The 53,843-nt window shown below is 68.1% G+C and carries 70 protein-coding genes and 1 tRNA gene (1 of these 71 running past the window's edge); 51 read left to right on the forward strand and 20 right to left on the reverse strand.

Features of this window, described 5'->3' with window-relative positions:
- From CQ047_RS11985 to CQ047_RS12160, 38 genes are all read left to right on the forward strand, one after another.
- Positions 1-312, forward strand: a 312-nt coding sequence (locus tag CQ047_RS11985) for a hypothetical protein (protein WP_219844618.1), incomplete at its 5' end; no start/stop codon positions are given.
- Complete coding sequence (locus CQ047_RS18880; protein WP_181155922.1) at positions 296-472, forward strand: hypothetical protein; 177 nt, start codon at positions 296-298, stop codon at positions 470-472. The genes CQ047_RS11985 and CQ047_RS18880, both read left to right, overlap by 17 nt.
- On the forward strand, positions 469-771 hold the full coding sequence (locus CQ047_RS11990) for a hypothetical protein (protein WP_105675539.1): 303 nt from the start codon (positions 469-471) through the stop codon (positions 769-771). Before CQ047_RS18880 ends, CQ047_RS11990 begins: the two co-directional genes overlap by 4 nt.
- A 2-nt stretch (positions 772-773) precedes the next feature.
- Positions 774-1,103, forward strand: a complete 330-nt coding sequence (locus CQ047_RS11995; protein WP_105675541.1) for a hypothetical protein — start codon at positions 774-776, stop codon at positions 1,101-1,103.
- Positions 1,103-1,573 (forward strand): single-stranded DNA-binding protein, encoded by a 471-nt coding sequence (locus tag CQ047_RS12000; RefSeq protein WP_105675543.1) that lies wholly within the window; start codon positions 1,103-1,105, stop codon positions 1,571-1,573. Before CQ047_RS11995 ends, CQ047_RS12000 begins: the two co-directional genes overlap by 1 nt.
- A complete protein-coding gene (locus tag CQ047_RS12005; RefSeq protein WP_105675545.1) occupies positions 1,557-1,850 on the forward strand; it encodes a hypothetical protein in 294 nt (97 codons plus the stop codon). The genes CQ047_RS12000 and CQ047_RS12005 overlap by 17 nt, the downstream gene beginning before the upstream one ends.
- Positions 1,843-2,784, forward strand: coding sequence for a hypothetical protein (locus tag CQ047_RS12010; protein ID WP_219844619.1), 942 nt, complete (start codon positions 1,843-1,845; stop codon positions 2,782-2,784). The genes CQ047_RS12005 and CQ047_RS12010 overlap by 8 nt, the downstream gene beginning before the upstream one ends.
- Positions 2,781-2,993, forward strand: a complete 213-nt coding sequence (locus CQ047_RS12015; protein WP_105675547.1) for a hypothetical protein — start codon at positions 2,781-2,783, stop codon at positions 2,991-2,993. The genes CQ047_RS12010 and CQ047_RS12015 overlap by 4 nt, the downstream gene beginning before the upstream one ends.
- A gap of 3 nt (positions 2,994-2,996) precedes the next feature.
- A complete protein-coding gene (locus CQ047_RS12020) occupies positions 2,997-3,743 on the forward strand; it encodes a hypothetical protein (RefSeq protein ID WP_105675549.1) in 747 nt (248 codons plus the stop codon).
- Positions 3,740-3,952, forward strand: coding sequence for a hypothetical protein (locus CQ047_RS12025; protein ID WP_146114338.1), 213 nt, complete (start codon positions 3,740-3,742; stop codon positions 3,950-3,952). The genes CQ047_RS12020 and CQ047_RS12025 overlap by 4 nt, the downstream gene beginning before the upstream one ends.
- The gene (locus CQ047_RS12030; protein ID WP_105675553.1) at positions 3,949-4,209 is read left to right on the forward strand and encodes a hypothetical protein; all 261 of its coding nucleotides are present in this window, start codon (positions 3,949-3,951) and stop codon (positions 4,207-4,209) included. Before CQ047_RS12025 ends, CQ047_RS12030 begins: the two co-directional genes overlap by 4 nt.
- Positions 4,210-4,726: 517 nt before the next feature.
- The gene (locus CQ047_RS12035) at positions 4,727-4,915 is read left to right on the forward strand and encodes a hypothetical protein (protein ID WP_146114339.1); all 189 of its coding nucleotides are present in this window, start codon (positions 4,727-4,729) and stop codon (positions 4,913-4,915) included.
- A gap of 7 nt (positions 4,916-4,922) precedes the next feature.
- The gene (locus tag CQ047_RS12040; RefSeq protein ID WP_105675557.1) at positions 4,923-5,333 is read left to right on the forward strand and encodes a hypothetical protein; all 411 of its coding nucleotides are present in this window, start codon (positions 4,923-4,925) and stop codon (positions 5,331-5,333) included.
- 331 nt (positions 5,334-5,664) lie between these two features.
- The gene (locus tag CQ047_RS19240; RefSeq protein WP_105675559.1) at positions 5,665-5,970 is read left to right on the forward strand and encodes an HNH endonuclease signature motif containing protein; all 306 of its coding nucleotides are present in this window, start codon (positions 5,665-5,667) and stop codon (positions 5,968-5,970) included.
- On the forward strand, positions 5,970-6,248 hold the full coding sequence (locus CQ047_RS12050; protein ID WP_105675561.1) for a hypothetical protein: 279 nt from the start codon (positions 5,970-5,972) through the stop codon (positions 6,246-6,248). Before CQ047_RS19240 ends, CQ047_RS12050 begins: the two co-directional genes overlap by 1 nt.
- Complete coding sequence (locus tag CQ047_RS18885; RefSeq protein WP_181155923.1) at positions 6,248-6,424, forward strand: hypothetical protein; 177 nt, start codon at positions 6,248-6,250, stop codon at positions 6,422-6,424. Before CQ047_RS12050 ends, CQ047_RS18885 begins: the two co-directional genes overlap by 1 nt.
- Before the next feature lie 162 nt (positions 6,425-6,586).
- Positions 6,587-7,138, forward strand: coding sequence for a hypothetical protein (locus CQ047_RS12055; RefSeq protein WP_105675563.1), 552 nt, complete (start codon positions 6,587-6,589; stop codon positions 7,136-7,138).
- Entirely contained in the window at positions 7,089-8,795 is a 1,707-nt protein-coding gene (locus CQ047_RS12060; protein ID WP_219844620.1) for a hypothetical protein, read from the forward strand. Before CQ047_RS12055 ends, CQ047_RS12060 begins: the two co-directional genes overlap by 50 nt.
- Before the next feature lie 14 nt (positions 8,796-8,809).
- Positions 8,810-9,019 (forward strand): hypothetical protein, encoded by a 210-nt coding sequence (locus CQ047_RS12065; protein WP_105675565.1) that lies wholly within the window; start codon positions 8,810-8,812, stop codon positions 9,017-9,019.
- A 13-nt stretch (positions 9,020-9,032) separates the two neighbouring features.
- Positions 9,033-11,171, forward strand: a complete 2,139-nt coding sequence (locus CQ047_RS12070; RefSeq protein WP_181155924.1) for a phage portal protein — start codon at positions 9,033-9,035, stop codon at positions 11,169-11,171.
- A gap of 12 nt (positions 11,172-11,183) precedes the next feature.
- The gene (locus CQ047_RS12075) at positions 11,184-11,939 is read left to right on the forward strand and encodes an HK97 family phage prohead protease (RefSeq protein WP_105675569.1); all 756 of its coding nucleotides are present in this window, start codon (positions 11,184-11,186) and stop codon (positions 11,937-11,939) included.
- A gap of 21 nt (positions 11,940-11,960) precedes the next feature.
- Complete coding sequence (locus CQ047_RS12080) at positions 11,961-13,265, forward strand: phage major capsid protein (protein WP_105675572.1); 1,305 nt, start codon at positions 11,961-11,963, stop codon at positions 13,263-13,265.
- Between the two features lie 118 nt (positions 13,266-13,383).
- The gene (locus CQ047_RS12085; RefSeq protein WP_181155925.1) at positions 13,384-13,677 is read left to right on the forward strand and encodes a hypothetical protein; all 294 of its coding nucleotides are present in this window, start codon (positions 13,384-13,386) and stop codon (positions 13,675-13,677) included.
- 54 nt (positions 13,678-13,731) lie between these two features.
- Positions 13,732-14,223, forward strand: a complete 492-nt coding sequence (locus CQ047_RS12090) for a hypothetical protein (protein ID WP_105675573.1) — start codon at positions 13,732-13,734, stop codon at positions 14,221-14,223.
- Entirely contained in the window at positions 14,211-14,561 is a 351-nt protein-coding gene (locus CQ047_RS12095) for a hypothetical protein (RefSeq protein ID WP_105675575.1), read from the forward strand. Before CQ047_RS12090 ends, CQ047_RS12095 begins: the two co-directional genes overlap by 13 nt.
- Positions 14,561-14,812 (forward strand): hypothetical protein, encoded by a 252-nt coding sequence (locus tag CQ047_RS12100; RefSeq protein WP_105675577.1) that lies wholly within the window; start codon positions 14,561-14,563, stop codon positions 14,810-14,812. Before CQ047_RS12095 ends, CQ047_RS12100 begins: the two co-directional genes overlap by 1 nt.
- A gap of 32 nt (positions 14,813-14,844) precedes the next feature.
- Positions 14,845-15,246, forward strand: a complete 402-nt coding sequence (locus tag CQ047_RS12105; protein ID WP_146114340.1) for a hypothetical protein — start codon at positions 14,845-14,847, stop codon at positions 15,244-15,246.
- A 64-nt stretch (positions 15,247-15,310) separates the two neighbouring features.
- Entirely contained in the window at positions 15,311-15,892 is a 582-nt protein-coding gene (locus CQ047_RS12110; RefSeq protein WP_105675580.1) for a hypothetical protein, read from the forward strand.
- 83 nt (positions 15,893-15,975) lie between these two features.
- Positions 15,976-16,239, forward strand: coding sequence for a hypothetical protein (locus CQ047_RS12115; protein WP_105675582.1), 264 nt, complete (start codon positions 15,976-15,978; stop codon positions 16,237-16,239).
- Between the two features lie 95 nt (positions 16,240-16,334).
- Positions 16,335-16,601 carry a hypothetical protein gene (locus CQ047_RS12120; protein ID WP_146114341.1) on the forward strand — a complete coding sequence of 89 codons (267 nt, stop codon included), beginning with the start codon at positions 16,335-16,337 and terminating at the stop codon, positions 16,599-16,601.
- A gap of 16 nt (positions 16,602-16,617) precedes the next feature.
- On the forward strand, positions 16,618-18,762 hold the full coding sequence (locus CQ047_RS12125) for a phage tail tape measure protein (protein ID WP_105675586.1): 2,145 nt from the start codon (positions 16,618-16,620) through the stop codon (positions 18,760-18,762).
- Positions 18,759-19,595, forward strand: a complete 837-nt coding sequence (locus CQ047_RS12130; RefSeq protein WP_105675588.1) for a hypothetical protein — start codon at positions 18,759-18,761, stop codon at positions 19,593-19,595. The genes CQ047_RS12125 and CQ047_RS12130 overlap by 4 nt, the downstream gene beginning before the upstream one ends.
- Positions 19,592-20,716 carry a hypothetical protein gene (locus CQ047_RS12135; RefSeq protein ID WP_146114342.1) on the forward strand — a complete coding sequence of 375 codons (1,125 nt, stop codon included), beginning with the start codon at positions 19,592-19,594 and terminating at the stop codon, positions 20,714-20,716. Before CQ047_RS12130 ends, CQ047_RS12135 begins: the two co-directional genes overlap by 4 nt.
- Positions 20,717-20,724: 8 nt before the next feature.
- Positions 20,725-21,264 (forward strand): hypothetical protein, encoded by a 540-nt coding sequence (locus CQ047_RS12140; protein WP_105675592.1) that lies wholly within the window; start codon positions 20,725-20,727, stop codon positions 21,262-21,264.
- A gap of 11 nt (positions 21,265-21,275) precedes the next feature.
- Positions 21,276-22,307 carry a hypothetical protein gene (locus tag CQ047_RS12145; RefSeq protein ID WP_105675594.1) on the forward strand — a complete coding sequence of 344 codons (1,032 nt, stop codon included), beginning with the start codon at positions 21,276-21,278 and terminating at the stop codon, positions 22,305-22,307.
- Complete coding sequence (locus CQ047_RS12150; RefSeq protein ID WP_105675596.1) at positions 22,307-23,146, forward strand: hypothetical protein; 840 nt, start codon at positions 22,307-22,309, stop codon at positions 23,144-23,146. The genes CQ047_RS12145 and CQ047_RS12150 overlap by 1 nt, the downstream gene beginning before the upstream one ends.
- Before the next feature lie 38 nt (positions 23,147-23,184).
- Entirely contained in the window at positions 23,185-23,637 is a 453-nt protein-coding gene (locus tag CQ047_RS12155; protein ID WP_181155926.1) for a DUF2746 domain-containing protein, read from the forward strand.
- Entirely contained in the window at positions 23,637-23,972 is a 336-nt protein-coding gene (locus CQ047_RS12160; RefSeq protein WP_105675600.1) for a hypothetical protein, read from the forward strand. The genes CQ047_RS12155 and CQ047_RS12160 overlap by 1 nt, the downstream gene beginning before the upstream one ends.
- Before the next feature lie 67 nt (positions 23,973-24,039).
- Here CQ047_RS12160 and CQ047_RS12165 read toward each other — a convergent pair whose 3' ends face one another.
- Both CQ047_RS12165 and CQ047_RS19120 read right to left on the reverse strand, forming a co-directional pair.
- Positions 24,040-24,891 carry an Ltp family lipoprotein gene (locus tag CQ047_RS12165; protein ID WP_105675602.1) on the reverse strand — a complete coding sequence of 284 codons (852 nt, stop codon included), beginning with the start codon at positions 24,889-24,891 and terminating at the stop codon, positions 24,040-24,042.
- Between the two features lie 216 nt (positions 24,892-25,107).
- Positions 25,108-25,251: a hypothetical protein gene (locus CQ047_RS19120; RefSeq protein WP_258132616.1), complete on the reverse strand. Its 144-nt coding sequence runs from the start codon at positions 25,249-25,251 to the stop codon at positions 25,108-25,110.
- A 354-nt stretch (positions 25,252-25,605) separates the two neighbouring features.
- On the opposite strand from CQ047_RS19120, the gene CQ047_RS12175 reads away from it, so the two are divergent.
- The gene (locus tag CQ047_RS12175) at positions 25,606-26,559 is read left to right on the forward strand and encodes an aldo/keto reductase (RefSeq protein WP_105675604.1); all 954 of its coding nucleotides are present in this window, start codon (positions 25,606-25,608) and stop codon (positions 26,557-26,559) included.
- Here the strand turns inward: CQ047_RS12175 and CQ047_RS12180 are convergent.
- The 8 genes from CQ047_RS12180 to CQ047_RS12215 all read right to left on the reverse strand — a co-directional run bounded on the left by CQ047_RS12180 (position 26,556) and on the right by CQ047_RS12215 (position 34,303).
- Positions 26,556-27,251, reverse strand: a complete 696-nt coding sequence (locus CQ047_RS12180; RefSeq protein WP_105675606.1) for a response regulator transcription factor — start codon at positions 27,249-27,251, stop codon at positions 26,556-26,558. The genes CQ047_RS12175 and CQ047_RS12180 overlap by 4 nt on opposite strands.
- Positions 27,251-28,510 (reverse strand): sensor histidine kinase, encoded by a 1,260-nt coding sequence (locus tag CQ047_RS12185; protein ID WP_105675608.1) that lies wholly within the window; start codon positions 28,508-28,510, stop codon positions 27,251-27,253. The genes CQ047_RS12180 and CQ047_RS12185 overlap by 1 nt, the downstream gene beginning before the upstream one ends.
- Before the next feature lie 9 nt (positions 28,511-28,519).
- Positions 28,520-29,332 (reverse strand): ABC transporter permease, encoded by an 813-nt coding sequence (locus CQ047_RS12190; protein WP_105675609.1) that lies wholly within the window; start codon positions 29,330-29,332, stop codon positions 28,520-28,522.
- Entirely contained in the window at positions 29,329-30,240 is a 912-nt protein-coding gene (locus CQ047_RS12195; RefSeq protein WP_105675701.1) for an ABC transporter ATP-binding protein, read from the reverse strand. Before CQ047_RS12195 ends, CQ047_RS12190 begins: the two co-directional genes overlap by 4 nt.
- 83 nt (positions 30,241-30,323) lie before the next feature.
- On the reverse strand, positions 30,324-32,117 hold the full coding sequence (locus tag CQ047_RS12200) for a sigma-70 family RNA polymerase sigma factor (RefSeq protein WP_105675611.1): 1,794 nt from the start codon (positions 32,115-32,117) through the stop codon (positions 30,324-30,326).
- A gap of 271 nt (positions 32,118-32,388) precedes the next feature.
- Entirely contained in the window at positions 32,389-33,105 is a 717-nt protein-coding gene (locus CQ047_RS12205; protein ID WP_105675613.1) for a response regulator transcription factor, read from the reverse strand.
- A gap of 156 nt (positions 33,106-33,261) precedes the next feature.
- Complete coding sequence (locus CQ047_RS12210) at positions 33,262-33,645, reverse strand: MmcQ/YjbR family DNA-binding protein (protein ID WP_105675615.1); 384 nt, start codon at positions 33,643-33,645, stop codon at positions 33,262-33,264.
- 1 nt (position 33,646) lies between these two features.
- A complete protein-coding gene (locus CQ047_RS12215; RefSeq protein ID WP_105675617.1) occupies positions 33,647-34,303 on the reverse strand; it encodes an SOS response-associated peptidase family protein in 657 nt (218 codons plus the stop codon).
- Positions 34,304-34,356: 53 nt separating this feature from the next.
- On the opposite strand from CQ047_RS12215, the gene CQ047_RS12220 reads away from it, so the two are divergent.
- Entirely contained in the window at positions 34,357-35,295 is a 939-nt protein-coding gene (locus CQ047_RS12220; RefSeq protein WP_105675703.1) for a DMT family transporter, read from the forward strand.
- On the opposite strand, the gene CQ047_RS12225 is transcribed toward CQ047_RS12220, so the two are convergent.
- Positions 35,296-35,850 carry a nitroreductase family protein gene (locus tag CQ047_RS12225; protein ID WP_105675619.1) on the reverse strand — a complete coding sequence of 185 codons (555 nt, stop codon included), beginning with the start codon at positions 35,848-35,850 and terminating at the stop codon, positions 35,296-35,298. It lies immediately after the preceding gene.
- Positions 35,847-36,251, reverse strand: a complete 405-nt coding sequence (gene msrB, locus CQ047_RS12230) for a peptide-methionine (R)-S-oxide reductase MsrB (protein WP_105675621.1) — start codon at positions 36,249-36,251, stop codon at positions 35,847-35,849. The genes CQ047_RS12225 and msrB overlap by 4 nt, the downstream gene beginning before the upstream one ends.
- A gap of 56 nt (positions 36,252-36,307) precedes the next feature.
- On the opposite strand from msrB, the gene CQ047_RS12235 reads away from it, so the two are divergent.
- The 4 genes from CQ047_RS12235 (at position 36,308) to groL (ending at position 39,958) form a co-directional block, all read left to right on the forward strand.
- Positions 36,308-37,300, forward strand: a complete 993-nt coding sequence (locus CQ047_RS12235; RefSeq protein ID WP_105675623.1) for a DUF2332 domain-containing protein — start codon at positions 36,308-36,310, stop codon at positions 37,298-37,300.
- A 9-nt stretch (positions 37,301-37,309) separates the two neighbouring features.
- A complete protein-coding gene (locus CQ047_RS12240) occupies positions 37,310-37,567 on the forward strand; it encodes a DUF3263 domain-containing protein (RefSeq protein WP_105675625.1) in 258 nt (85 codons plus the stop codon).
- A gap of 68 nt (positions 37,568-37,635) precedes the next feature.
- The gene (locus CQ047_RS12245) at positions 37,636-38,214 is read left to right on the forward strand and encodes a LytR C-terminal domain-containing protein (protein WP_308116175.1); all 579 of its coding nucleotides are present in this window, start codon (positions 37,636-37,638) and stop codon (positions 38,212-38,214) included.
- Between the two features lie 124 nt (positions 38,215-38,338).
- Entirely contained in the window at positions 38,339-39,958 is a 1,620-nt protein-coding gene (gene groL, locus CQ047_RS12250; RefSeq protein ID WP_105675629.1) for a chaperonin GroEL, read from the forward strand.
- 178 nt (positions 39,959-40,136) lie between these two features.
- On the opposite strand, the gene CQ047_RS12255 is transcribed toward groL, so the two are convergent.
- The 6 genes from CQ047_RS12255 to CQ047_RS12280 form a co-directional block, all read right to left on the reverse strand.
- On the reverse strand, positions 40,137-40,424 hold the full coding sequence (locus CQ047_RS12255; protein ID WP_105675631.1) for a WXG100 family type VII secretion target: 288 nt from the start codon (positions 40,422-40,424) through the stop codon (positions 40,137-40,139).
- A gap of 125 nt (positions 40,425-40,549) precedes the next feature.
- Complete coding sequence (locus CQ047_RS12260) at positions 40,550-42,250, reverse strand: cell wall metabolism sensor histidine kinase WalK (RefSeq protein WP_105675633.1); 1,701 nt, start codon at positions 42,248-42,250, stop codon at positions 40,550-40,552.
- A gap of 39 nt (positions 42,251-42,289) precedes the next feature.
- A complete protein-coding gene (locus CQ047_RS12265; protein ID WP_105675635.1) occupies positions 42,290-42,976 on the reverse strand; it encodes a response regulator transcription factor in 687 nt (228 codons plus the stop codon).
- Positions 42,977-43,056: 80 nt separating this feature from the next.
- On the reverse strand, positions 43,057-44,697 hold the full coding sequence (locus tag CQ047_RS12270) for a DNA repair helicase XPB (protein WP_105675636.1): 1,641 nt from the start codon (positions 44,695-44,697) through the stop codon (positions 43,057-43,059).
- Positions 44,698-44,725: 28 nt separating this feature from the next.
- Positions 44,726-46,429 (reverse strand): helicase-associated domain-containing protein, encoded by a 1,704-nt coding sequence (locus CQ047_RS12275; protein WP_105675638.1) that lies wholly within the window; start codon positions 46,427-46,429, stop codon positions 44,726-44,728.
- Between the two features lie 7 nt (positions 46,430-46,436).
- Positions 46,437-46,706, reverse strand: coding sequence for a multidrug ABC transporter ATPase (locus tag CQ047_RS12280; protein ID WP_105675640.1), 270 nt, complete (start codon positions 46,704-46,706; stop codon positions 46,437-46,439).
- 91 nt (positions 46,707-46,797) lie between these two features.
- Here CQ047_RS12280 and CQ047_RS12285 point away from each other — a divergent pair, with 91 nt between their 5' ends.
- Together CQ047_RS12285 and CQ047_RS12290 are read left to right on the forward strand one after the other, a co-directional pair.
- Entirely contained in the window at positions 46,798-47,178 is a 381-nt protein-coding gene (locus tag CQ047_RS12285) for a cold-shock protein (RefSeq protein ID WP_105675642.1), read from the forward strand.
- Positions 47,162-47,953: a DUF3027 domain-containing protein gene (locus tag CQ047_RS12290; RefSeq protein ID WP_105675644.1), complete on the forward strand. Its 792-nt coding sequence runs from the start codon at positions 47,162-47,164 to the stop codon at positions 47,951-47,953. Before CQ047_RS12285 ends, CQ047_RS12290 begins: the two co-directional genes overlap by 17 nt.
- 72 nt (positions 47,954-48,025) lie before the next feature.
- Here CQ047_RS12290 and serC read toward each other — a convergent pair whose 3' ends face one another.
- Positions 48,026-49,138 (reverse strand): phosphoserine transaminase, encoded by a 1,113-nt coding sequence (serC, locus tag CQ047_RS12295; protein ID WP_105675646.1) that lies wholly within the window; start codon positions 49,136-49,138, stop codon positions 48,026-48,028.
- 99 nt (positions 49,139-49,237) lie between these two features.
- On the opposite strand from serC, the gene CQ047_RS12300 reads away from it, so the two are divergent.
- From CQ047_RS12300 to CQ047_RS12315, 4 genes are all read left to right on the forward strand, one after another.
- Complete coding sequence (locus tag CQ047_RS12300) at positions 49,238-49,939, forward strand: metal-dependent transcriptional regulator (protein WP_105675648.1); 702 nt, start codon at positions 49,238-49,240, stop codon at positions 49,937-49,939.
- 257 nt (positions 49,940-50,196) lie between these two features.
- Positions 50,197-51,009, forward strand: coding sequence for a M23 family metallopeptidase (locus tag CQ047_RS19195; RefSeq protein WP_105675650.1), 813 nt, complete (start codon positions 50,197-50,199; stop codon positions 51,007-51,009).
- Positions 51,010-51,327: 318 nt separating this feature from the next.
- A complete protein-coding gene (locus tag CQ047_RS12310) occupies positions 51,328-51,825 on the forward strand; it encodes an HNH endonuclease (RefSeq protein ID WP_105675652.1) in 498 nt (165 codons plus the stop codon).
- Positions 51,826-51,859: 34 nt separating this feature from the next.
- Positions 51,860-51,936 (forward strand) — tRNA-Arg (locus CQ047_RS12315).
- Between the two features lie 28 nt (positions 51,937-51,964).
- On the opposite strand, the gene CQ047_RS12320 is transcribed toward CQ047_RS12315, so the two are convergent.
- On the reverse strand, positions 51,965-53,716 hold the full coding sequence (locus tag CQ047_RS12320) for a 2-isopropylmalate synthase (RefSeq protein ID WP_105675654.1): 1,752 nt from the start codon (positions 53,714-53,716) through the stop codon (positions 51,965-51,967).
- A 52-nt stretch (positions 53,717-53,768) separates the two neighbouring features.
- Here CQ047_RS12320 and CQ047_RS12325 point away from each other — a divergent pair, with 52 nt between their 5' ends.
- Positions 53,769-53,843: the start of a FadR/GntR family transcriptional regulator gene (locus CQ047_RS12325; protein WP_105675656.1), read on the forward strand. The gene runs 594 nt beyond the window's last position; the window shows 75 of its 669 coding nt (coding positions 1-75); it begins with the start codon at positions 53,769-53,771; the stop codon falls past the right edge of the window.

The following is a 53,843-nucleotide window of genomic DNA, read 5'->3' on the forward strand; positions in this document are numbered from 1 at the left end:
AGCGCGCGGGAGCGGGCGCGGGCCGGGGTGCGGGCGGAGGACGCGGCGCGGGCCGATGCGTGGGACGCGGTGCAGCGCGATCGGGCGCCGGTCGCGGAGCGCCCCGAGCGTCCGGCGACGTTGGATGCTCCGCCGATGTTCTGCGACGAGCACATGCCTCGCGGGGCTGGGAAGGGGAAGTGCGGGCCTTGCCGGGATGCACGTCTGTACCGCGACGAGTGGATGCAGCGCCGGGTGTACGAGGACCGGCTCGCCACGTTCTACGAGCTCAGCGACGAGCCCGAGGAGGTCTGGGATGACGAACCGTTCTGACGCCCTCGGGGACTTCATCGAGATGACCGTCACGAGGTTCACGAAGGACCAGCAGTTCCGGGTTCGCCTGATGGCGGAGGCCGATGAGACCCCGCGGGAGACCGCACGCAAGATCGCAGCCGAGGCACACGCCGCGGCACTGAGGAGGACAGCATCATGAGCAACGAAACAGTCAAGGCCACCGTCTACCTGCAGGTGCAGCCGGAGTACAGCTACTGGGCCAAGCAGCGCCGAGAGCTCGACACTCCGACCGCGATCGACGGCGCGAAGGTCGTCGGCTACACGCAGAACAAGGCGCAGAAGCCGAAGCCTGGGACCGTCGAAGTGAAGATCACCGTCGAGCTTCCCAAGGGCGCATTCCTGCCCCTGCGTCCAGAGGCGATCGTCGTGATCCCCGAGACGCTCACCCAGCCCCACCCAGTCACGGTCGAAGCGTCCGACGCGAACGAGGAGAACTGACCATGAGCACGCACACGATGACGACGGATGCCGAGGGTCGCGCGACCTTCCGATGCACGGAGCCCGCTGACGCTGCCTGTCACGTCTGGGCGGACTGCCTCAGCGAGGACGGATGCGAGTCGAACGACGGCGACTGCACGCACACGCCGGTGCAGCACGACAACTGCATCTACTCCGTGTGGTGGAGCACACCCGAGGATGCGGAGTCCATGCATGTGGACGAGAACGGCGACAGCGAAGTGACGCCGAAGCCGAACATGATCGACGCGCCGATCGAGATCGAGTGGGATGAGTGCCCGCTGTGGTCGTTCGCTGGGGGAGAGGCTGCCTGATGGCCGGGGAAACGAGCATCACCGTCGTCGGCAACCTGACTGCTGACCCCGAGCTGCGTTACACGCAGAACGGCCTCCCGGTGGCGAACTTCACGATCGCGAGCACGTCGAGGAACTTCGACCGTGCTGCGAACGAGTGGAAGGACGGCGACGCGCTGTTCCTCCGTGCCTCGTGCTGGCGGGAGTTCGCCGAGCACGTCGCGGGGTCGCTGACGAAGGGCATGCGCGTCATGGCGCAGGGCCGCCTCCGTCAGCGGACGTATCAGGACCGCGAGGGCAATCAGCGCACTGCGATCGAGCTGGAGGTCGATGAGATCGGCCCAAGCCTTCGGTACGCGACGGCGCAGGTCACCCGCACCGCCCGGACGGCCGACGCGAACGGATCAGCGGCGCAGCCGTCGAACGAGGAGCCGTGGGCAACCACGGAACCGCCAGCAGAAGGGGCATGGGGTGATGACACACCGTTCTGAGGATGAGGACACCTGTCAGTGGTGCCACGGGAAGCTGTCGATCATCGTGTCCCGCGACCCGGATGAGGAGGTCGACTGCGTCTGCACCGAGAAGCCGGAAGAGACGGATGTCGAGCGCGTGGATGCCTTCGTCAAGAGCGCCGGAATCGAGCTGATGCCTTGGCAGCGCGACGTCGCGGTGCGTGCACTCGCGGGCGAGTCGATCACGCTCGCCGGCGGTCGGCGTTCAGGGATGACGACGGTCAAGCGCATTGCGGAAGGAGTTCGACATGTCTGAGCGCTACTGCATCCGTGGGTGCGTGGTCAGCGGTGAGCATTACGCCGCCTGCGCTCACTCCGGCCCCGACTACACGGGCATGTTCCCGTGCAAGGGATGCGTGGCTATCGAGGCGCGCGATGGCGTCCTGCTCTGCGAGCGCTGCTACCGGAGTCTGCGCCGGCACCTCGAGGACGCCGCTGACATCGTCGGGCATCTGCGTTCGATCGCGGACCCGACGAAGGCTGCGGTGTTCGATCGGATCCGGGTGCAGTCGTCGTCGATCGAGATCCCGGCGCCCGTGGCTGCTGACCTCATCGATGCGTCGAACGACATCACGACGACGCTGAACATGTGGGCGAACCACGTCGCGGGGGAGGACCGGCCCGGTGCTGGCCTCCCGGCCGGTGCGATGGCGGATGCCGCGCATGATGTGGTGCAGCTCGCCGTCGATGTGATCCTCGAGGACCTCGACCGCCTGGCGAACGACTCGCATCAGGTCTACTCGCTCTGCGAGGGCGTGATGGTCGTGCATAAGGATGCCCCGGATGTGTGGACGGTCGCTGATGCCGCTGTGCGGTGGCCGCTCGAAGATTCACCGCGGTGGGCGCAGGCCGCGTGCCCGGTGTGCGACCTGATGGCCGTGAGGATCCAGCCTGGCCGTAACGGTCGCCCGTCCCGGTATCGGTGCACGACGGACGACTGCGAATGGGAGGCGAACTCGAAGGATGATGGCGGCCTATGGGCGTCGGTGTTCGCTGAGCCGGCGCCGGCCGAGGTGCGACCGCATGACCCGCGCTGGCTGACCCTCGCAGACGCTGCACGCCTTGTCGAGCGCACCACGGGCACGGTCCGCAACTGGGTGACGCAGAACCTCCTCGCCCCGCAGATGGGCCGCTACTGGCAGGACGACGTGCTCGCCGTGGCAGCACAGAAGAGGGGAGAGGCGGCATGAGTACCTGGCTGACTCTCACGGAGGCCGCGAAGCGCATCCAGGGTGATGCGGCGCTCGCGTCTGCTGAGCGCCGCATCCGCCGGTGGGTGGAGTCCGGTGACCTGAAGCCGCTCGCCGGCCGCTTCCGCGCCGCCGATGTCCTCGCCACCGAGAAGAAGATGCGGTCGCGTCGCGGCCGCCCGCGCAAGCATGCACAGATTGGGAATTAACCAATGGCTATTCACTCTGAGGGAATTAACCCGACCGACAACGAGCGGGGCGCCCAGTTCGTGACGGATGCCGACCTCGACCGGTTCGAGAGCATCGCCACGCCGATCTACCAGAGCACCTTCGAGGCGGGGAAGGCGAGCAAGTACCTCGTCTCAACTCTCGGACAGTGGGTCATCCGACTGGTGGCAGAAGTTCGTCGGCTTCGTCGCACCGAGGTACCGGAGCCGCCGACGCGCGACGAGCGGGAGGCACTGATCGCCGCCGTGCAGCACGAACCCGACTGGGATACCGCAGAGCGGGGGAAGCCGATGCTCTGCTCGTGCGGGCAGAGCATCCCGGAGCCAGATTGGGACGCCGTCTACATGCATCGCGCCGATGCTGTGCTCGCTGCTGGCTTCCGTCGTTCCGAGGTACCGGAGCCGAGCGCCGAGACCGAAGACGAGATCGGCCCCGAGGAGTGCAAGGCGTGCGGTGAACTTAACACCGAGTGCCGGTGCGAGCTCGACTATGAAGCATGCTGTGGGTCTCCCAGTGGTCGGCATTTCACGCACTGTCCGACGTATCGGCCGGAGCCACAGGGCGAACCGTCCGACGCACAGGTGCTCGAGACGTTCCTCGGCAAGCTCGCGGGAGACGGTGCGTACACGCTCAACTTCACCTCCGCCGAAGCGCTGCACGGCCACATCGTCTCGCTGCTCAAGCGCGACATCGCCGCTCTGCGTGCTGCTGGGGTCGGGGGTGTGCGATGAGCGCTCTTCGGGTGAAAGACCCGCTGGGTGCCCGGTTCGCGGTTGCGGGCAACTGGCTGTATGACGGCGACGAACCGCATCGCAGTCGGACGGTCGGAGGTACATTCCGCGTCGCCGTCCTCGCGGACTCCGCCGAGAAAGCGATCGAGGAAGTGGCCGAGATGATGCGGCGGGACATCATCGTGACTGCATTGGAGATCGTGCGATGAGCAAGCACACACCGACAACCGAAGAGGTGCGCGACTACATCCGCGCGGCGGATCGTGTCACCGCGCACATGTTCGCGGCCGGCGCCGATTCCGTCGAGGCCTTCGACCACTGGCTGGCAAAGGTGCAGGCGGAAGCGTTCAGCGAGGGCGTCAACTTCATCGACGACCAGCCGGGGCCGTGGGGTGCCGGGATGGTCGCGGGACGCGCAGAGGCCGCCAGACGGCGCGCTGAGGCAGAGGGGATCGTGGACCTATGAGCTACACACCGTCGATGGACGAACTGCGCGAGGCGTGGTTGACCGCTGAGTACGAGGAGCGCGGCCACGGCACTTCCGACGACGACCTACGCGCGGAGTTCGACCGGGCGCTGGCCGTTCATGATGTCGAGGTGCGGGCGTCTGTCGTCCCTGAGGTCGGGATGCCATGTGCGAGCACGAAGCCGCACGCGGCGCACGCCTGGCAGATGAGCGCGACGGGCTGGTGTCTGTGCGCTGGTGTCGTAGCCGAGGAACCGGAATGGGTTGTCCCGCAGCGGTCTTGCCCCTGCTGTGCGGGTGCAACGGTGTGCACTGGACCGTCTCCGGTCGGCCTGTGTGAACCGTGCGGCGCGGCATGGATGGAAGGTCGTTGCGAGCACGAATGTGCTGGGCGGGCGGTGCGAGACGCTCAGGGAAAGCAGGGCGCCGCGGCGAAGCTGGAAGGAGCAGATCGTTGACGAGGTATGCGGTGATCAGCGTCGGGTGCACGGAGTGCAACGAGACTAGTGCGCCGGCGGTGACGCTCGTGACGGCAGACTTCGCTGAGGCATCGCCGGCCGCGGCAGAGCTCGCCCCTGGTCGACAGGGGGACGCGTTCGTGATTCGGCTCGACGATGGTGCGATCGTCGCGTATTCCGGCGGTGATTGGGGTGATGAGTGGATCGAAGAGGTAAAGCATCGGCAGATCGACGGTGTGGCTCTATGATCTGCACATGAGCCGTGAGAGCAGACAGCGAGCGGGCGCCGAGCACAAGCTCAGGCTCGAGCTCGCCAAGAAGCGGCGTGCAGTCGTGGCTGAGATCGCGCAACTGCTTGAGAAGTTCCCTTGCCCCGCCTGCAGACGGCGTTTGAAGGTGAACGAGCGATTCCGGATTCCGATCCATGAAGGGAAGGACGGCTCCCGTTGCTCGGGGTCGCTGCTCGCAATCGGGTGGTTCCCGGACGGCCTCGCCGCGGTTCCGTATGACCGGTACAACGAACCCGCGTCGGTTGACGCGAGGGCACTGCTCAGGCGGACCCTCTCGCCGGTGGCAGCGACCGAGCGTCGCTCCACGAGCGTCCTCGGCGACCGGCCCGCCCCCGGTAAGACAGTCTCAGGTGGGCTGCCGGGCTCGAAGCGATAGGGCGTTTCTGGCGCGCCATGGTCTACTTCTGACGAAGTTGCTGCCTCACCTGACCAAAGAAACATGTCAAACGTGTCCGGATGGTGTGTTAAGCTGTGCTTGCACCTGAACTATGACCCGAAGCCTCGCCGATCTGGCGGGGCTTTCGTCGTTCAGCTGTGGCCCCGCCACCACGCGCTCACATCCCTCTGCAGAGCGACCGCCGCCGCCATGACCTCGCGCAGCCCGTATGTAGTCGGGAGCGTAGAGCGAGCCGCACCGGGCTGGTCGCATGATGCGCACACTCGAGCGGTGATGGGCGGCGGGACGCAGTCGTTTCCGGGGAGGCGCCGTGTCGGACGTCATCCACTCCCGTGCCTACCGTGACCTTCGCGCCACGCTGAAGGCCGAGTGGCGGGCACGCAACGCACCGTGCGCTCTCTGTGGTCAGGCGGACATCGAGTACGACGGACCGCGCAACGCACCGAACAGCTTCGAGCTCGATCACAAGATCAGCCGGAAGCGGTGCCTCGCCATGGGGAAGCCTGAGCTGCTCCTCGATCCCACGAACTGTCAGCCATCGCACACGCGATGCAACAGGTCGAAGCAGGCCGGTGAAGGCAAGCCCACGATGGGCGAGACGAGTGAGGAGTTCTGATGGACAGCATGCGCAAGATCGCGATCACCGACGGTCCTCTGAAGGGCAAGACCGTCGAGGTGCACGTCAACGAGGTCACGTTCACCACGCACGCCGGGTACGGCCATTACGAGGTGACGAAGGACGGCGCGACGTGGCACCGCAAGCAGGCCGCCTCGGGCACGGAGACGGCTGCACCGAAGGCCCCGCGCAAGCCTGCACGCAAGGCGCCCGCGAAGCCCACGGCGCCGGCCTCGACCGTCGCTCCCGTCGAGCAGCCTGAGTCGAAGGCCGAGTGATGGCTGCCATCGTCTCGACCATCGAGGGCAAGGTGCTCATTCAGGTGGGGGACAGTGAACCGGTCGAGGTCGGCACTGTCGAGATTCCCATCCCCGTGAGCACGAAGCACCAGCCCGCCAAGCGCGGACGCGAGGTCGGAACGGCTCACGTCGAGATCCAAGCGTTCACGGACTGAGGAGGCGCAAGTGCTCGATCGGTATGTGGCTGCAGGCATGGTCGAAGAGGGTAGGGGCGTCCCAATCTCTGCAGACTGACGACCGAGGCCACTTCTCCGGCAGTGATCTCTCTCCCCCCGCACCGTGAGGAGGGGGTCGCGCGCGATAAAGGAGTACCCCCGATGCGAGTGATCGTGATGGCCGGCACGAAAGCGTCCGGATTGATGGAGGCGAAGAACCTCGACATCGACCCGGTCGCCATCGTGACGCCGCGCTCACCGGATGCTGCGCGAGGCATCGTCGCTGACCGCATCATGGAGGCCTCGTCGCTGACGCCTGAGATGCGCGAGAAGCTGATTGACGGCGTGACGCCCTCCATCGTCACGACTACCACTGGCATCGACATGGTCGCGGCGACCGAGAAATCGCTCGACGCCGCGTCGAAGACCCTGACCGACATGGATGCCGGCGCTATCGAAGCGCTGCGGGCGCTCGCGCGGAAGATCGATGCCTGGGATCAGATCGTCGACTGGGCGCTCGAAGACGCTGCCGAGACGAAGGGCGCGCGACCAGCAGTGCCGCAGAACGACAACGTCTCGATCTCGGCGTACCTGAAGTACTGCGATCAGCTCGGCCTCACTCCGACCGGCCGGAAGGCGCTCGGGGTGAAGGACGGGGGCGAAGGTGGCAAGAAAGCCAAGCTCCACGCGCTCCGCGGCGGCAAGTCGGCGTAGCGCGACCAAGGGCCCGGGTGCGGCGTACCTGAAGGCCGTCGGTGGGCCGACGCGCTCGGAGTCATTCCGCACCCGCGTCGGATGCACCGAGCCGCGCATCTGCACGCCGCCTCTGCGTGAGCTCACCCCGGCGACGTCGAAGGGCTTCGCCTGCATCGAGTTCGCCGAGGAAATCCTCGAGATCGAACTGCTGCCATGGCAACGCGCGCTGCTGATCCGCGCGCTCGAACTGAACCCCGACGGCACCTACCGTTTCAAAACCATCCTGCTGCTCGTCGCCCGCCAGAACGGCAAGTCGACGCTGATGCAGGTGCTCGCCCTGTGGCGCATGTTCGCCGAGGGTGCACCGCTCGTCATCGGCACAGCACAGTCACTCGACATCGCCGAGGAACAGTGGGCGGGCGCGGTCGAGATCGCCGAGGGAATCCCCGAGCTCGCCGAACTCATCCAGCACGTCGACCGCACCAACGGGAAGAAGGCGCTGCGCCTCGACTCCGGCGAGCGGTACAAAGTCGCCGCGGCATCACGTCGCGGCGGCCGCGGCCTCTCCGGAGACCTCGTGCTGCTCGACGAACTGCGTGAACATCAGAACTGGCAGGCGTGGGGCGCGGTCACCAAGACCACCATGGCGCGAAGGCTCGCGCAGATCTGGGCCGCATCCAACGCCGGCGATATGGCCTCCGTCGTTCTCCGTCGCCTCCGCTCGCTCGCGCACCGCGCGCTTGGCTGGCCTGACGGCAAAGACGGCATGGACGACCTCGACAAGCTCGGGGACACACAGGACGAGACGACCGAGGTCGACGACTCGCTCGGCATCTTCGAGTGGTCGTCGGCGCCCGGCCGCGACGTGTGGGATCGCGAAGGCTGGGCCGAGGCGAATCCCTCGCTCGGCTACACGATCGACCTGCGCTCGATCGCCGCCGCGGCCTCGACGGACCCCGAGTGGGTGTTCCGCACCGAGGTCATGTGCCAGTTCGTGAACATGCTCGGAACCGGACCGTTCCCGACCGGCTCATGGGCGGCCACACTTGACGCGAAGAACTACCGCATCGAGCGCGACGTCACCCGCGACCCCGACCGGCCCGCGTGCTACGGCATCGACATGTCGCACGACCGCACGATGGTTTACATCGCGCTCGCCTTCTGGGACACCGAGGGTCGGATCCGCGGCGAGATCGTCGCGCAGCGCGCCGGCCCCGACTGGGTGCTGCCGTGGCTGCTCTCCCCGGCGAGGAAGATCGCACCGGATCGCGTCGCATTCCAGCGACGCGGCGCACCGATCTCGTCGATGTGGGGCGAGTTCGAGGACGCCGGCATCGCGGTCACGCCGTGGGGCGAGGACAAGCTCGCCGGATGGCACGGCGCCGTGTACGACATGATCCGCAAGGCCGCGACCGACGAGTCGCCGAAAGACGAGACCGAGGACGAGTTCCGCGATCGCGTGCGCATCTCGCACGGCGCACAGCCCGTGCTCGATATCGCCGCTTCGACCGCGCAGATCAAGCCTGTGGGTGACGGCTGGGTCATCGACCGCAAGGCATCCCCGGCGGATGCCTCGCCGCTGCTGGCGTTCATCGCCGCGGTCGGCCTGCTGCAGACCAACCCGGCGCCGCCTTCGGCATCGGCCTACGAGAGCAACGACCTCATGGTCGTCTGACGAGAGGTGCTGACATGGGTGCATTCCGCAAGGTGCTTCTGCTCCGAACCGTGATCGTGAACCTCACGAACGGGGCATCCATCTCGGGCGTGCTGTACCGCGATCCGGGGAACCTGATCGTCCTGAAGAACGCGACCTACTTCGAGCAGGGCACGGAGCCGGCGTCTCTCGATGGCGACACCGTCATCGACCGCGCACAGGTGTTGTTCGTGCAGGCACCGTAGGGGAGGGCACACGATGGTTTTCGCCGTCTCCGAGGGCAAGCTCCTCGCCGTTCAGAAGCCGAGCTATCAGGCGCCGACCGCGCTGCGTATCAGCGATGACCTCTCGCAGGACTACTCGTCGATCTATCGCCAGCAGCCGTCGGTCCGAACGGTGGTCGACTTTCTCGCCCGCAACGTCGCGCAGCTCTCGCTGCACACGTTCCGCCGCCTGGATGACTCCGACCGTGCGCGCGTGACGGATCACCCGTTCGCGCAGATGATGCGCACGCCGAACCCCTACACCACGGGCTACCGCCTGATCTTCTCCCTCATCGCCGACCGGGGCATCTACGATCGTGCGCTCTGGGTGAAGGTGTTCCAGGACGGCAAGTCGATGCTGGTCCGGATCCCGCCGCGTCTGTGGACGATCAAGGACGACGACAACTGGCTCGCGCCGACGGAGTTCATCGTCAAGGGCAACAAGGGCAAGACCACGCTGGCGGCGAAGGACGTCGTCTACTTCCGCGGGTACAACCCCGAGGACGAGCGTTACGGGCTCTCACCGATCGAGTCACTGCGCCGCGTGCTCTCCGAGGAGTACGCCGCAGGCCAGATGCGCGAGCAGGCGATGCGCAACGGCGCCCGGATTGGCGGATACATCCAGCGCCCTGCCGGCGCTCCCGAGTGGTCAGACCCCGCGCGGCAGCGCTTCGCCACCGGATGGCGCTCGCAGTACGCCGGCCAGACTGCGACTGAGGGTGGCGGTACCCCCGTGCTCGAGGACGGCATGACGTTCGTCGCCGCTGGTCACTCCGCGAAGGACATGCAGTACATCGAGGCACGCAAGCTCTCCCGCGAGGAGGCGGCCGCGGCGTACTTCATCCCGCCGCCCATGGTCGGAATCCTCGATCACGCGACGTTCGGCAATATCGAAGAGCAGCACAAGATGCTCTACCAGGACACCCTGGGGCCGATCCTGCAGGAGGTTCAGCAGGAGATCGCGCTGCAGATCCTCCCGGACTTCGACGACGCTGACGACCTCTACAACGAGTTCAACATGCTTGAGAAGCTGCGCGGATCGTTCGAGGAGCAGGCATCGCAGATGCAGTCCTCGGTCGGCGCCCCGTTCCTCACTCGGAACGAGGCGCGCGCGAAGCTGAACCTGCCACGCATCGAAGGTGCTGACGAACTCGTCGTGCCGCTGAACGTGCTCGTCGGCGGCCTCGCCTCTCCCACCGATCAGGTATCGGCGGGATCCGGTGGAGGCTCGCTGCCCGAGCTCGAGGCGACGACCTCCGATGCGCTCACCGCAGACGAGATTCAGACCCTCGTGAACGCGGCGGCCACGCTGATTCGTTCGGGCTTCGACCCGGTCGAGGCGCTCATCGCCGTCGGCCTGGATCCGATCAAGCACCTCGGCCTGCTGCCCGTCACCGTTCAGCGGCCGCAGGAGCCGGAGAACGTCGACCAGGAAGCGGTCGACGACCTCAAGGGGCGGGTGGTGCGGGTCAAGTCCCGACCGTCTGCAGCCCAGGTTGCGAAGTCGGCGCAGGTGCTCACGGAGTTCTTCGACAGGCAGGAACGCTCCGTACGTTCCGCGCTCGGCGCTAAGGACGCGGACTGGTGGGACGGCGAGCGGTGGGATCGAGAACTCGGCGGGGCCCTGCTGGCGCTCTCGTCCTCGATCACCACGGCCGTCGCCCGCAAGCAGCTCGAACGTCTCGGCGTCGACCCTGACGAGTACGACGTCGATCGGACGATGGCGTGGATGCGGAAGGTCGCATCCGCAAACGCATCGAGTATCAACGCCGCCACCGAGGCCGCCGTCACCGCGGCGATCGCGAGCGACGAGGACACGCCGGCCGCGGTCGCACACGTCTTCGACGTCGCGAAGTCCGCGCGAGCGCAACAGGGCGGGCTCACGCTCGCGACCTCGCTCGCCGGATTCGCCTCAGTCGAAGCCGTGCAGCAGGTGCGAGGCACCCGATCCGCGACGAAGACGTGGATCGTCACATCCAGCAACCCCCGAGCATCGCACGCCGCGATGGCCGGACAGACGGTTCCCATCGATTCCACGTTCACGAACGGCGCCAAGTGGCCGGGCGACAGCTCAGCACTCGACGTCGACGAGGTCGCCGGCTGTTCCTGCGACGTCGAGATCAACTTCGAGTAGGAGGGTCCCGCGATGGATCTGAAGATCTGCACCGTCAAGGTCAAGGCGATCGGCGACGAAACCGCCGACGGGACTTTCCAGGCCTATGCCTCCGTGTTCGACAACGTCGACAGTTACGGCGACGTGGTCCGCAAGGGCGCGTTCGAGCGCACGCTCGCCGAGTGGGCCGAGAAGGAGGAGAAGCTGCCGCTGCTGTGGGGGCACGACTTCTACGACCCCTTCTCGAACATCGGGCACATCGAGGAAGCGAAGGAAGACGAGCACGGCCTCTGGGTAGAAGGCGTCCTCGACCTCGAGAACCCGAAGGCCGCGCAGGTGTACCGCCTCATCAAGGGCGGCCGCGTCGCGCAGATGTCGTTCGCCTTCGACACCGAGTCCTCGCGACGAGGCACGGTCGACGGCATCGACGTGAACGAGCTACTCGACCTGACCCTCTACGAGGTGTCCGTCGTGCCGCTCGGTGCGAACGCCGAGACAGAGATCCTCGCAGTGAAGCACGGGCTGAAGGCCGGCCGGGTGCTCTCCGCGAAGAACGAGACCGCGCTGCGCTCCGCGCTGGAACAGATCCAGTCCGGAGTGACAGCGGTGAAGGACGTGCTCGCCGCAGTCGGCGAGTCCGAAGACGAAGGCAAGGCCCGCGGAAGCGAACCGGCCAAGACGACCGAAGAGCCCGATGGGGTCAAGGCCGTCGAGGAGCCCACGCGCACGCCGTCCGCCCTGACGCGTCTGCAGCTCGAGCTCGCGCAGGGCGAGTTCGAAACCATCTAGTCCTGAAAGGGGACAACGCACATGAGTGCAGCAATCAAGGAGCGGATGGGCGCAGCGCTGAAGACCGCGCGCGACATCTCGGAGCTGGCGGAGCGCGAAGGTCGCGACCTCACGCCGGAGGAGAACGAGAAGGCCACTGCGGCTCTTCTCGACTACAAGGCGGCGAAGAAGGACTTCGAGCGCACGCAGTCGACCGAGGCGCTGAAGTCGGCGCTCTCGGAGATCGGCGTCGACCTCGGCCTCGAGCCCGCCGGACAGAAGGCAACGCCTGACGCGTTCCGTCAGCCCTCGAAGCTGAAGAGCATCGGTCAGATGTTCGCTGAGTCGGCCGAGTACAAGTCGATGATGGGCCAGTTCGCGGACGGCCGCATCAACGAGAAGGCTCGCGTGCAGTCGGCGCCGATGGGCGTGAAGGCGCTCGTCACCGGCGCATCCGACACCTCGGGCGGCGCGTTCGTCAACACCGACATCCAGAACATCCTCGAGATGCTCGGACGTCGCGAGCTGACCGTGCGCGATCTGATCTCGGTCCGCCAGACCGAGTCGGACACCGTCGAATACGTGCGTCAGACCACGCAGCTCTCGAGCGCCGCACCGGTGCCCGAGGCGACGTCCGCCGCAGCACCCACCGCACCCGGGACTGCCGGCGCGCTCGTTCTCAACGCCGGTGGCGGGTACAAGCCCGAGGGCTCGATGGCCTTCGAGAAGGTCACCGCGACGGTCAAGACGATCGCCGAGTGGGTGCCGGCCACGAAGCGCGGCCTCGCCGACGCGTCGCAGCTGCGCGGCCTCATCGACGACGAGCTCCGCGCCGATCTGGCGGAGGAGGAAGAGGACCAGATCCTCAACGGATCCGGCTCGGGTGAGAACCTGACCGGCATCCTGCAGACCTCCGGCATCCAGACCCAGGCGTGGACGGACGACCTCCTCACCACGATCCGCAAGGCGAAGACGAAGACCCGCACCGTGGGCCGCGTCGCCGCGAACGGCATCGTGCTGAACCCGGAGGACGCCGAGCGTCTCGACCTGCTGCGGCCCACGGGCGGGGACGGCCAGTTCTACGGGCCCGGCCCGTTCGCTGGCGCGGGCGTCCACACGGTCTGGGGTCTGCCGATCGTCGAGTCCGAGGCCATCGCCGCCGGCACCGGCCTCGTGGGCGACTACACCAAGGCGGTCCTCTGGGACCGTGAGCAGGCGTCCATCACCGCCACCGACTCACACGCGGACTTCTTCATCCGCAACCTCGTCGCCATCCTCGGCGAGGAGCGTGTCGCGTTCGGTGTCACCCGTCCGAAGGCGTTCGTCTCGGTCGACCTGACCGCGTAGCCGAGAGGGGATCACCGTGGCGAAATGCAAAGTCTGCGGCGCACCGCATCGCGCGTGTGGGCCGCAGACCACGGTGATCCCCGTCGACTCGAACGTGACCCGATCTTCAGGAGGAGACATGGGACTGCAGGCATACGAAGTCGTCACCGAAGGACGACACCCGCAAAAGACCACGCTGATGCTGTCCGACGAGGACGCGAAGCGACTGGGCGTGTTCGACCAGAAGTCGAAGACGACCGAGTCGACGGGCGCCCCCAAGAAGGCGGCAGCGAAGACAAGCACGCCGCGCAAGGCGCGCACGCCTCGCAACAAGGCTGCGAAGCCCGCAGCCGACAAGGCCGCCGAGGTGGCACCCGTGACGCCGCCTGCGGGCAGCGTCGAAGACGCGTCCGACCCGGACGCAAGCGAGTAGCAGGGGGTGGCGGGGATGGCGCTTCAGACCGAGTCGTTCGCGACAGCGCAGGAAATGGCTGATCGGTCGCAGGGCGCGATCCCCGTCAACCACCCCTTCCTCGAGAAGGAACTCAAGGCCGCAACCGCGACCATCCGGAATGCGTGCGGATGGCACATCGCGAAGGTCGAGACCCTCACGTTCGAGCGCGTCGGCCCGTACGCGGAACACATCTGGCTGCCCGCGATGGCGATCGCATCCATCACCGCCGCGACCATCGACGGCACCGTGCTCGCCGTGGACTCCATCGAGTTCGACAAGATGACCGGCTGGACGAACCTCTGCGGTCGTCGCCGGTCCGTGACTTTCACCGCAGGCTTCGCCGAGGTACCAGCGGATCTCGTGACGCTGACGCTCGAGCTCGCCGCCGGTGCGCTCGGCTCGCCGACCGGAATCACGCGCGAGCAGGCGGGCGGCGTGTCCGTCACCTACGCCCGCAGCTCCGGTGCACTGCAATCGGCCGACCAGGACCGGCTCGCCGCCTACAAGATCGGATGGCTGCCGTGATCAGCGGCATCGTCGCCCGGCACGCCGTCGTGCGCGAACGACCGCAGATGGTCGACAACGGCAGAGGCGGCGTCGAGGCAGACTTCACCGACGCGACGCCCGTCGACCTGCCCGGATGGGCGCTCGACGCCGGCAACACAGTCGCCGACCTTCAGAACCGCGACGGCGCCGCGATCCGGTGGACCGCTCGCGGCCCGTTCGACGCCGACGTCGAACGCCACGACCGCATCACCGTTTTCGGTGAGCGCTGCAAGATCGACGGCGCCGTGGTGCGACAGCCCGGCCCGTCGCCGCGCACCTCGCACACGATCCTGTCGCTCGTCTCTTGGGAGGGCTGATGGCTGCCAAAGGCATGCGCATCAAGGTCAACCGCGACGCGATCCGAAAGCTTCTCGCATCGCAGGAAGTCGCCGACAACCTCACCCCTCGCGGTGAGCGCATCGCGGCCGCCGCCGGTGAAGGCTTCGAGGCGACGACTTCGAAGAACCGCGACCGCGTGGTCGTGTTCGTGACCGCGACCACGACGGAGGCGAAGCGCGCGGAAGCTGAGGATCGTGCTCTGACTCGCAGCATCGGCGCCGGGAGGTGACCGTGGAACTCCTGATCCCCGAAGACGTCGAGGTGCGTGCGCTCGCGGAACTCTCCACCATGCTCCCGCTCCACGGCTTCCCCGAGGTCACGACCGCGAACCGGCGGCTCGGCACGAAGATCCCCACCACGAACCCCAAACCCGACGTCTTCGGCCGCCTCATCGCTGCAGGCGGGACGACACGTGACCTCGTCACAGACTCGCCGGCGCTCAGTCTCGAAGGCTACTCAGTGAAGGAGCAGGAAGCGCGCGACCTGTGCGCGCTCATGCTGGCGATCATCGAGGCTGCCGTCCGGGCCGGTTCGCTCGGCGGCGCGACCATCTACCGATCCCGGACAGCGTCTCTTCCGCAGAGCTTGCCAAACCCGCTGGTGCCGGATCACTTTCGGTTCACCGCTCTGATCTCCGTCGACCTGCGCAGGGTCACGGCCTGAGTTCCCACTCGCGCACCGCTCCGACCGGGGCGGTGCTCATCCATGCCTGAAAGGGGCAACTGCGATGTCAGTGAACAGCAAGAAGGTGTTCGTCGGTGCGCCCGATCAGGCGACGACCGGCGCGATCCTCACGGGTCCGGAGACGGACGTCATCCCCGAGACGATCGATGACTTCGTCTACACCGGCCTGAAGGACTCCGGCTACGTCGGCGAAGACGGCGTGACAGTCACGCCGACCGAGTCGACTGAGTCGATCAAGGATTGGTCTCTGAAGACGATCCGCAAGATCCTCACCGAGTTCGACGCGACGCTCGCCTGGGCGCACCTCGAACTCTCCGAGGAAGCGCTCAAGAACTACATGGGCGACGACAACGTCGAGGTCACTGCGGCGACCGCGTCGAAGGGCACGCTCACCCGCGCGGCGATCGCCGGCGAGGCCCGCCCGATCAAGGCCTGGTACATCAAGGTCAAGGACGGCGACCGTCGCGCACTGATCTTCGTACCCCACGGGCAGGTCACCGAGCGCGGCGAGATCTCGCTGCTCGCCTCCGCGGCGATCACCCTCCCGGTGACGCTCACGACGTACCCGGACGCCGCCGGCAAGAACGTCTACATCTTCCTGGACGACGGCGTCGTCTCGGCCTGACCTGTCAGACCGTCGCGGCCGGGCGCCGGGAACCCGTTCGGTCGCGACGCACCAACCCTCCGGTTCCCAGAAAGCAGGTTCCCATGTTGGAGAAGTTCCATTACACGATCGGTGAGACCGAGATCACGCTGCCTCGCTTCGAGGACATCGAGGTCGGTGTCATCCGCAAGATCCGCAAGCTGGGTCAGGTCGACCAGATTCTGACTCTCATCGAGAGTTACCTCGACGAGGTGCAGCTCGAGGCGTTCGACACCCTGACCCGTGAGGGACTCGAGGAGTTCGCAACGGCCTGGCGCACGGGATCGAGCGTGACGCTGGGGGAATCCTCGGCCTCCTCGAACTCGTAGAAGAGCACCAGGAGGCCGTCGAGTTCGAGCTGATCACCGCCGGCCTCCGCTGGCGCGACATCGGCTCTGAATCCCTCACCTGGCGCGATCTGTTCGTGCTCGTGCGGCGGTGGCAGAAGCTCCCCGGCAACGCGCTGGGCGCCGCCGTCCACGGGCACGAAGTCCCGTCGTGGATAGAGCAAGTGCTCGCCGTGCTCGTCGACCAGGTGCAGGCGACGAACTTCCTCCTGCGACGCGGCAAGGGCGCGCGCCCGAAGCGTCTCACCCGGTGGTGGGAGAAGCGCAAACAGCAGAAGTTCGGACGCGACCCGATCCCGATCTCCCAGTTCAACGACTGGTGGGAGTCCGCCGGAAAGCGCTGACCCGAGGAGGTTCACCATGGGCTCTGCTGAGGGTGTCGAGCTCGCTACCGTCTGGCTCCGCATGGTGCCCACGATGGAGGGCGCTACTGAGAACGTCACGAAGGCGCTACTGCCTGGCGAGAATGCAGCGGGGGAGTCCGGTAAGCGTGCGGGCTCTGAGTGGGCCGCGAAGGCGAAGGGCGCGATCGGTGTCGCCGCCGTGGGCGCCGCGATCGTCGGCACCTTCAAGGGTCTCTACGAGGTCGGTTCCATATTCGACGACGTGACCGACACCATCCGTGTCGGCACGGGCGCGCAGGGCGAAGCGCTCGACGGCCTCGTCCAGGTGGCGAAGAACGTCGGCGCAAACGTGCCCGCCTCGTTCGACAAGATCGGGTCGACCGTCGCCGACCTGAACACCCGACTCGGCCTGAGCGGCGAGACTCTCACCACCGTCTCGGCGCAGTACCTCGAGGCGGGCCGGATTCTCGGCGAAGAAGTCGATATCAACGCGACGTCGGCCGCGTTCAATGCCTTCAAGATCGAGGGCGAAGGCGTCTCGTCCGCGATGGACACCCTCTTTCAGGTGTCGCAGGCGACGGGCGTCGGCATCAACCAGCTTGCCTCCGGTGCACAGGCCGCGGCGCCCGCGCTGCAGAACCTCGGCTTCTCGTTCGAGGAGTCGGTGTCGCTGCTCGGTTCGCTCGACAAGGCGGGTCTGAACTCGCAGCAGGTCACAGCCTCCCTCTCCAAGGGGCTCGTCACGCTCGCGAAGGCGGGCGAGGAGCCGCAGGCCGCGTTCCAGCGCGTCACCGGTGAGATGCAGTCGTTCGTCGACAAGGGCGAGACCGCCGCGGCGCTGGACCTCGCGTCGCAGATCTTCGGTACGCGTGGCGCCGCACAGTTCGTCGGCGCGCTGCAGTCCGGCGTCGTCAACCTCGACGACCTGCAGGCGTCGGTCGGCGCGACCGGCGACACCATCCTGGGCGTCGCCGACGAGACCGCCGACTTCTCCGAACAGTGGATGGTCTTCAAGAACCGGGCGCTCACCGCGCTCGAGCCGGTCGGCACGGCGATCTTCAACGGGCTCGGCTCCGCAATGAAGTTCGTCAACAGCCTCTTCGATGACATGCCCGACCTCGGCTCCGCGTTCGGCCCGATCATCGCCACCTTCGGCGAGGTCGCGTCGGTTATCTGGGAGGCGCTCGCACCGGCGTTCGCGCAGATCTGGCAAGCGATCAGCCCGTTGCTGCCCGTGCTGCTGGATCTGTGGATGTCGGTCTCTCCGGTCATGCTGATCTTCCAGGCGCTCGAGCCGATGCTGCCGATGCTCGCGTCGCTGTTCGGTCAGCTCGCCTCGGTCATCGGGCAGGCTCTCGGAGCTGCGCTCCCGCCGATCGTGTCGCTGATGACCACCCTCGGGGGCATCCTCGGGACGCTGTTCGAGGCACTCATCCCCGTGGTGACGACACTCGTTTCGGCACTGTTCCCGATCATCGAGGCTCTTATCCCCGTGGTCGTCGGCCTGCTCGCCGCGTTCGCTCCGCTCATCGGCGCACTCGTAGAAGCGCTCGCACCGATCCTCACCTCGGTCGCCGAGATCGTCGGCATGATCCTCGTCCCGGTGTTCAACCTGATCGCGACCGTCATCACTGCCCTCGCGGGTGTCATCACCTGGCTCGTGAACACGATCATCGTGCCGCTGTTCAACGGGTTCGTGATCCCGGTCGTGAAGGAAGTCGGCCGGATCTTCACGGACGTCTTCAGCGGCCTGGGCAGCTTCTTCGAGGGCATCTGGGCGGGCATCCGGAACACCTTCAAGGGGTTCATCAACTTCATCATCGACGGGATCAACGGGTTCATCGGCGGCCTCAACGAGGTCGGGAACTTCGTCTCCGATGTGACCGGCGGAACGATCGACTTCTCGATCGGCAAGATCCCTCGTCTCGCCGACGGGGCGACGATCCTCCCGCGCTCGGGTGGCACTCTCGCGGTGCTCGCCGAAGCAGGTCGACCGGAATCCGTGGTCGACACGGGGCTGATGAACCAGGCGCTCGAAGAGGGCATCTCCGGAAACCAGCCTGCTGGCGTGACGCAGCACATAACGCTCAAGACCAACGACCCGCGTCTCGCGATTCGGCAGTTGGGGCGTGAGGCGCAGAGAGGGCTCGCGGCATCATGACGACACTGCAGGTCGGACCGATCACCTTCGCCGAGACCGGCTCGACCGGATGGGTCTTCTCAGACCTCATCGACTGGTTCGGCCTCACCGACAACAAGGAGGAGGCGGAGGAGCGTCCGCAGGGCCACGGTGCGTTCGCCACGGCGAAGGCACTGCGCACCTCCCGGGCGATCAGCTTCAACGCCTCCTACCTCGGCAGCACTGAGGAGGAGATCGAGGACGCGTACGACACCCTCGCCGCCGTCGGTGCGGAGGGTCCCGTCGACGCGATCGTCACGACGTCGAGGGGGCGATCGGGTCGCCGGGTGAATGTGCAGGTGTCGAGTGCGGCCGATCATCACGGTCGCTCTACGGGTAAGGCTGCGGTCGACATGATCGCGGCGGACCCGCGCCGGTATCAGGTGGATGCCGACGTGCCGTGGATCTGGGCATCTCCGCCGACTGCTGGTGCCGGTCTTGTCTGGCCGGCCGTATGGCCGCTCATCTGGCCAGGCGGCGGAACCTCTGGGCGTATCACGCTCACGAACTCAGGCAAGGCCCCGTCTGCGCCGATGTTCCGACTCCTCGGCGGCTTCTCGTCAGCGCTCATCACGACCGTCGAGACGGGTGCCCGCATCGGCCTCGATCGCCTCGTTCCGTCTGGTTCATTCGTCGACATCGACACGGAGCAGCACCGCGCGACGATCGACGACCAGTCGGACGTTTCCCGGTGGCTGCGCTGGCGCGAGTGGGCGCTCATCCCCGCAGGCGAATCCCGCTCCTACCAGTTCGACGTCAGTGCCCCCGTGGGCACACCAATGCTCGGAGGGCGGGTGCTTGCAGCATGGTGGTGAGGTGCTACATCTTCGAGACGCGTGGCGGCGCTCTCCTGCAGGAGGTCGAACCATCTGACCTGCAGTGGTCCGAGAACGCGAACCAGGCCGAGACGGTCGACGTGACGTTCAATCTGAAATCAGAGGCCGAAGGATCCCGCGACTGGCGCAACCTCGGCACCCCCTGGAAGCACTCCATCGCCGTCGACACGAACGGACGCCTCGAGGGTGGGCCTATCCTTCCGCACGACTTCGCTGACGCGAACGGCTCACTGAAGCTCACGGCACGGGGCGGGCGCATCATCTTCACCCGCCGATCGATCCTGCCTCCGGTAGCGCTCACTCAGTCGCTGGTGCTGCCCTCCGGCGAGCCCGACACGTCACTCGACTCTCGTTGGACGGGACTCGACTACGGCACCATCGCGAAGCGCATCGGGCAGCAGGCATGCGAGTGGCCTGGCGGCGACCTTCCTATCGTCTGGCCGACTGACCGTGCGGGGCACCGTGAGAAGGGCTACGACGCGATCGAGCGGAAGAAGATCGACGCGGCGTGGTCGGATCTGTCGGCGCTCGAGCATGGCCCCGATATTCGTATGCGCCTCGAGTGGGATGGGCCCGACCGGTTCCGATGGGTGTTCGAGACCGGCACCGAAGAACAGCCGCGACTCCAAGGTCCGGATGTCTTCGAGTGGGAGATCGGCGACGCGGGACTCACTGTCCAGCTTGACCCGTCTCGCATGGGCTCGCTCGCGTGGACCGAGGGCGGTCGGTCCGATGACACGACGCTCGTGCGGTCGATGTTCGACTCGACGCTCATCGACAACGGGTTCCCGCTGCTCGAGATCGAAACCGACGCGTCCTCGAACATCGTCGACCCGGCGACCGCGGACTCGTGGAACGCGGAGACACTTCGCACCGCGAAGAAGCCGTGGGAGTTCTGGTCGTTTAACGTGCGCGCCGATCAGGCACCGTTCCCGTATGAGTACGGACCCGGCTCCCTAGTCAAGGTCATCGTCACCGAGGACACCCCGGTGACCGGCGGCTATGTGCCCCCGGGCACCTACACGCGCCGGATCGCTGGCCTCTCTGGCGCGATCTCCGACTGGATCACCGTCACCTGTGGCGAGGTCTACGACGACTGAGGAGCAATATGGCCGACCCCACACCCGCACCCGGCGGCGACCTCGGTCCGATCCTCGAAAGGTTCCGCCGCCTGGAGCGCGACGTTGCAGATCTCAAGACTGCCACCGGCACGCAGCGGGCGCTCGCGGTGCGCCGTCTGCCCTTCCAGGATTTCCGGGTAGGGCAGACAGCAGGCATCGGTCTCAGCGCCGGGTGGAACACGTACGCCACCATCACCCTGGCCGTACCCGAGGACCGGACGCGGCTGCAGGTGCTCGGCATCGGTACCGCCGCAGTCCTCGACCAGACCAGCGGCGGTCTCACAACGAGCTACGGACGGATCCTGATCGATGGTTCCGCTTCGCGGGAGTTTCCCGCCGCGAAGGATGCTGGCGCCACCCTCGTCAACAACGTGATCACAGCCACCAGTGCCGCCGTGATCGACGTCACCGGCAAAGCGTCGGTCACCGTCGCCTTCCAGCTCCAACCCCTCAACCCGGCGGCGTATCCCGCGCACGCTCAGAACTTCGCGCAGCTCGCCGTCATCGGCAGCTTCACCATCGCCTGAGGAGGCTCCCCGTGGTACTGACTCGATCATTCCCCACGCAGCACCCTTCGGGGCTGCCGATCACCGACACCCGTCGCGTCGCAGCTGCCCTCGTCGCGCGCAACGCGGACGGCACTCCGCGAGCCGGAGTCTTCCCCGCGAACGCGAATCCTCTTGTCACGGGCCGAGCCTCCATGGGCTACGACGTCGCCCCGTTCCTTGCGGCCACGTCGCGGATCAACAACGGCGTGGAGCTCATCGCAAACGATGCGGTCACGGTCGTCGCCACGACGGCCGCACCGGCATCGAACTCTCGCATCGACGTCATCTGGGTTCGATCGCAGTTCGTGCAGCACGCGGACGCGAACAACGACGTCGTCTTCGGAGTGACACAGGGCACCCCTGCAGGGATTCCGGCGAAGCCAGCGATCCCGCAGGGGGCGCTCGAGCTCGCCACGGCGGAGATCACGTCCACGACTACGACCACCGCGACAGCCGTCATCACCCAGACGCACACCTATACGGCGGCTGCAGGAGCCGCGGTGCAGATGCGCAATCGTGTCGAGCTGGATGCCTGGGCGGCGCCCGTGGGGGCCACCGCCCGGACCTTGGACACGGACCTCGAGTGGGTCCGACGGTCGTCACCGTCGCTTGGCTGGTACCTCGCACCAGGGCAACGCCTCGCCTACATGGCTTCTGCGGTCACGAACGGCAACGCAAACACCATCATCGGCACCGTCGCGAAGACCATCCCCCTGCCGATCGGGCAGCGGGTGAAGATCTACTGCAAACCGGTCAGTATGTACGTCGCGGCCGCCGCCGGCATCGTGTACTACTCGATCCGCGCCACCAACGCCGCCGCCGACATCTCGCCGTCGACCGTCTCGCCGAAGAAGACCACGTCACGGGGGATGCACCCCGGCTCCAGTGGCGTCACCTCCGTTCCGGGCACGGCCATGGAGATGGTGACAACGCAGGCGCAGCCAGTCTCGGCTGCGCTGTTCAACGAGTTCGGTGTGACGTACGACGTGGACGGGCAAGAGCTTTGGATCGAGGCCGCCTGATGAGCACCCTGCGTTTCGCCGGCTCGGCGTACAACTCAGCCGCAGGTACCCGAGATGCGTTCGGGCGTCTCTCCGACGATCTTGTCGCCGAGGGGCTGCCCGCGATGGTCGTCCTGGACGGCGACCGCGAGAAGGCCGACCAACTGCGCATCTGGTACCAGCGGATGACACTCAACCCGGGCGGCCGCAAGGTCTACGGCACTGCGTGGTGGAACGGGCAGAAGTGGTACCGCATCCACCCCGACGCCGTCGGCGTCCCGGACACGAGCAACCACGAGAAGCGACGCGCGGACGATCTCGCGTGGCCGTACAACTCGGACACCGCCGCGCACCGCCGAGCCCAGGTGCTCGCGAAGCGACACAACATCACCTGCGAAGGCATGGGCTTTCGCGAGTGGTGGCACTGGACCTTCTGGGGTCCGCTCGGCACCATCGGCGCACCCGCCGGCGGGACCGGATCAACCACAGCACCACCCCCTATCCAGTCCGAGGAGGACGACATGGCTGTACTCGTGACCGGTGGCGGTCAGAATCTCATCGTCGGCGGGAAGCTCATTCCGCTGACCCCCGCGGACGTCGGAGCCGTCAAGGGTGCCCAGGTGCTGGAGGTCACCCCGAACACGCACTACAACATCATCCAGGCGTTCGCGCGTGACACCGCGAACTCGGCCCTCCCGGTGCTCGTGTACGTGCACGACGGGGACGGCACCGTGTACGCGCTCAGCGACGGGAAGCTCCGAGCCCTCGTCGACCCCACAACCCTCGCCGCGCTGCACGCGCAGGGCGCCGCATCGGTGACCCTCTCGAAGGCCGAGGTCGACAACCTCATCAAGAGCTGATGCAGACAGAGCGAGTGTCGGATACTCACCCTCGGCACGTGCACAAGACCATCCCGTCATGGGTGATCGTCGCTGTTGGCGTCATCGCCACGGGCGCCGCGCTGATCTGGTCATCCGGGCTGCGCGACGACGCCGGCGAGGCGCTGCTCGACGAGCCGACCGCGAAGGTGCTGGTGGCGCTCCTTGGAGCAGCCGCCACGATTCTCGGACTCGTGTTGCAGCGCGCCGGCGATATTCGCCACCAGGTGAAGAACAGTCACGGCACAAACCTGCGAGACGACATCGACAAGCTTGACGCACGTATCCGAGGAGTTGAGGAGACCGCTGGGCATGCCGTGCGCGCCGCGCGTAAGGCGTCGGACGACACGGTCCAGCTTCGCGAGGATGTGCAGGCCGGGCGACTTGAAACCGGGGAGGTCCGCGCCGACGTGCGCGGCCTCCGCAAGGACATCGGTCGACTGACCGACGCCATCAACAACAAGGAGAACTGATGGATATCACTCTGCCCAGCATCCCTGCCGGCGTGCTCGTGCTGCTCGGCCTGATCGCCCCCTATGCGATCGCCGCGCTCAACGGCGCTCTACCGTTCGTGCGCACGCCGTCGCAGAGGAAGGCGGTCGCGATCGTCGTCGCGATCGTTCTCGCCGTGGTCGTGCTCGCGTTCTACTTCGCCTACACCGGCGATGTGATCCCGGAATGGCCCGTCCTCGTGCTGCTCGCGATCGTCGTCGTGCAGGCTTCCTACGCGCTCATCGCCAAGAGCACGGCCAGTGCGGTCGAGAAGCGGTTCGAGCCCGGCGAGACGCTGCGCCGCGACCGCCGCTGAGCGCGTGCCATAGAAAACCCCCACCCGGCTTCGGCTGGGTGGGGGTTTTCTGTCGTTCGATGGGAGGTCAGTACCCGACAGCGGCGAGACCGAACTCAATCTCGGCAGGTTGGAAGCCTTCGAACGCGAGCTGGTCAGAGAGGCTCTGCCGAGAGAAGGACGACATGTCCATGTAGGACTGTGCTTTCTGCGCGCACTCGGCGTTCCAGTCGGCGCCGGCATTGTCTGCGCCGAACGTCGCGTCCTCGGTGCTGAAGCCCTCGAATTCGAGCTGGTGGATCAGCCCCGATCGGGAGAAGCCGGAGAAGCTCAGATAACTCTGCGCTTTGCCGATCGCGTTCTGCTGGCCGAGGGTGAGCTTCGGCTTCTCTTCCACGACTATCGAGATCGCTGCGCCGTTGGTCGCGGCGGAACCTGCGGTGCGGCTCGTCGAGACGACGAGTGCGGTCGGATCCACGAATGTGGAAAGCGCCGGGGGGGTGAGTCCGGCCTCGGTGAGCACGACGATCGCGTCCGAGACGGGGATCCCGACGACGTCGGGGACAACGATGCTCGGGGCTGCTTCTTCTTCGGCGGCGGGTTCAGCGGCCGTCGTCGGTTGGGGGTCCGCTGCGGGTGCGTCGTCCTTGTTGCCGAGTCCGAGCGCGCTGCCGATACTGCCAACGAGGATCACGCCGGCGGCGATGGATCCGCCGATGATCCACTTCTTCTTCGCGGGCATCTTCGCCTTGGTGGTGGCTTCAGCTTCGGTCGGTGTTGCGGCGTCGTCGGGGACGGCTGCGGCCGTCGGGTAGGCATCGGTGGCGACGTCGGACGGAGCGGGCTCCGGTTCGAGCCACTGCGTGCCATCCCAGTAGCGCTGCTCGTTGTTGGCGTGCGGTGCCGGGTACCAACCGGCGGCGGGGGTCGGGTCTGACATGAGGGTTCCTCTCGGCTGTGCGGTCGGCCCCCCAGAAAGACTCACAGGCCGAATGATCCGAATGCTATCGGCAGTTCGGACATTCAGTGGAGGAACGTTATGAATCGGTTTCGGCCGAGGCGAGCTCCACGGCGTTGCCCCACACCCAACAGCGGAACGTCTGCCCGTCGGGCGCGGAACTCGATCCCGGCGGCGAGCGGCGTGGAGCGGACGAGCTTAGATCGTCATCGGTTGCTCACGCACGTCCATCTCGCGATCGGTGAGCGATTGCAACGGGCCGTGCTTCGCGGCGTCGAGGATCGATCGCGCCTGCGATTGCATGTCGCGGTACGCGGAGAGCGTCGCCCCAGGGTTCCCCATTGCCGGTGATCCTTCCTCCGGCCGAGAGGTTCGATTCTACGTCGCGACGTCCGACATCGCTGTCGGTGGTCGTCCCGCCGCGGATGCCGTCGCTGCGCGTCGCGTGCGGGATCGAGCTGCGGCCCGCGCTTGCGTGAGGTCGGCGCGGTTTGCCCACGTTCTGCCCACGGTTGCTCACACCTGAGCGCGGTTATCGGTGGGTGACGGTGGGTGATTGTGCCCGTCTTTCCGCGGGTGCCGCAGATATGCGGGCCGCAAAGTAGAGTTCGAGTCCCGTAGTCGGCTCAGTTCACGGGGATCGCAACACGGCGTCACAGCGGAAATAACCGCCGCCCATCGCCGGTTGTGCCGAGCATGACCCGCATCGGAAACAGTGACCTCGACGTCTTCCCCCTCTCGCTCGGCGGCAACGTGTTCGGCTGGACCGCCGACCGCGACGCCTCCTTCGCCGTCCTCGACGCCTTCGCGGAGGGCGGCGGCGACTTCATCGACACCGCCGACGCGTACAGCGCCTGGGTGCCGGGCAACAGCGGCGGCGAGAGCGAGACGATCATCGGCGAGTGGCTCGCCTCCCGCAAGCCGGAGGGCGTCGTCGTCGCCACGAAGGTGAGTCAGCACCCCGACTTCCGCGGGCTCTCGGCCGCGAACGTCCGCAACGCCGCCGAAGCCTCGCTGGGCCGCCTGGGCGTCGACGCGATCGACCTGTACTACGCGCACTTCGACGACGAGACCGTTCCGCTCGAGGAGACGGTGGGAGCCTTCGGGCAGCTCGTCGCCGACGGGCTCGTGCGTCACGTCGCCGTGTCGAACTACTCGGCCGAGCGCATCCGCGAGTGGGTGGAGATCGCGCAGCGCACCGGCGTCGCCCTCCCCGTCGCGGTGCAGCCGCACTACAACCTCGTGCACCGCAACGACGTCGAGGAGACCATCATCCCGGTGGCGGAGGAGTTCGGTCTCGGACTCGTCCCGTACTACTCCCTGGCGAGCGGATTCCTCACGGGCAAGTACCGCTCGACGGATGCCGACGGCCAGGGGTCGCCGCGTGCCACGGGCGCCGCGAAGTACGCGACCGAGGCAGGTCTGCGCATCATCGACGCGCTGGAGGAGATCGGGAACGCGCACGGCGCCTCGATCGCGGCGACGTCTCTCGCGTGGCTGCGGGCGCAGCCCACGGTCGCGGCCCCGATCGCGAGCGCGAGCAGGGTGGAGCAGGTCGCCGATCTGCTCGCCGGCGCGCGGCTCGAGCTCGCCGCCGACGAGGTGGGGCTCCTGAACCGCGTCTCGGAGTGGACGCCCGCGCGCGCCTAGCTGCTTGGCGCCTCGGCATCGCCTCCGATGCCGAGGCGGTGGGCGAGGATCACCGCGTGGATCCGATCGCGTGCCCCGAGCTTCGACAGCACGCGGCTGACATGCGTCTTCACGGTGGACTCGCTCACGAAGAGCGCATCGGCGATCTCGGCGTTGCTGAGCCCCCGCGCGATCGCGAGGAAGACGTCGTTCTCACGATCGGTGAGGGCGCGGAGCAGCTCGGCATCCTCCGCATGCGGTTCCTCGCTCTTCGACGCGCCCAGCTGCGGGGAGACGTGGTCGAGCAGCATCCGCGTGACCCGGGGCGACAGCGCCGCGTCTCCGCGGTGCACCGCGCGGACGGCGGCGATCATCTCGTGGCGCTGGGCGTCCTTCAGCAGGAAACCGCTGGCTCCGGCGCGGATCGCCCCGAAGGCGTACTCGTCGAGGTCGAACGTGGTGAGCACCAGCACGCGGGTGCCGGGATGATCGCGCACGATGGCCTCGGTCGCCGCGATGCCGTCGAGGCCCGGCATCCGGATGTCCATGAGGACGACGTCGGGCCGGAGCGCGGCGGTCTGGGCGATCGCCGTGCGGCCGTCGCCGGCCTCTCCGATCACGACGAGGTCGCTCTCTGCCTCGATCACCATGCGGAATCCGAGCCGGATCAGCTCCTGGTCATCGACGAGGAGCACGCTGATCTGCTCTGTCATCACTTCCTCTTCTCCGAATCGTCCGCTGTCCTGGTGTCGAGGGGAATCGTCGCGCGCAGCCGCCACCGGGAGCCCTCCGCGCGACCGTAGTCGATGCGGCCCTGCACGTGCGCGACCCGCTCGGCCAGCCCCCTGAGCCCGAACCCCGACGGCGCGGTGGAGGGCACGGCTCCGTCGTTGACGATCTCGATCGTCACGTCGTCGGCGGAGTTCTCGACCCGCACGGCGATCGTCTTGGCCGTAGGGGCGTGTCTCATCGCGTTCGTCACGCCCTCCTGCACGATGCGGGAGACCGCGTGCTCGATCGCGGGGCTCAGCTCCGCGCTCCCGGAGGTGGAGAGGGTGACGGGGAAACCCGCCCGCTGCGCGTTCACCACCGTGTCGTGCGGAGCAGGCGCCGTGATGGGCGCCAGCGGCAGCGGAGCGTCATCGTCGCGCAGCACGCCGAGCATCGAGCGCATCTCGCCCAGGGCGGAGCGGGCGGTGTCGGCGGCGGCGGTCGCCGCGGCGCGGGCGCGGGCGGCATCCGGCGTGGCCGCGGCTCCCTCCGAGAGGGCGACGATCACGGTGAGCGAGTGCGAGACGATGTCGTGCATCTCCCGGGCGATCCGTGCCCGCTCGGCGGCCGCAGCCAGCTGAGCCTGCTGGTCTCGTTCGATGAGCAGCTGCCGTGAGCGGTCGATGATCGCAGCGACGTAGCGTTTGCGGCCACCAACGTTGATGCCGATGAGCGTGCCGATGAGGGCGACCACCAGGTTTCCGATCAGCGCGTTCAGGGCGGTCTGGAGCGAGATCGCTCCGACCCCCGCCAGCCCTCCGGCGACGACGGCCAGCCCGGCCAGCCCGTACCCGAGTCCCGCCCAGGCGGCGCGGGTCGACACGTACACGGCGAGGGAGTACGCCGCCACCGTGACCATGGGCGTCCCCCCGGGAGCACCGAGGAAGAGGAAGAGCACCTCGGCGGCGAACGCCGCGGCGAACGCGACGATCGGATGCCGGCGCCGGAAGAGCAGCGTGACGCAGGCGACGAGGACCGAGAGCGGGATCAGCACCGCGATGACGATCCCGAACGGCTCGGGGAGATCGGGGGAGGAGTCTCGGCTGGGAACGATCGAGACCAGCAGACAGAACAGGGCGATCAGCACATCCGCGAAGAGTGGGTGCCGTGCCCAGAAGCGGCGGAACAGCCCGGGAGGACGCGGCAGCCGCAGCCCGTCGTCCTCGCGGACGTCGGCGCTGCGGCTGCGCGTCTTCTTCACGGAGCGACTCTACGCGTCGCGAGTGCGCAGCACCGCCCAGGCGCCGAGCATGCCAGCGACCACCCAGCCGGCCAGCGTCAGGTAGGGCACAGGTCCCTCGAGCGTGGCGCCGTCGGGGAGGATCGCGCTCTGCGCGGCCGCGACGGGCAGGTAGGTCGCGGCATCCATCACCCACTTCCACGTCTCGCCGGCGAAGGCGAAGAAGTTCGCCACGATCGGCAGCACGAACAGCAGACCGACCGTCGCCGCGATGGCGCCTGCGCCGGAGCGCAGGATGAATCCGAACGCCACGCCGATCAGGGCGAACACAGCCATGGCGAGCGACGAGACCAGGATCGGCAGGAGCGAGGCGGATGCGTCGGACCAGTCGATGCTCTGCTCACGACCGGAGACCACGAGCGACACCGCGAGCGCAGCGGCGCCGAAGATGATCAGCGACGACACGAACAGGAACGCGGCGAGCACGGTGGCCTTCGCGGCGAGGACGGAGCCGCGCACGGGGTTGGCGGTCAGCGTAGAGCGGATCATGCCGGTGGAGTACTCGCCGGTGACCGAGATCGCGCCGAGGATGCCCGCGAGGAGCATCGTGAACTGGATCGGCATGACCACGGCGTTGATGGGGTCGAAGCCCGGAACGTCGATGGCCTGGGCGATGAGCATCGCGATGCCGATCGTGAGGACGGCGGTGATCGCGATCGACCACCAGGTCGAACGGACGGTCGCGAGCTTGATCCACTCGCCCTTCAGTGCGCGGAGGAACGTCAGGCGCTGGCCGGAGCTCGTGCGGACGGGAGCCGCAGGAGCGGCCTGGACGGCGGTCATGAGATCTCCTTGGTGCGGTACTCGACGGAATCGCCGGTGAGCGCCAGGTAGGCGTCCTCCAGCGAACCGGTGGTCGGGGTGAGCTCGTGCAGCGGGATGCCGCGATCGGCGGCGAGGTCGCCGATGCGGGATGCCGGGAGCCCGACGATGTCGAGGAGACCGGGCTCGGTGGTCACGATCTCGACCGCGGGACCGGCGACGGCCGCGGCGAGGTCGGCTGCGCGGGGGGTGCGCACGCGCACGGTGTTGGTCGTCCATGCGCGCACCAGCTCGGCGAGCGGAGCGTCGGCGAGGACCTGTCCTCGTCCCATGACGATGACGTGGTCGGCGGTCTGCGCCATCTCGCTCATGAGGTGGCTCGACAGCAGCACGGTGCGCCCCTCGGAGGCGGCATGGCGGACGAACTGACGCACCCAGCGCACACCCTCGGGGTCGAGGCCGTTGACGGGCTCGTCGAGGATCAGGGTGTGCGGGTCGCCGAGCAGAGCCGAGGCGATGCCGAGCCGCTGTCCCATGCCGAGCGAGAACCCGCCCGCACGCTTGCGGGCGACGGGGCCGATGCCGGCGAGATCGATGACCTCGTCGACCCGGGAGGAGGGGATGCCGTGCGTCGCGGCCATCGCCCGCAGGTGGTTCCGCGCCGTGCGTCCGGTGTGGACGGCCTTCGCATCGAGGAGCACGCCGACCTCGGTCAGCGGCGCCTTCAGCTTGCGGTACTCGCGCCCGGCGATCGTCGCGCGGCCCGACGTCGGCTGGTCGAGACCGACGATCATGCGCATGGTGGTGGACTTGCCCGCGCCGTTCGGCCCGAGGAAGCCGGTGACGCTTCCCGGCTTGACCGTGAACGACACGTCCTGGACGGCGGTCTTGTCTCCGAACCTCTTCGTGAGGCCTTCAGCTGTGATCATGCCCTCCACGCTAGGCGGCGGCATCTCGACCTCGCGTCCTCCTCAGGTACCGTTCTCGGCGGCGGCATCCCCCGTGCGACGGACTACGGATCGACGATGTCGAAGGTCATGTCCTCGGGATCAGGGCCCCACGGACCGAAGATCACGTCAGGGTCGTAGACATCGGCCGCATGCTCCTCTGGAGGCCCCCAGAAGCCGTCGGCGTCCAGGGCGCGGAAGGTGAACCAGTACCAGCCGACCGCATTCATGCGCAGCCGCTTGACCGCGTGCCCTGTCGCGTCGAGTGCGAAGACCGCCGTGTGCCCCTCCATCGTCGAGACGTAGATCCGTCCGTTCGCGGGACCCGTGGCCGAGATCACGATCCCGGTGGTGCTGGCCTCCTCGACCAGCATGTCCTCCATTCCCGTGAGCTCTTCGAACCCGGCCACGACGATGGGCAGCACGGTGAAGCTGCCCGTCGTGGCCGGCGACTGGTTCTCGGCGTCGAAGGACCAGGCGCGGTAGTCGTATGTCCCGGCGGCGAGCTGGAGGGCACGGGGCTCGAACGTCCAGGCGCCGTCCGCGGCGACGGCAGGTGTGTACCGCCGACCGTCGACCTCGACGGCGACGGCGGACCCGGGCGTCGCCGTGCCCGCCAGCGTCGGCGGAAGGTAGCCCGAGTACCCGGACGGAGTGGTGACGCCGGGTGTCAGCGCGGATGTCGGCTCCTCCGCCGGTCCGGGGGTCGTGCCGGGCGCGGTCTGCGGGCGATCGGGAGCCGTCGGCAGATCGGCGTCCGGATCGTTGACGAGATCGACGGAATCGATGGAGGGGTCGGCGTTGCGGCGTCCGAGGGTCGGGGCGTGAGGTCCCGTCGTCGGAGCCGACGACGGGAGCGCATCCGTCCCCCCGGACCGCGGCCCGGCGGTCTGCGGGGCGGTGACCACCGGACGCGAAGAGGTCGCGTCGATCGCCGAGGGCGCCGCCTCCACGGGGGCGCCCACCAGGATCGCCGCGAGGAGCAGTCCGCCGATCGAGAACGCGCCCACTCCGCCGGCGAGGAGGCTGGCCACCCCGAAGCCCGTCGACGCCGTGATGAGCGCTGCCGCTGCCGCCGTGCCGGGGGCCAGCGCGGAGCCCGACGGGATCGCGACGCCGAGGGCGCCGAAGCCGACGGCGGAGAGCGTGACGCCCTGCAGGCGGCGGGCATCGCTGCGCAGGCTCAGCAGCAGCTCGCCGCATCGGACGCACGAGTCCACGTGGGCGGAGATCTCGGCCGTGAGGTCGGCATCGTCGGGCTCGGTGAGATGGCGGGGGAGGAGCCGCGCGACGTGATCGGGATCATCGCGCAGCAACGCGGGGACCTGCTTCGTGAGCCACTGGAACCTCAGCCCCGATCGCGCCCTGCGATGGAGTGCGGACACGGCGTTCGGTCTGATCCCGAGCTCCTTGGCGATCTCGGGACGTGCGACGTCGGCGACCTCCGCCAGCCACAGCACGCGCTGCCAGCGCTCCGGCAGCTCCTGGAAAGCACCGAGGAGCTCGTTGGCGTCGGCTTCGCGCTCGACCAGGCTCAGGGCGTCGCGGAAGTCGATGCGATCGGCGTCGGCCGTATCGTCGACGCGGTACGCCTCCGTGCGCCATCGGATCGCGATGTTGCGGATGACCGCCTTCAGATACGACCGGAACGCGAACTCCGGACCCTTGTCGGTGGTCGTGACCTGCTGATAGATCGCGAGGAACGCCTCCGAAACGAGGTCCTCGGCACGAGAGGGGAGCAGCCGCGACGCCTGCCGCAGGGCGGCGCCGATGTGCCGCTCCCACAGCACGACGTACGCATCGCGATCACCGTCGCGCAGGGCGCGGAGCAACTCGGCGTCGCCACGAGAATCTTCCACGCTTTCCCTCCCAGAAAACGCACGCTCATTCCCCCGACGAGCAGACGATCGATCGCTCGCGCCGGGTGGGCGACGGGCGGTCGATTGGACTTCTCCTCATGATAGGAGTCGCGTGCGTCGGTGCAGCCCCACCGGACGCCCCACGCGTCCGCCGAACGACGTCGGCCGGGGGAAGGGCTGCACCCTGGGCACCGCGGGGGGAGGGCTCCCGTGATCGATTCCCATAGGGAAGGAGCGGAGGAGGGCGGAAAGGTGACGCGCCGGTCCGCCGCTATCCGGCGGCGGTCGCCGGACTCGATCGCACGGCGCGGTCGGACTCGGCGACGAGGTATCCCTCGGCCCAGGCGATGCGCGCAAGCTCCAGCTTGGATCGCGCAGGACGCCCGATCACCGTGTACTTGTCCCGCACGCGCTTCAGGTACTTTCTGGCGGTGTCGTGCCGCACGCCGATGCGCTCCGCCACCTCCGCGATCGTGAGGCCCGAGGCGTACAGCGCCAGCGCCCGCTCCTCCTGCCTGCTCAGTCGAAGAGTCTGATCCGCGCCGTGGATCGTCGCCTGAGCGCGTGCGGTGATCATCGTCCCCCCGGCCAGCGCGGCGTCGGCGGCGAGCAGGAACTCGTCCTCCCCGTCCGAGGTCGACACCACGGCGTCGATGCCGAGTTCGACCAGCCTGCGCGCGGCGCTGCGGTTGCGCAGAGCAGAGAGCACGAGCACGCGCATGCCGGCGTCGCGCAGCGCGGCGATGAGGTCGAGATCGCGCGGCGGATCGACGTCGGTCGGCAGATCCAGCACGAGCAGATGCGGCCACCGCGTCCGATCCGTGCGCTTGAGCCAGGCCATGAACATCGGGAGCGTCGCGCCCGTATGCACCACCTCGAGCTTCAGATCGTTCGCCAGCAGCTGCGCCGCGCGCGTGCGCTGCAGCACCGACTCCTCCACCACCGCGGCGCGGCGCACTCGCCGCGCGTCGACACGGTCGTTCCGCATCGATACCTCCCCTGGTAGCGGGAGCATCCGTTCGGCAGGGCTCGGGTGACCTGCTGGGGACCGGATCCGGATGCTCCCTTACAGGGAAGGTGCACGTTCGGCGTGAAAAGTGACGCGGGGGTCATGCCTGACCCCCAAAAGGGGTCACGGACACTGTCAGGCGGGCGGTCGACCGAAGATCGCCGGGTCGACCGGACGCTGCGCTCGCGGCAGCTTCTCGACCACGAGGAGGTACGACTCCGTCACCAGCTCGGAGATGAGATCCGCCTCCAGCGATGGCCCGGGCAGCAGCGTGATCCAGTGCTTCTTGTTCATGTGGTAGCCCGGGACGATGTCGGCGAACGTCTCCCGCAGGGCCACCGCATCATCGGGGTGAGATTTCAGCGTCACCCGCCCCGTGCCGTCGAGCGGGGTCAGCAGGAACACCCTGCCGCGGACCTTGAACACGTCCCACTCCGGGCCGAACGGGTTCTCCCGCTCCGACCCGGGGAGCTCCTCGGCACGCGCGGACGCCAGGGCGATCAGTTCTGCGGCATCCATGTCAGAAGAGCCGGTCCGTGCCCTTGTCGTCGGCACGGGGCACCGCGACGACCCGCTCATCGAGGGATGCCGCCGCCAGCAGCGCCTCATCGATGAGCTCGCGGTCGCCCTGCGCGCGCAGCCAGTCCTGAGCGAACGAGGTGGGGATGAGCACGGGCATCCGGTCGTGGATGCCGACCAGGTGCGCGGGTGCAGGGCGCATGACGATCGAATAGCACGTGTACCACTCGCCGTCGTCGGTGCGACCGCGCTGTGTGACGGCGGCCATGCCGAAGAGCCCGCCGCCGTCGAGCCCGAACTCGTGCCAGACCCGTTCGGGCTTCTTGAGCTCGTACCATCCCGTCGCCGGAACGAGCGCGCGCGAGCGCAGGCTGCCGGGGCGCTCCTGGAGCCGTTCCGACCGCGTGTTGATGGACGGGAACCTCGCGGGCTGGCCGTCGACCAGGAAGCCCCACCACGCCGGTTCGACGGCCGTCGAGCCGTCGTCGTCGAGGAGGATCGGATTGAGGTTGCGGAGGTTCCTCCCGGTGGGGCGCACGGTCTCGCCGGCGTTGCGGTCGGCCCAGGTGCGCAGAGCATCGAGCACCGCCTGCTCGGCGGAGTCGAGCAGATCGTCGCTGTCGGTGAAACGGGGGTCAAGGCCGTAGCTCGCGCACATGCTGCCAGAGTAGACCCGGCCCCCGACACGGGCTCGGGTAGGGTCGACAGGTGATCGAGAAGCGCTCCCTGCCCGCTCCGCTTGCACTCGGCGGAGCGGTCGCGATCGGCGTGATGACGGCCGTCCAGGCGCGCGTCAACGGCGTGCTCGGCGTCGAGGTGGACAACGGGATCGTCGCCGGATTCATCTCGTTCTCCGTCGGACTCCTCGTGCTCGTCGTCGTCATCCCGTGCATCCCGTCGGCCCGCCGTGGCGCGGTGCGGCTGTGGACGGGCGTCCGCGGAGGCACGATCCCGTTCTGGATGCTGCTCGGCGGTGCCTGCGGCGCGCTCACCGTCTCCACCCAGGGCATCACCGCCGGAGTCCTCGGCGTCTCGCTCTTCACCGTGGGCGTCGTCGCGGGGCAGACGCTGCACGGCCTGGTGCTCGACCGCATCGGATTCGGCCCGGCCGGTGTCGTGGCGGTGACCCCAGGGCGGGTCCTCGGAGGGGCGCTGGCCCTCGCCGCCGTCGGCATCTCGCTCTCCGGCGACGTGCTCTCCACCGCGCCGCTGTGGATGCTCCTCCTGCCGTTCGCGACAGGGGTCGGCATCGCCTGGCAGGCAGCGACCAACGGCAGGCTCGCGCAGCGCGTGCAATCGCCGATCACGGCGACGCTGATGAGCTTCATCGCCGGGACCGTCGCCCTCGCGCTCGCCGCGGGCGTCAGCATCGCCGTCAGGGGGATGCCGCAGCCGCCGCCCGCCGAGCCGTGGCTGTACCTCGGCGGATTCCTCGGCTTCGCCTACATCCTGCTCGGGGCCTTCATCGTCGCGCACACCGGGGTGCTCCTGATGGGGCTCGGCTCCGTGCTCGGTCAGCTCACGGCATCCGTCGTCATCGATCTGATCTGGCCGGTGGAGGCGGGTCCCGTTCTCTGGCAGCTCGCGGCGATGGTCGTCGTCGCCGTCGGATCGGTCGTCGTGGCCGTGCCGCGTCGGCGCGCGCGCTGACTACTTCTTCTTGTCCTTCTTCTTCGGCATCCGCGTCACGAGCTTGCGCGCGTCGACGGGCTTGCGCCGACCGGGACGCTTGCCCGCCGGTTTGCCGCCGACGTAGAGCCAGCCGAGCAGCTCCTCGTCCTTGCCGAGACCGTGCGCCTTGGCGACGGCCTTGGAGCGCGTGTAGTGGCCGGTGCGCCACAGGACGCCCCACCCCGCCTCGTCCAGCAGCAGGCTCAGCGTGTGGGCCACACCGGACGCCACGGACTCCTGCTCCCACCGCGGCACCTTGTCGCTCTTGCGGTAGCTGGCGACCACGGCGATCAGCAGCGGCGCGCGCAGCGGCTTGGACGACGGCGACTTGTCGCCCTCGGCCTTCGCGATCGCCGCACCCAGCACCTCGCGGTCGGCGCCGCGGAGTTCGATCAGACGCCACGGGCGCAGCGACGAGTGGTCGGCGACGCGCCCGGCGGCCGCCACGAGCTGCAGCAGCTCCTCGCGGTTGGGCGCGAGCTCGGTGACCTTGGACCAGGACTGACGGGAGCGGACCGCCTCCAGCGCGCTCACTCGGCGTCCGGGGTGAAGTTCAGGGCGATCGAGTTCATGCAGTAGCGGTCGCCGGTGGGCGTTCCGAACCCGTCGGGGAAGACATGCCCGAGGTGCGAGCCGCAGTGCGCGCAGCGCACCTCCGTGCGGACCATGCCGAGCGTCGTGTCCTCGATGAGCTCGACGGCCTCCGGACGGATGGACTCGTAGAAGCTCGGCCACCCGCAACCGGAGTCGAACTTCGTGCCGCTCTTGAACAGCTCCGCACCGCACGCACCGCACGTGTAGAGGCCAGCGCGCTTCTCGTCCAGCAGCTCGCCGGTCCAGGCGCGCTCGGTCGCCGCTTGACGCAGCACGGCGTACTGATCCGCGCCGAGCTCGTCGCGCCACTCTTCTTCTGTCTTGTCCACGCTGTACGCCATGCCTCCATTCTCGCGCGTCCGGCTGTGAACGGGGTCCGTCGCGACAGAATGGACGGATGACGGATGCCGTGCAGGAGCGCTACGCCCGATTCGCCGAGCAGGAGGCGCCAGGTCGGAGCGATCTCTACGCCGAGTGGGCGTTCGGGGTCGCCGGCGACGCGGCGGTGCGAGACGTGCTGTCGCGCATACCCGAGAACCGTCGCCAGCCGCCGCTGGTCTTCGCCGTCACGCGGATGCTCGGCGCGGATCTGACCGCGTACGGCGCCTGGCGGGGGTTCGTGCTCGCGCATGCCGAGGAGATCGTCGCGGAGTGCACGGCGAGACGGCTCCAGACCAACGAGCCCCTCCGCCTCGCACCGCTGCTCCCCGTGCTCAGCGAGATCGAGGGCCCCATCGCGCTGCTCGAGATCGGCGCTTCGGCAGGGCTCTGCCTGTATCCCGACCGGTACTCCTATCGGTTCGTCGACGAGGAGGGGATGCCGCGGCGATCGCTCGACCCGGTGGACGGCCCGTCGGCCGTCGTGCTGGAGAGCGTGGTCGACGGTGCGATTCCACCCCTGCGGCTGCCGGAGGTCGTGTGGCGCGCCGGCATCGACCTCGCGCCCCTCGACGCGTCCGACGACCGCGATCGCCGCTGGCTGCAGGGCCTCGTCTGGCCAGGGGAGGAGGGGCGCGAGCAGCGCGTCACGGCGGCGCTCGACATCGCCGCATCCGACCCTCCCCACCTCATCGCCGGCGACGCCCTGGAGCGGATCGACGCGCTCGCCGCGGAGGCGCCGGACGGTGCGACGCTCGTCATCACCACCCCCGGCGTGCTGGTGCACATCCCCCGGGAGCAGAGGCTCGCGCTCGTCGAGGCCATCCGCGCGCTCCCGGCCAGGTGGATCACCATCGATCCGCCGGCTCTCCTCGATGTCTGGGAGCCCCCCGTCCACGACGGATCCTGGAGCGGTTTCGTCGTCGCGCTGGACGGCAGGGTGCGGGCCGCGGCTGATCCGCTCGGACGATGGTGGGAGTGGCGCGGCGGCGATGGCGTCGCGGCGATCTAACCTGTTCTCATGCTGGGAGAGATGACCGAGCGCGATCGCGCGATCCTCGCGTTGGAGACCGTGTGGCCACGGCACAGCGGCGCGAAGGAAGAAGTGATCCGCGCGCAGCTCGGCATGAGCTCGGCGCGCTACTACCAGCTGCTCGGTCGACTGATCGACTCCGACGCCGCGATGGCGTACGATCCGATGCTCGTCGGCAGGCTCCGTCGGATCAGGGAGTCCCGTGCGCTGCAGCGCTCGGCCAGGACTCCCGGCTTCGTCGGCTGAGTCCGCGGTTTCGGACGCCGCCCCCGTCGTGATGCGGACGCACAGGCGGGTGCCGCTAGCATCGAGTGGTGTCCAAGCCCACTCGTGACCGATTCGACGACGTCCCCCACTCCGCAGGACGTGTAGGAGCGCATCGCGCCGAAGCCCCCGGCATGAACGGCTGGGTCGTGCTGCTCTGGTCGTTCGTGGCCGCGCTGGTGCTGATCATCGCGGGCATCTTCGGCTCGCTCGTCGTCATGGGCCGCATCACGCTCTTCCCCGAGGCCGTGCCGTCGTCGACGCCGACGCCGGTCGAGACCGGCGTCGTCGACACCGCCTACTCGGTGATGATCCTGAACGCGACTCCGGAGGAGGGCCTCGAGGCTCAGATCCGGGCGAAGCTCATCGACAGCGGATGGACAGCCGACAAGGTCTCCGCCACCGAGAGCGCCAGCAAGGACTTCGCCACGACGACCGTGTACTACGTCGACGACGCGGACGAGCTCGCGGCCATCGGGCTCGCCAACCTCATCGGCGGAGCGGATGTGCAGAAGAGCGACTTCTACGCCTCCATGAACGAGACCGGGGGCAAGCAGCTGACCGTCGTCATCGGCCTCGACCGCTCGTCCTCCGCCCCGGCCACCACGGAGGAGACTCCGGCCCCCTGATCGGTCGGCGGCGCACCCTCCTCGCGGCTTGCACTCGAAGGTGTCGAGTGCCAGAATGGCGTTAGCACTCTCTCACTCTGAGTGCTAAACCCAACGTCTACGTCCAGGAGGGACGACAAAACTCATGGCAAAGATCATCGCTTTCGATGAGGAGGCCCGCCGCGGCCTCGAGCGCGGCCTCAACATCCTCGCCGACGCGGTCAAGGTGACCCTCGGCCCGCGTGGCCGCAACGTCGTGCTCGAGAAGAAGTGGGGCGCCCCCACCATCACGAACGACGGCGTGTCCATCGCCAAGGAGATCGAGCTGGACGACCCGTACGAGAAGATCGGTGCGGAGCTCGTCAAGGAGGTCGCCAAGAAGACCGATGACGTCGCCGGCGACGGCACCACCACCGCCACGGTCCTCGCACAGGCCCTCGTCCGCGAAGGCCTGCGCAACGTCGCGGCCGGCGCCGACCCGATCTCGCTCAAGCGCGGCATCGAGAAGGCCGTCGCGGCGATCACCGAGGAGCTGCTGAGCAGCGCCAAGGAGATCGAGTCCAAGGAGCAGATCGCCGCCACGGCGTCCATCTCCGCAGCCGACCCCGCGATCGGCGAGCTCATCGCCGAGGCGATCGACAAGGTCGGCAAGGAGGGTGTCGTCACCGTCGAGGAGTCGCAGACCTTCGGCACCGAGCTCGAGCTCACCGAGGGCATGCGCTTCGACAAGGGCTACCTGAACCCCTACTTCGTGACGGACCCGGAGCGCCAGGAGGCTGTCTTCGAGGACCCGTACATCCTCATCGCGAACCAGAAGGTCTCCAACATCAAGGATCTCCTGCCCATCGTCGACAAGGTGATCCAGGACGGCAAGGAGCTCGTCATCATCGCCGAGGACGTCGAGGGCGAGGCTCTCGCGACGCTCGTGCTGAACAAGCTCAAGGGCATCTTCAAGTCGGTCGCCGTCAAGGCTCCCGGCTTCGGCGACCGTCGCAAGGCGCAGCTGCAGGACATCGCGATCCTCACCGGCGGACAGGTCATCACCGAAGAGGTGGGCCTCAAGCTCGAGAACGCCACGCTCGACCTGCTCGGCCGTGCGCGCAAGGTCATCGTCACCAAGGACGAGACCACGATCGTCGAGGGGGCGGGCGAGGCGGAGCAGATCGAGGGTCGCGTGACCCAGATCCGTCGCGAGATCGAGAACACCGACAGCGACTACGACCGCGAGAAGCTGCAGGAGCGCCTCGCCAAGCTCGCCGGCGGCGTCGCCGTCATCAAGGCGGGCGCGGCCACCGAGGTCGAGCTCAAGGAGCGCAAGCACCGCATCGAGGACGCCGTCCGCAACGCGAAGGCAGCCGTCGAGGAGGGCATCGTCCCCGGTGGTGGCGTCGCGCTCATCCAGTCGGGCACCAAGGCTCTCGACGCTCTCACCCTCACGGGTGACGAGGCGACCGGTGCGAACATCGTTCGCGTCGCGATCGAGGCTCCGCTGAAGCAGATCGCTCTCAACGCCGGTCTCGAGCCGGGTGTCGTTGCGAACAAGGTCGCCGAGCTGGCCTCGGGTCACGGCCTGAACGCTGCGACCGGCGAGTACGTCGACATGTTCGCAGCGGGCATCATCGACCCGGCCAAGGTCACGCGTTCGGCTCTGCAGAACGCGGCGTCGATCGCCGGCCTCTTCCTCACCACCGAGGTCGTCGTCGCCGACAAGCCCGAGAAGGCCGCCGCCCCCATGGGCGACCCGTCCGGTGGCATGGACTTCTGATCCACACCAGCCGCACTGACAGAAACGCCCCGGCCTCGGCCGGGGCGTTTCTGCATTCCAGGGGGTGTCGAAACAGACGTGTCGGAACTGGCGTGTCTGAACCGATGTGTCGGAACGGGCGCGTCTGAACTGGCGTGACTGAACCTCCACACGGGAACAGGCAGGGAGGCAGGTCGCCTCAGCGGAACAGGCCGGCCGAGTACTGGTCGGCATCCGCGTACTGCGTCGCGGCGCCGCCCAGCCGGCTGCCGATCGCGTCGAGGGTCTCTTCGACGTGACGGGCGGCGCCGTGCCACTCCTCAGCGCAGCCCTGGAAGGCGTTGGACGCGGTGCCGATCCAGGACGACTGCAGTTGAGCGAGTTGCGCCATCAGGGTCGCTGACTCGCTCCGCAGACGCTCCATGGTGGCTCGTGCGGCAGCCTCTGCCGCGCGGACGGCCTCGGTGTCGACGGTGAAGACGGACATGGGTTCTCCTCTCGTTGGAGTCTCCGACGCTACGAGAGGCGGGGCGAGGGCAGTCGTCCTGGTCTCGCCCTTCCACGGGTCCTGTGCGCAACCCACAAGGTCACACCTTTGTGCAGGAGCACTGCTCAGAGGTCGAGCGGCTCCAGAGGCTGCGTGTCCTCCAGCAGGTGCTCGGGTGTCGCACGCGAGGGGGCGAGGGGGAACGTGACGGTGAAGGTCGCGCCGCCACCCGGCGTCTCGGACACCGCGACACTGCCGTGCAGTGCCTTCACGATCGAGGCGACGATGGCCAGGCCCAGACCGGAGCCGCCCGTCTCCCGCGCTCGCGAGGTGTCGGCACGCCAGAAGCGCTCGAAGATCTGCTCGCGGATCTGCGGAGGGATGCCCTCGCCGTGGTCGACGATGGCGATGGAGCCCGTTCCGAGCATCCGATCGGCATCCACGACGATCTCGATCGGGCTGTCCTCGGAGGAGAACCGGCGGGCGTTGCCGAGGAGGTTCGCCACGACCTGGCGGACCTTGTTCTCCTCTCCCAGGATGATCGGGGGCGTGCGCACGGGCACGTCAGCCACCTCGGTGAAGTCGATCGCCGGCATCTGCTCGGTCGTGGTGCGGGGGCGACGGCGCAGCCGCGCGAGAGTGGCGCGCGAGAGACCACGGGGTGCGGGCTGCTGCGCGGCGGGCGTCACGGGGATGCTCCGGGTCGGCGTGCTCAGCCGCGCCTTCAGAGTCTCGTCGACGACGGTGATCGTGCGACCGGGGGCCGCCGCCCGCACATCGAGAGCGGCGTCACGGGCGATCGGACGGAGGTCGAGGGGCACGATCTCGAGCTCGCGCTCGTCGTCGAGTCGGGCGAGGGCGAGGAGGTCCTCGACGAGCACGCCCATCCGGATCGCCTCCTTCTCGATACGCTCCATGGCCCGAGCCGTGTCCTCCTCGCCCTTGATCGCGCCCATCCGGTAGAGCTCCGCGTAACCGCGCACGCTCACCAGCGGCGTGCGCAGCTCATGGCTGGCGTCTCCGATGAAGCGACGCATGTGCTGCACCGTGCGGTCGCGCTGAGCGAGGGAATGATCGGCCCTGTCGAGCATCGCGTTGATGGCGGCGTTGAGCCGGCCGACCTCGGTCGTGGGCTCGAGGTCGGTGAGGCGCTGGCTGAAGTTGCCGGCCGCGATCGACATCGCTGTGGACTCGACCTGACTGAGGCGCCGGAACGTCAGGGTCACGAGTCCGCGGATGAGGAGGGCGGCGATCACGATCGTGATCAGGGCGACGGTGATGTAGATGCCGAAGAACTGACTGATGATGCGGTCGGCGGCCGACAGCGGCATCGCCACGAGCTGGATGCGGACGGCGCCGCCCGAGACCGGCACGTTCGCGACGGCGGCATGGAAGCTCGTCCCCTTCGTGCCGTCCAACGGGAAGGTGACATCGCCCTTCGCGAGCGCCTCCTGCAGCGAGTAGCTCGACGGGAAGATCGGCGAACCGCTGGACGTCGTCGTGTTGCCGGTCGTGCCCCGGAGGACTCCCTCGCCGTCGTACACGGCGAGGAAGAAGTCCCGGGGCGTCTCCTGTGACTGGGTGTACGTCGTCACCCCGTCGTCGGTGGTCATCACCTCGAAGTAGCGTGAGACGAGATCCGACGAGGCGAGCGACGGAAGCTGGGAGTCGATGTTGCCGATCAGCGTGCCCCGCAGGATCGGCACCGTCCCGAGCCCTGCGACGAGCAGGCCGAGGGCGAGGACGGCCACCGTGACGCCGGTGACCTTGGCGCGCAGGCTGATCGCCCGCCACCAGCGGGTCACCGCGTCAGGCTTCCTCGCCATGCGGTCCTCCACGGGTGGCGTCATCGAGCGGTCGGCTGCTTACTTGCCGACCTTGAGCATGTAGCCGAAGCCGCGCTTGGTCTGGATGAGCGACTCCTCGGTGTGCGGGTCGATCTTGCGGCGGAGGTACGAGATGTAGCTCTCCACGATGCCGGCGTCGCCGTTGAAGTCGTACTCCCAGACGTGGTCCAGGATCTGCGCCTTCGACAGCACGCGGTTGGGGTTGAGCATGAGGTAGCGCAGCAGCTTGAACTCGGTGGGGCTCAGCTCGATCGACTCCTTGCCCACCTGCACGTCGTGCGTGTCCTGGTCCATCGAGAGCTCACCGGCGCGGATGATCGACTCCTCATCGGCCTGCATGGTGCGGCGGAGGATGGCCTGTGCGCGGGCGACGATCTCGTCGAGGCTGAACGGCTTGGTGACGTAGTCGTCGCCGCCGGCGTTGAGGCCCTCGATCTTGTCCTCGGTGCCGTCCTTCGCCGTGAGGAAGAGGATCGGCGCGGTGAAACCCGCGCCGCGCAGCCTCTTGGTGACGCTGAACCCGTTCATGTCGGGCAGCATCACGTCGAGGATGATGAGGTCGGGCTCCTCTTCCAGCACCGCCGAGATGGTGGCGGCGCCGTTGGCGACCGTCTTCACCAGGAACCCGGCGAAGCTGAGGCCGGTGGAGAGGAGGTCGCGGATGTTCGGCTCGTCGTCGACGACCAGGATGCGCGGTGCTGTCATGTCCCCATTATGGTGACTCGGGCGATGCTCTGCCTGATTATCCGCCGGAGCGGCGGGTCAGGGGTGCGGCGAGGGGCCGATCAGGCGGCGATGGCGTCCGCATCCATGATCGTGTAGCTGTACCCCTGCTCGGCGAGGAATCGCTGCCTGTTCTGGGCGTAGTCCTGATCGATCGTGTCTCGGGCGACGAGCGTGTAGAAGCTCGCCGTGTGGCCGGACTGCTTGGGACGCAGCAGGCGCCCGAGTCGCTGGGCCTCCTCCTGGCGGGAGCCGAACGAGCCGGACACCTGGATGGCGACCGACGCCTCAGGCAGATCGATCGAGAAGTTCGCGACCTTCGACACGACGAGCAGCTGGATCTCGCCGACGCGGAACTGCCGGTACAGCTCCTCGCGTTCGTCGATCGGCGTCGCGCCGGTGATCTGCGGGGCGTTCAGCGCCTCCGACAGCGTGTCGAGCTGGTCGAGGTACTGGCCGATCACGAGGATCTGCTCGCCGGGGTGCTTGGCGATCAGCTCGCGCACCGCCTCGATCTTCGCCGGGGCGGATGCCGCCAGCCGGTACCGCTCGTCGTCGGTAGCCGCGGCGTACTCCAGCCGGTCGCTCGGCGGCAGGTCCACGCGCACCTCGTAGCAGACGGCCGGGGAGATGAAGCCCTGCGCCTCGATCTGCTTCCAGGGCGCGTCGAAGCGCTTGGGGCCGATCAGGCTGAAGACGTCGCCCTCGCGCCCGTCCTCCCGGACGAGCGTGGCGGTGAGGCCGATGCGACGGCGAGCCTGGAGGTCGGCGGTGAGCTTGAAGACCGGGGCGGGCAGGAGGTGCACCTCGTCGTAGACGATGAGGCCCCAGTCGAGCGCGTCCAGCAGCGCGAGGTGCGCGTACTGCCCCTTCCTCTTGGCCGTGAGGATCTGGTAGGTCGCGATGGTGACGGGCTTGACCTCCTTGGCCTGGCCCGAGTACTCGCCGATCTCCTCCGGTGTGAGGCTCGTGCGCTTGAGGAGCTCGTCGCGCCACTGGCGGGCGGATACGGTGTTGGTCACCAGGATGAGCGTGGTCGTCTTGGTCGCGGCCATCGCCCCGGCGCCGACGATCGTCTTCCCCGCGCCGCAGGGGAGGACCACGACGCCGGAGCCGTCCTTGGAGAAGGCGTCGACGGCATCCTGCTGGTAGGGGCGGATCTGCCACCCGTCCTCGGCGAGGTCGATCTCGTGCGGGGTGCCGGGGGTGTAGCCGGCGAGGTCCTCGGCCGGCCAGCCGATCTTCAGCAGCTCCTGCTTGATCTGTCCGCGTGCCCAGGCGTCGACGACGAAGGTGTCTGGTGCCGGGTGGCCGATCAGCAGCGGCTGGATGCGCTTGTTGCCCGCCACCTGGGTGAGCACGGCAGGGTCGGAGGAGCGCAGGATGAGCGTGCCCTCCTCGTCGCGCTCGATGACGAGACGGCCGTAGCGGTTCACGGTCTCGCGCAGATCGACGGCGACCGACGGCGGCACGGGGAACCGCGACCAGCGATCGAGCGTCTCGAGCATGTCCTCGGCGGTGTGCCCGGCGGCGCGGGCGTTCCAGAGGCCGAGCCTGGTGATCCGGTAGGTGTGGATGTGCTCCGGGGCGCGCTCCAGCTCGGCGAAGATCGCCAGCTCGTGTCGGGCGCTCTCGGCATCCGCGTGGGCGACCTCGAGCAGGACGGTGCGATCGCTCTGGACGATCAGGGGGCCATCAGACATAGCTGACCAGTTTACCGCCCGTCATCGCTCAGGGGGCCACGACGGTCGCGGAGCGGATGCTGGACACGGGGAGCGTGCGCTCCACGTCGGCAGCCCGATCGCGTCCCCGCAGGCGGCCGCCTCCGAGGCCCGTGGCCTCCAGGAGGAGATCCCTGGTCGAGCCGTCCGGCATGCCGACGGTCACCTGGAGCACCGCTCTGGCCCGCACGGCGGCCTCCAGCTCGCGATCCAGCCATGCGGCATCCGCGTCAGGGCCCTGTCGGGTCCGCAGCGCGGCGATGAGGATCGAATGGTCCGGCCGCTCCGGCGTCGAGGCCTCGACGAGCGGATAGCGGTCGCCGGTGAGCACGGTCCCGTGCTCGTCGACCGGGGTCGCGGGGTAGCGGGCATCGGTGAGCGCCCAGTAGACGGTGTCTCGCCCGACGCGTGTGGTGAGTGAGTCGACGTGCTTCGCGAGGGCGAGCGGTCGCAGGCCCTGATCGATCGCCATCGCCTGGATGAGGGTCTGGTCGTCGCTCTCGATCCGGGTGCGGCCCGTCTCGGGATCCGTCGACACCCTGACCAGACCGTGGCGCTGTGCCGTCTGTGCCACGAGGTAGCGCAGCGGCTGCGGGATGCCGGTGAGCGAGAGGTCTTCGAGGAAGCCGATGATCGACTCCTCCGTCTCGCCGCTGACGAGGGCCCGAGCGATGGACTCGCCGGTGAACCGGTAGGAGGAGGCCTGCGCGGCGGACTCGCGGGCCGCGATGGCACGCAGCCTCACGTCGAGCGCGGGGGCGAGCGGGCCGGGTGAGATGGCCGTGAGGTCGTTCTGCAGGAAGATGCGGTCGACCTCGGCCGGAAGCAGCTCGGCGAGTGCGGTCGCGTCGGGGGCGAGGCCGGCGCGCACGGGCTCGGCCCACACCGGCTCGGTGCCGTCGTCGGCGATCAGCCCGAGCAGCCGGGCGCGCTCGCCCAATGCGGCGCTGCGCTCGGGCCAGCCGGCGTCCCAGGGATGCGCGAACGTCCACGACGCCGGAGGTAGGTACCCGCCTGCAGGGGTGTGGATGCCGCGGGGCAGCGTGCTCAGGAAGCCCGAGACCAGGTCGCTCCAGCGGGCGGCCGCCGACGAGCGCAGCCACTCCTCTGCGGTCGTGGTGGTGCGAAGTCGCCTGTCGTCCGCCAGAGCCAGCCGCGCATCGACCGCCAGGGCGACCAGGGGGTCGACGGCGTCGGCGGGGATGCCGTTCTCCGCCAGCTGCTTCCTCTCACCCGCGCTGATGCCCCCGCCCGAGAGGAGCCCGAGGGGGTTCTCTCTCGCCAGGAGCAGCAGATCGGCGACGGCGGCGACGGTCGTGAAGGCGCGCTCGGCGGCATGCGCGGACGCGGCCTGATCGGATGGTGAGAGTGCTGTCTCGGGTACCGGAGCGGGAGCGGGGCGGTCCAGGACGGCGGAGGCGACCGGGGCGAACGGCGTGCCGTCAGGGCGAAGCAGCGCGAGGGCGGTCAGGGGCTCGCGCTCGGCGCCCGCGTCTCCGCCGTGCGCCGCGTGCGCGAGGGCGGAGGCCTCCGCGGCGGTCAGCTGCGGCAGGATGCGCGAGAGCGATCCTGCGTCGAGCAGCGCCTCGGCGGCGTCGAAGAAGTCCTGCCAGCCGGCATCCGTCCGCACGCCGCGCGCACGGAACAGCGTCTCCAGCTCGTCGTCGCTCGCCGCGGCCAGCCATTCGGCCAGTGGTCGGGCGTGCGCGCTCATGTCCGCCTCAGGGCCGCGATGCCGCGCGACCCTTCCGGATGAAGCTCATCACCAGCAGGACGATGATCAGCACGAACGCGACCGGGAGGCCCCAGTAGGGGATCGCGGCGATGAACGGCCAGGCGCCGCCGCCGAAGTCGTCTTGCTTCATGCCGACCGCCGTGCCGATGATGATGGCGAAGAAGCAGATCACGGATGCCGCGGCGATGCCCAGCGCGGTGAACGCCAGGAGGCGATCGACCGGGCGGACCTCGGGTTCGGGATTCTGCGCGCTCATCCTTCTCAGCCTACTGCGTCGCCGACCGGTAGGCTTGAGGGGGCCGCCCGAGGGCGTGCCTTCTTTCCGTACGATTCAGCGAGGTTTCCCCATGCCCACCGGCAAGGTCAGGTTCTACGACGAAGACAAGGGTTTCGGCTTCATCGCCTCCGATGACGGCCAGGACGTCTTCCTGCACGCATCATCCATGCCCGCGGGCACGGTCGTGAAGGCGGGTGCTCGCGTGGAGTTCGGGGTCGCCGACGGCAAGCGCGGACTCCAGGCTCTCTCCGTGCGCGTGCTCGAGGCTCCGCCGAGTCTCGCCAAGGCGAAGCGCAAGCCCGCCGACGACATGGCCATCATCATCGAGGACCTCGTGAAGCTGCTCGACGGCATGGGCGGAGACCTCCGCCGTGGCCGCTACCCCTCCTCCTCGCACGGGCGCAAGATCGCCGCCGTGCTCCGCAAGGTCGCTGATGACCTCGAAGCCTGACGCCGACCAGCGTCTCCTCGACGCCCACGATCTCGCGCTGAACGCTCTGCGCGAGATCACTCCGGCGTCGTCCATCGGGCCCGCAGCGGGCTACCTTCCCGAAGAGGACGGCTCGGTGTCGCTGCGGTTCGAGAACCGTCTTCCCGGATACCCCGGCTGGTACTGGACCGTCACGGTCGACCGGGTCGACGACGAAGAGCCCACCGTGCTCGAGGTGGAACTGCTCCCCGGTGACGGCGCGCTGCTCGCGCCGGAATGGGTGCCGTGGGCCGAGCGCCTCGCCGAGTACCGCGCGCACCAGGTCGAACTCGCCGAGCAGGCCGCCGCTGCGGCGGTCGACGCGGATGGCGACATCGTCGACGCCGAGGAGCTCGAGGACGCCGACGACGAGGATGCTGACGATGACATCGACGACATCGATGAGGACGAGCTGATCGAGGAGACGCGTGTCCTGCACGCGGGCGACCTCGACGGCGTCGACATCGACGAGCTCGACGACTCCGTCGAGTCCGACGAGTCCGACGATGACGACGAGTCCGACGATGACGAGTCCGACGACGATGACGAAGATGACGACGACGATGAGTCGGACGACGACGATGACGATGACGACGATGAGTCGGATGACGACGATGACGACGATGAGTCAGATGACGACGACGAAGATGACGTCGAGTCGGACGACGACGATGACGAGTCGGATGACGATGACGAAGACGAGTCTGACGACGATGTGACCGACTCCGAGGGCCGAGGGTCCGACGAAGAGGAGTGATCTCCGTCAGGAGCATGTAGAAGGGGGCCGCGTGAACACGCGGCCCCCTTCTTCTTTCGTCTCAGGCGGCGCTCAGGCGCTCTGGTGCTCCAGCACGTAGTCCAGGGCGCGGGTCAGCTGACGCACGTCGTCGGGCTCGATGGACACGAAGGTGGCCACGCGGAGCTGGTTGCGCCCCAGCTTGCGGTACGGCTCGGTGTCGACGATGCCGTTCGCCCGCAGGGTCTTCGCGATCGCGGCGGCGTCGATGCTCTCGTCGAAGTCGATCGTGACGACGACGGGGGAGCGGTGCGCGGGGTCGGTTACGAACGGAGTCGCCACCGGCGTCGCCTCGGCCCAGTCGTAGAGCACACCGGACGACTCCGCCGTGCGGGCGGCGGCCCAGGACAGCCCGCCGTTCGCGAGGATCCAGCGGAGCTGGCTTTCGAGCAGATGCAGAGTCGTGAGCGCGGGGGTGTTCAGCGTCTGGTTGAGGCGGGAGTTGTCCACCGCGTTCTTCAGGCTGAGGAACTCGGGGATGTAGCGGTCGGATGCCGCGATCCGCTCGATCCGCTCGATCGCGGCGGGAGAGACCGCGGCGAACCAGAGACCGCCGTCGGAGCCGAGGTTCTTCTGCGGCGCGAAGTAGTAGACGTCGGCCTGCGCGGCGTCGAAGTCGATGCCGCCGGCCGCGCTGGTCGCATCGATCACGGTGAGAGCGCCCTCTGCGGCGACGCGCTCGATCGGGGCGGCGACGCCCGTGGAGGTCTCGTTGTGGGGCCAGGCGTAGACGTCGACCCCGTCGACGACCTCGGCGGCCGAGCGGGAGCCGGGCGCCGACGTGCGCACGTCGGGAGCCTCCAGCCAGGGGGCCGCAGCGGCCGCGGCGAACTTGCCGCCGAACTCGCCGAACACCAGGTTCTGGCTGCGACGCTCGATCAGGCCGAAGGCCGCGGCATCCCAGAACGCCGTGGATCCGCCGTTGCCGACGATGATCTCGTAGCCCTCGGGAAGGCGGAACAGCGCGGCCAGCTGCTCGCGCACGTTGCCGACGAGGTTCTTCACCGGCGCCTGGCGGTGCGAGGTGCCCAGCAGTCCTGCTCCGGCGGCGAGCAGCGCGTCGAGCTGCTCGGGGCGCACCTTTGAGGGGCCGCATCCGAAGCGGCCGTCAGCGGGCAGGAGGTCTCGGGGAATCTCGATCGCCATGGGTCGATTCTAGGGTGCGCGCTCTCCGGGGTTTCGCCGCATGACGCCTCGATGTCCCCGCGGGAATGTAGGCTTGCCTAAGAAGACCCGGAGGGCCAGATGACGGACTTGATCGACACCACGGAGATGTATCTCCGCACCATCCTCGAACTCGAGGAGGAGAACATCGTGCCGCTGCGCGCTCGCATCTCCGAGCGTCTGGGGCACTCGGGCCCCACGGTCTCGCAGACGGTCGGGCGCATGGAGCGCGACGGTCTCGTCGTCGTCTCCGAGGACCGCACCCTCGAGCTCACCGAATCCGGACGCCGCAAGGCGGTCGACGTGATGCGCAAGCACCGTCTCGCCGAGCGCCTGCTCTCCGACGTGATCGGCCTCGACTGGGCCTACGTGCACGAAGAAGCCTGCCGCTGGGAGCACGTGATGAGCGAGCAGGTCGAGCGCCGCCTGGTCGAGCTGCTCGGCCACCCGACGGAGTCGCCGTACGGCAACCCGATCCCCGGACTGGACCAGCTCGGAGACGTCCCCGCCCGCACGTTCGACGAGGGCGTGATCGGTCTCGTGCAGAAGCTCAACGCGGCAGGGGAGCCCATCAAGGGCACGGTGCGTCGTCTCGCCGAGCCTGCTCAGGTCGACCCCGAGCTCCTCGAGCAGCTCAGGGATGCGGGCGTCGTGCCCGGTGCCGAGGGCGACTACCGCTTCAACGAGGGCTACGTGCTGATCCAGATGGACGGCAAGGACGAGGGGCTCGAGCTCCCCGTCGAGCTCGCGTCGCACATCTTCCTCGTCGGCGAGCCCAGCTGACCCTGTCGACGGATCACCGCTGACCCCGCCCGGGGGATTAACAGGTTCTCGGGGTGACACGACCGTTATCTTCCGGTAACCTCGGACAGGTCGTCAGCGAAGAAGCCCGTTGACGGTTACCCGCGAGGATCGCCTTCCAGGCTCGTCGTCTTCACGGTAGGAACGCACAAAGTACCCCGAGCTACATTCGTGCCACGAGAACAGAGTGCCGACGAGCCAGCGCTACCCGAAGCGTGCAGGCGCAGGAGGATTACGTTTTGGCCGCAGACATCGAACCGCCCCTGAAGACAATCGAAGACCGCGCAGTCGCCCGTCGTGGCGATGCTCGCGGCCCGGCCCGCAAGGTCGTCAAGCCGCTCCGTTCGGTCGTGATCTTCGGAGCGGTCGGCGCTCTGGTGGCGGCTGTCGCCCTTCCTGCGTACGCATCGTCGAAGCCCGCCGACACCGCGGCCACCCTGCAGCAGCTCGCGGCGGAGGATGCGCAGTCGCTCGTCGTCGCGTCCGTGGCCACGTCGGCTCCTCTCGAGCACGGCAGCTTCACCGCCACCACGCCGGAAGAGATCGCGAAGAAGAAGGCTGAGGAAGAGGCTGCTGCCCGTGCGGCGGCAGCGGCGAAGACCGCCTCGGTCGCCACAGGCGTCGATCTCAGCAAGTACGCACTGGTCTCCCCGGGATCGGGTGAGGTGCGCTATCCGCTTCCGCAGGGCTCCTACACGGTGAGCCGCACCCTCGGCGGCGCGCACAACGGGGCCGACATGTGCGCCCCCGCGATGACGCCGATCTACGCGGCGGCCGCCGGCGTCGTGCGCGTGTCCTCCGAGAACTACTACGGCTACGGCGTGGGTATCGTCATCGACAGCGTCGTGGGCGGTCAGCGTCTCGAGACCACCTACGGGCACATGACCTACGGCACTCGCCAGGTCGAGGTCGGCGCGACGGTCGCAGCCGGGCAGCTCATCGGCTTCGTCGGCAGCACGGGGCGATCGACCGCGAACCACCTGCACTTCGAGGTCAAGGTGAGCGGAACCCTGCAGGAGCCGATCGGCTGGCTCGCCGCCAACGCCGGCTGATCCACGGCATCCATCGCTGACACGCCTTCGGGCGTTCACCCTCTGTTTCGCCCTGCACCCCGTGGAATGGGTTAGCCTGAACCCGTTGTCGCACTGACGGGAGAGGCTGATGGAACGAATACCGAGCATCCGCACCATGGATGCCCTCGGTCGTCACGTCCTTCAGCATCGGCCGCAGGGATGCCACGGTGTTGCCGTGCGCGAAAGGCGCTGTCTGTAGACAGCGCCTTTTTTCATCCCCGCGTCCACTCGATCATCGTGCGGCTCGTGTGAGTCGAGAGTGCCGGGAAGCCGTCCCGGCGGATCGAGAGGATGATGATGCGCACACTTGTCTTGAACGCCGGATACGAGCCTCTGGCCATCGTGTCCTTCAAGAGAGCCCTGGTCCTTGTCATGAACGACAAGGCCACGGTGATCGAGAGGGTGGACGACGATCCCGTCTGGGGGAGCCACGGCGTCTACGATCGACCGGCGGTCATCATCCTGTCGCGCTATGTGCGCGTCCCGCTCAGCAGGCGCGCGCCGGTGACGAGACGGGGCGTGCTGCGCCGGGACAATCACCGGTGCGGTTACTGCGGCAAGGCGGCGTCCACGATCGACCATGTCCTCCCTCGTTCCCGCGGCGGTGCGGACTCCTGGGAGAACCTCGTCGCCTGCTGCCTGCGCTGCAACAACGTGAAGAGCAACCGCACGCCGCAGGAGATGCACTGGGAGCTGCGGTTCACGCCGCGCCCTCCGCATGGCACGTCGTGGACGGTTCGGGGCTCCGAGCGCAGCGACCCGCGCTGGGAGCCGTACCTCGCCCTCGCCGCGTAAAGGGTGCTCGACGGTTCCCGTAGAATCGTCGTAGGCCCTCGTAGCTCAGCAGGATAGAGCAGCCCTCTCCTAAAGGGCAGGTCGCAGGTTCGAATCCTGTCGAGGGCACCACGACGACGCAACAAGACGGTGCAGCGCGTCAGCCGACCGCCGCCCGCAGGACCGCCGCGAAGGTGGCGTCGAGCACGGACCTGGCGCGGCCGGCGGCCCATCCGCTCTCCGTTCCGATGCGGTACTCGATCAGGGTGAGCGCATCGCTGTCGGTTCCGTGTCCGATGCTGGTCTGGTGCAGCGAGAGCACGTCCACCTGGATGCCGCCGCTCGCCAGCGCGGCGACGAGGCTCTCCACGGGGCCCACCCGATCCGTGCGGTGCGCGATGTCGACGCCGTCGATGCGCAGCGCGATCTCGGTCTGCCCGTCGTCCACGCGGTAGTGCACGAGCTCCGGCGTCTCCGCCGCGCCGCGGTCGACGTAGCTCTCCGTGAACAGGGCCCAGAGCTCTTCCGGGGAGAACTCGGCTCCTGCGGCATCCGCCTGCGCCTGCACCCGGCGAGCGAAGTCGATCTGGAGTCGCCGGGGGAGCTCGACTCCGTACCCGGTCTCCAGCAGGTAGGCGATCCCGCCCTTGCCCGACTGCGAGTTCACGCGGATCACGGCGTCATAGCCGCGTCCGAGATCGGCCGGGTCGATCGGCAGGTAGGGCACGCGCCAGGCGAGATCCTTCTCGGCCACGCCCTCGTGTGCCGCGCGGGCACGGTGCTCGGCGAGGCCCTTCCTGATCGCGTCCTGATGCGTGCCGCTGAACGCCGTGTGCACGAGATCGCCGACGTAGGGATGCCGCGCGTGCACCTCGATGCCGTTGGAGTGCTCGACCGTGCGGCGGATCTCGTCGATGTCGGAGAAGTCGATCATGGGATCGACGCCCTGCGCGTGCAGGTTGAGAGCGAGAGTGGCGATGTCGACGTTGCCCGTGCGCTCACCGTTGCCGAAGATGCATCCTTCGACCCGTTGGGCGCCGGCGAGCACGGCGAGCTCGGCGCAGGCGATTCCGGTGCCGCGGTCGTTGTGCGGGTGCACCGAGAGGATGACGCCGTCGCGCCTCGCGAGGTTGCGGTGCATGTACTCGATCTGGTCGGCGTAGACGTTCGGCGAGGCGATCTCGACGGTCGCGGGCAGGTTCAGGATGACGGGTCGTTCCGGCGTCGCGTCCCAGAGCGTGGTCATGGCGTCGCAGACGTCGAGCACGTAGTCGGGCTCGGTCAGGTTGAAGACCTCGGGCGAGAACTCGAAGCGCACGTTCGAGTGGTCTCCGGCGAGTGACAGCACGTCGCGCCCGGCATCGAGGATCAGTTCTTTGAGTTCGGCACGGGATCGGCCGAGCACGACATCGCGCCAGATGGGTGCGGTCGCGGTGTAGACGTGGATGACGACAGGGTTGCGGATGCCGTCGACCGAGGCCACCGTTCGCTCGATGAGGTCGGTCCTGGCGGCGGTGAACACGACGATCGTGACGTCCTCGGGGGCCAGGTCGGTCTCGGCGAGGAGCCGGACGAAGTCGAAATCGGTCTGCGAGGCGGAGGGGTAGCCGACCTCGATCTCCTTGTAGCCCATCGCGACCATGAGCTCGAAGAAGCGACGCTTGCGGGCCGGGTCCATCGGCTCGGCGAGGGCCTGATTTCCGTCGCGCAGGTCGACGGGCACCCACAGCGGGGCGGCGGTGAGCCGGCGCATCGGCCAGTTCCGCTCGGCGAGGGGGAGCGGGACGCGGTCGTGGACGGAGAGGTAGCGGTGCGATGGCATCTGCGAGCCGCGTTGGCGGTTCCAGTGCGGTGCGTCGGCGGGCACCGGCCCTGATGGCGTGGACAGAGTGGGGAACGTGCGGGAGGTCATGCCTGAAGAACGTAGCAACTCCTCAGACAAGTTGACAAGTTATACTCGGGGCATGGCACAGATCCAGCGCACTCCGCTCGCCGATCAGGCGGCGGATCTCCTTCTCGACCGCATCCGCTCCGGTGAA

It is taken from the genome of Microbacterium sp. MYb72 (genome assembly GCF_002979415.1).
Taxonomy (GTDB): Bacteria; Actinomycetota; Actinomycetes; order Actinomycetales; family Microbacteriaceae; genus Microbacterium; species Microbacterium natoriense.

Bases quoted from the DNA above. Each gene is read 5' to 3' on its own strand.
- CQ047_RS18880 (WP_181155922.1), top strand. From the start codon at position 296: ATGACGAACCGTTCTGACGCCCTCGGGGACTTCATCGAGATGACCGTC.
- CQ047_RS11990 (WP_105675539.1), top strand. From the start codon at position 469: ATGAGCAACGAAACAGTCAAGGCCACCGTCTACCTGCAGGTGCAGCCG.
- CQ047_RS11995 (WP_105675541.1), top strand. From the start codon at position 774: ATGAGCACGCACACGATGACGACGGATGCCGAGGGTCGCGCGACCTTC.
- CQ047_RS12000 (WP_105675543.1), top strand. From the start codon at position 1,103: ATGGCCGGGGAAACGAGCATCACCGTCGTCGGCAACCTGACTGCTGAC.
- CQ047_RS12005 (WP_105675545.1), top strand. From the start codon at position 1,557: ATGACACACCGTTCTGAGGATGAGGACACCTGTCAGTGGTGCCACGGG.
- CQ047_RS12010 (WP_219844619.1), top strand. From the start codon at position 1,843: ATGTCTGAGCGCTACTGCATCCGTGGGTGCGTGGTCAGCGGTGAGCAT.
- CQ047_RS12015 (WP_105675547.1), top strand. From the start codon at position 2,781: ATGAGTACCTGGCTGACTCTCACGGAGGCCGCGAAGCGCATCCAGGGT.
- CQ047_RS12020 (WP_105675549.1), top strand. From the start codon at position 2,997: ATGGCTATTCACTCTGAGGGAATTAACCCGACCGACAACGAGCGGGGC.
- CQ047_RS12025 (WP_146114338.1), top strand. From the start codon at position 3,740: ATGAGCGCTCTTCGGGTGAAAGACCCGCTGGGTGCCCGGTTCGCGGTT.
- CQ047_RS12030 (WP_105675553.1), top strand. From the start codon at position 3,949: ATGAGCAAGCACACACCGACAACCGAAGAGGTGCGCGACTACATCCGC.
- CQ047_RS12040 (WP_105675557.1), top strand. From the start codon at position 4,923: ATGAGCCGTGAGAGCAGACAGCGAGCGGGCGCCGAGCACAAGCTCAGG.
- CQ047_RS12050 (WP_105675561.1), top strand. From the start codon at position 5,970: ATGGACAGCATGCGCAAGATCGCGATCACCGACGGTCCTCTGAAGGGC.
- CQ047_RS18885 (WP_181155923.1), top strand. From the start codon at position 6,248: ATGGCTGCCATCGTCTCGACCATCGAGGGCAAGGTGCTCATTCAGGTG.
- CQ047_RS12055 (WP_105675563.1), top strand. From the start codon at position 6,587: ATGCGAGTGATCGTGATGGCCGGCACGAAAGCGTCCGGATTGATGGAG.
- CQ047_RS12065 (WP_105675565.1), top strand. From the start codon at position 8,810: ATGGGTGCATTCCGCAAGGTGCTTCTGCTCCGAACCGTGATCGTGAAC.
- CQ047_RS12070 (WP_181155924.1), top strand. From the start codon at position 9,033: ATGGTTTTCGCCGTCTCCGAGGGCAAGCTCCTCGCCGTTCAGAAGCCG.
- CQ047_RS12075 (WP_105675569.1), top strand. From the start codon at position 11,184: ATGGATCTGAAGATCTGCACCGTCAAGGTCAAGGCGATCGGCGACGAA.
- CQ047_RS12080 (WP_105675572.1), top strand. From the start codon at position 11,961: ATGAGTGCAGCAATCAAGGAGCGGATGGGCGCAGCGCTGAAGACCGCG.
- CQ047_RS12085 (WP_181155925.1), top strand. From the start codon at position 13,384: ATGGGACTGCAGGCATACGAAGTCGTCACCGAAGGACGACACCCGCAA.
- CQ047_RS12090 (WP_105675573.1), top strand. From the start codon at position 13,732: ATGGCTGATCGGTCGCAGGGCGCGATCCCCGTCAACCACCCCTTCCTC.
- CQ047_RS12095 (WP_105675575.1), top strand. From the start codon at position 14,211: ATGGCTGCCGTGATCAGCGGCATCGTCGCCCGGCACGCCGTCGTGCGC.
- CQ047_RS12100 (WP_105675577.1), top strand. From the start codon at position 14,561: ATGGCTGCCAAAGGCATGCGCATCAAGGTCAACCGCGACGCGATCCGA.
- CQ047_RS12110 (WP_105675580.1), top strand. From the start codon at position 15,311: ATGTCAGTGAACAGCAAGAAGGTGTTCGTCGGTGCGCCCGATCAGGCG.
- CQ047_RS12115 (WP_105675582.1), top strand. From the start codon at position 15,976: ATGTTGGAGAAGTTCCATTACACGATCGGTGAGACCGAGATCACGCTG.
- CQ047_RS12125 (WP_105675586.1), top strand. From the start codon at position 16,618: ATGGGCTCTGCTGAGGGTGTCGAGCTCGCTACCGTCTGGCTCCGCATG.
- CQ047_RS12130 (WP_105675588.1), top strand. From the start codon at position 18,759: ATGACGACACTGCAGGTCGGACCGATCACCTTCGCCGAGACCGGCTCG.
- CQ047_RS12140 (WP_105675592.1), top strand. From the start codon at position 20,725: ATGGCCGACCCCACACCCGCACCCGGCGGCGACCTCGGTCCGATCCTC.
- CQ047_RS12150 (WP_105675596.1), top strand. From the start codon at position 22,307: ATGAGCACCCTGCGTTTCGCCGGCTCGGCGTACAACTCAGCCGCAGGT.
- CQ047_RS12160 (WP_105675600.1), top strand. From the start codon at position 23,637: ATGGATATCACTCTGCCCAGCATCCCTGCCGGCGTGCTCGTGCTGCTC.
- CQ047_RS12165 (WP_105675602.1), bottom strand. From the start codon at position 24,891: ATGTCAGACCCGACCCCCGCCGCCGGTTGGTACCCGGCACCGCACGCC.
- CQ047_RS19120 (WP_258132616.1), bottom strand. From the start codon at position 25,251: ATGGGGAACCCTGGGGCGACGCTCTCCGCGTACCGCGACATGCAATCG.
- CQ047_RS12175 (WP_105675604.1), top strand. From the start codon at position 25,606: ATGACCCGCATCGGAAACAGTGACCTCGACGTCTTCCCCCTCTCGCTC.
- CQ047_RS12180 (WP_105675606.1), bottom strand. From the start codon at position 27,251: ATGACAGAGCAGATCAGCGTGCTCCTCGTCGATGACCAGGAGCTGATC.
- CQ047_RS12190 (WP_105675609.1), bottom strand. From the start codon at position 29,332: ATGACCGCCGTCCAGGCCGCTCCTGCGGCTCCCGTCCGCACGAGCTCC.
- CQ047_RS12195 (WP_105675701.1), bottom strand. From the start codon at position 30,240: ATGATCACAGCTGAAGGCCTCACGAAGAGGTTCGGAGACAAGACCGCC.
- CQ047_RS12205 (WP_105675613.1), bottom strand. From the start codon at position 33,105: ATGCGGAACGACCGTGTCGACGCGCGGCGAGTGCGCCGCGCCGCGGTG.
- CQ047_RS12210 (WP_105675615.1), bottom strand. From the start codon at position 33,645: ATGGATGCCGCAGAACTGATCGCCCTGGCGTCCGCGCGTGCCGAGGAG.
- CQ047_RS12215 (WP_105675617.1), bottom strand. From the start codon at position 34,303: ATGTGCGCGAGCTACGGCCTTGACCCCCGTTTCACCGACAGCGACGAT.
- msrB (WP_105675621.1), bottom strand. From the start codon at position 36,251: ATGGCGTACAGCGTGGACAAGACAGAAGAAGAGTGGCGCGACGAGCTC.
- CQ047_RS12235 (WP_105675623.1), top strand. From the start codon at position 36,308: ATGACGGATGCCGTGCAGGAGCGCTACGCCCGATTCGCCGAGCAGGAG.
- CQ047_RS12240 (WP_105675625.1), top strand. From the start codon at position 37,310: ATGCTGGGAGAGATGACCGAGCGCGATCGCGCGATCCTCGCGTTGGAG.
- groL (WP_105675629.1), top strand. From the start codon at position 38,339: ATGGCAAAGATCATCGCTTTCGATGAGGAGGCCCGCCGCGGCCTCGAG.
- CQ047_RS12255 (WP_105675631.1), bottom strand. From the start codon at position 40,424: ATGTCCGTCTTCACCGTCGACACCGAGGCCGTCCGCGCGGCAGAGGCT.
- CQ047_RS12260 (WP_105675633.1), bottom strand. From the start codon at position 42,250: ATGGCGAGGAAGCCTGACGCGGTGACCCGCTGGTGGCGGGCGATCAGC.
- CQ047_RS12265 (WP_105675635.1), bottom strand. From the start codon at position 42,976: ATGACAGCACCGCGCATCCTGGTCGTCGACGACGAGCCGAACATCCGC.
- CQ047_RS12270 (WP_105675636.1), bottom strand. From the start codon at position 44,697: ATGTCTGATGGCCCCCTGATCGTCCAGAGCGATCGCACCGTCCTGCTC.
- CQ047_RS12275 (WP_105675638.1), bottom strand. From the start codon at position 46,429: ATGAGCGCGCACGCCCGACCACTGGCCGAATGGCTGGCCGCGGCGAGC.
- CQ047_RS12280 (WP_105675640.1), bottom strand. From the start codon at position 46,706: ATGAGCGCGCAGAATCCCGAACCCGAGGTCCGCCCGGTCGATCGCCTC.
- CQ047_RS12285 (WP_105675642.1), top strand. From the start codon at position 46,798: ATGCCCACCGGCAAGGTCAGGTTCTACGACGAAGACAAGGGTTTCGGC.
- CQ047_RS12290 (WP_105675644.1), top strand. From the start codon at position 47,162: ATGACCTCGAAGCCTGACGCCGACCAGCGTCTCCTCGACGCCCACGAT.
- serC (WP_105675646.1), bottom strand. From the start codon at position 49,138: ATGGCGATCGAGATTCCCCGAGACCTCCTGCCCGCTGACGGCCGCTTC.
- CQ047_RS12300 (WP_105675648.1), top strand. From the start codon at position 49,238: ATGACGGACTTGATCGACACCACGGAGATGTATCTCCGCACCATCCTC.
- CQ047_RS12310 (WP_105675652.1), top strand. From the start codon at position 51,328: ATGCGCACACTTGTCTTGAACGCCGGATACGAGCCTCTGGCCATCGTG.
- CQ047_RS12320 (WP_105675654.1), bottom strand. From the start codon at position 53,716: ATGACCTCCCGCACGTTCCCCACTCTGTCCACGCCATCAGGGCCGGTG.